We start from the raw sequence: 57,671 nt of genomic DNA on the forward strand, positions 1-57,671 counted from the left end.
ATTTGAAGATTTGAAGATTTGAAGATTTGAAGATTTGAAGATTTGAAGATTTGAAGATTTGAAGATTTGAAGAAAGCTTAAAACAAAAAAAGAAGATAGAGCTTAAGCCTGATCTTCTTTTTGACCGTAAAACCAAGTTGCCGCAATAAAACAACTAAAACCAACAACCATTAGAATTGCAGATGTCATAACAAAATGCTCTATTTTGGAATGCGCTTATTATGTGAAAGTTTTATGACAAATTTATGACAATCCTGTCATTTTAAAATTCACTCAAATCTCCCACACACTAAAGACAATCAATTCAATATCTTAAGTTTATCTCCTTCAACCATTATTGAACTTTTCAAATGATGGAACCCGTTTACATAAATATCTCTACTGAAAGATGGTGTTCTTGATAACCGATTTTATCCATTAAACTTTAGCCCAAAAATTCAGCAAAACACCCACAACCGTAACGTTATACCTTATAATTTAGCCCGCTAGCTAACAGCCCGCTCAAGAGATATTTGATATGACAACTATTATCAAGCAAGATGACTTGATCACTTCGGTCAAGGACGCGCTTCAATTCATTTCGTACTATCACCCACAAGACTTCATCCAAGCGATGAGCCGTGCGTACGACCGTGAAGAAAACAAAGCTGCGAAAGACGCCATTGCACAAATCTTGATTAACTCTCGTATGTGTGCAGAAGGTCATCGTCCAATCTGCCAAGATACTGGTATTGTTAACGTATTTGTTGAAGTGGGCATGGATGTTAAATTTGATTTAACCATGAGCCTCGATGATGCAATCAATGAAGGTGTACGCCAAGGTTACTTAGAGAACTCAAACGTCCTTCGTGCATCTGTTTTAGCTGATCCTGCTTTTGGTCGTAAAAACACCAAAGACAACACCCCTGCTGTGATTTATCACAAACTTGTTCCAGGCAACAAAGTGGACATTACTGTTGCAGCCAAAGGTGGCGGTTCTGAAAACAAATCTAAGCTTGCAATGCTTAACCCATCTGACTCAATTGTAGACTGGGTACTTAAAACTGTTCCGACTATGGGTGCAGGCTGGTGTCCTCCAGGTATGCTCGGTATTGGTATTGGTGGTACTGCTGAAAAAGCCATGATGCTTGCAAAAGAATCACTCATGGAAGAACTCAACATGGACGAATTACTTCGTCGTGGTCCACAGAACAAACTTGAAGAGCTTCGTATCGAAATCTTCGAAAAAGTGAATGCGCTTGGTATTGGTGCGCAAGGTCTTGGCGGTTTAACTACCGTTCTTGATATTAAAATCAAAGACTACCCTTGCCACGCTGCAGGCAAACCAGTCGGCATGATTCCAAACTGTGCAGCCACTCGTCATGCGCACTTCCAATTAGATGGTTCAGGTGTTGCACACATTCAAGCACCGAAACTTGAAGACTACCCTTCTGTGACTTGGGATTCCTCAAGTTCTAAACGTGTTGACCTAGATACGATTACTCAAGAAGAAATGAACGCATGGCAACCAGGCGACACATTATTGCTTAACGGTACAATCTATACAGGTCGTGACGCTGCGCACAAACGTATGGTTGACATGTTGAACAATGGTGAAGAGCTTCCAGTTGACCTTAAAGGTAAATTCATTTACTACGTTGGCCCTGTCGATCCTGTAGGCGATGAAGTGGTTGGTCCTGCTGGTCCAACAACAGCAACGCGTATGGACAAGTTCACTCGCCAAGTTTTAGAAGCGACTGGTATGTTCGGTATGATTGGTAAAGCTGACCGTGGTCCAGCGGCAGTTGAAGCCATCAAAGATAACAAAGCAACTTACCTTATGGCTGTAGGTGGTGCGGCTTACCTTGTTTCTAAAGCAATTCGTGAAGCCGAAGTGGTTGCCTTTGCTGACTTAGGTATGGAAGCAATCTACAAATTTGTTGTGAAAGATATGCCTGTATCGGTTGCGGTTGATGTGAATGGTACATCGGTACATGCAACTGCACCGAAAATCTGGCAAGCGAAAATTGGTAAAATCCCTGTAGTAGATGCTGCAGCAGGCTAAACCCTAAGTTTTGCTTTTTTCAATACCCTTAACATGCTAAGGTCTTGTTAAGGGTTTTTTTTTGCCCAAAATTTCTCTTTCTAAAACTATCGTTCATTCTAAATATCATGAAAAAATTAAGCCACATCCTGACGACACTTACACTTTGCACGCTCAGTTTCAGCACTTTCGCAAAACCTGCAACTGAAGCATCTGTCGAAAAAGCCCTACTACTTGGTGACATTAAAGGGACTTTGGCTCAATCCCAACAAGAAATGCGTCCTGTTTATGAACAACAAGCAGAAGAAATGCTCAAAAATATGTTCAAAACAACCGCGCTGAATACAGAACAACAAAAAGCCGCCCAGCAAATTGCGGATATCACTGCATCTTTTAGCAATAAATTGATTTCTGATCCAAAATTTATGCAAATGCTAAAAGATGTTTATATGCAGACCTTTACTGAAGAAGAAGTCCTTGCCAATATTCAATTCCTAGAAACCCCGATTGGACAATCAATTAATAAGAAAAGTAGCAAAATGATGAGTGAAATTATGCGCAACAGTATCGAGATGTCGGCTCAAATGATGCAAGATCCTGCAACGCAAAACGAAATCAATCAGCAAGTTGCAAAAACACTTGAGCCATTATTCAAACAGTTGAAAAAGAACAAATAAGCTGATTACCATGTACGAATATCCCAAATTTTAAAGGGTTGTGTAAGTTGCACATCAGATTGAGTATCATATTTTGCTGCTTTAATTTTTTGTGCTTTATGACGCAACTCGCCTGTTTGTTGGTCTTGCGCAACAAAGTTATAACTTGCAGATTTCAGTTGGGTAAATGCGATTTCATTTTGCCCAATCGAGTTAGGCATCAAAATTAAGGGACCCGAGACTTCCTTACGTGTACTCAGATTTTCTTCATCATATTTCACGTAATAACTCGTACCTGCTTCAACGGTGAAATCTAAATATTTAGGTTTTTGAAAATGCTGAATGCCCAAAGGTCGGCTACTCGATAAACGATAAGTTCCAGCAGGAAGTTCCAACCAGTAATAATGATTATTCAGCAAACTCGGAATTCGATATTTATTGATAAAAAGACTAGAAGCCACAATTTCCTGACGATTCCAACGACTGTCGGGACGATAGAGATAAACCACGGCAGCTTGATTATGCTGCGCCTGCACAGGATGGTAACGTTGACCTAATTTTTGATTAACCCAACCACCCACCGAAGTCATCCCAAATCGGTACTGCTCGACAATTCCAGGAGCCTGACTGGTATCCACGGAATGGAGTGTCGAGCTTAATTCAGGGTGTTCTAAAACTGCTTGCTTGTGGCATCCGAATAAAAATAAACTGCTGCATAAGATAAGATAAAACGAACGCATGATTTTCCCTCACCGCGTATTTCTTTTATTTATTAGGGTGGATCTTGGATATATTCCATTTTTTAGGCATCCTCGCCTTTGCCCAAGATTAACATTCAGTTTTTGGCTTGCAAATAAAAAACGTGCGGAAATCATAAATTTCCGCACGTTTCAGACGAATAACAAATTAAGCAGATTTTGAGTTAATCACTTTTAAATCAACTTTGTTTGTATCTTCAGTCGCTATTTTCGGTTGACGTTCAGGCAGTAATTCAGGTTTAGCAGTACCGTTAATCACGGCTTCATTCACCACAACAGTACCCACATCTGTACGGCTTGGTAAGTCATACATCACTTCAAGTAAGGCATTTTCCAAAATTGAACGCAAACCACGTGCACCCGTATTACGTTCAAGCGCTTTTTTCGCAACCGCACGTAATGCCGAATCTTCAAACACAAGATCTACATGTTCCATATCGAACAAATGCTGATACTGACGCGTTAATGCATTCTTTGGTTCTGTCAGAATTTGCATTAATGCTTCTTCATCCAGTTCATCCAATGTTGCAATAACAGGTAAACGGCCAATGAATTCAGGGATTAAGCCGAACTTCACTAAATCTGTTGCTTCAACTTGACGGAATAAGTCAGAAAGCTGTTTGCTTTCATCTTTTTTCTTCACATCTGCGGTAAAACCAATACCGCCTTTCTCTTGACGCTGCTGCACAATCTTCTCTAAACCAGAGAATGCACCACCACAAATAAATAAGATGTTAGATGTATCAATTTGAATGAATTCTTGCTGCGGATGTTTACGCCCACCTTGTGGTGGAATCGAAGCAACCGTACCTTCAATCATTTTCAGCAACGCTTGTTGAACACCTTCACCTGATACATCGCGCGTGATTGACGGATTCTCAGATTTACGCGTGATTTTATCAATCTCATCGATATAGATAATGCCCTTTTGAGCTTTTTCTACATCGTAATCGGCTTTTTGCAATAACTTCTGCACGATGTTTTCAACATCTTCACCGACATAACCTGCTTCGGTCAGTGTCGTTGCATCTGCCATCGCGAATGGAACATCAAGTAAACGTGCCAAAGTTTGAGCAAGCAAGGTTTTACCCGAACCTGTTGGCCCAACCAACAAGATATTACTTTTTGCAATCTCAACTGCATCATCATGCTTATGTCCACTATGTGTCGCTTTAAGACGTTTATAGTGGTTGTAAACTGCAACTGACAGGGTTTTCTTCGCAACATCTTGACCAATTACATATTGATCTAGCACAGCACGAATTTCTTGAGGTTTCGGCAAAGGCTTCGCAGCCCAGTCTCCAGATTCAACCTGTTGACTGGTCTGCACTAAGTCTAAGCATACGTCCACACATTCATTACAAATGTATGCGTCCTCACCTGCAATCAGTTTCCCGACTTCAGACTGCGTTTTACCGCAAAATGAACAATGCTTTTGTCCTTGAGGATGTTCGGACATATTTACTCCAATACTAAAATCTTAAAACTTATGGACGTTTGCTAAGCACTTCATCCACAAGACCGTATTCTTTTGCTGCCTGTGCAGTCATAAAGTTATCGCGGTCTGTATCTCTTGCCACAGTTTCATAGTCTTGACCACTATGCTCTGCCATCAAACGGTTTAAACGCTCTTTAATGAAAAGAATCTCACGTGCATGGATTTCAATATCCGATGCTTGTCCACGGAAACCACCAAGTGGCTGGTGAATCATAACACGTGCATTTTCTAAACAATAACGTTTCCCTTTCGCACCTGCATTCAATAAGAATGCACCCATTGATGCAGCTTGACCCATACAGTAAGTCACTACATCTGGCTTGATAAACTGCATGGTATCGTAAATTGCCATACCTGCTGTCACCGAACCGCCTGGTGAGTTAATATATAGGTGAATATCTTTATCTGGGTTCTCTGCTTCCAAAAACAACATCTGGGCCACAATTAAATTGGCCATGTTGTCTTCCACTTCACCCGTTAAAAAAATAACGCGTTCACGCAAAAGGCGTGAAAAAATATCAAATGAACGTTCACCACGAGACGATTGCTCAACTACAACTGGGACTAACGCGTTTTCAATAGTTGGAACATACATACGTTTATTTATTCCTAGATTTTTTGTGACTTAACCCATATCCACAATATGAGGGATAATGACCGAAATTGCAAAATATTCCCCATTAAATAACAGATATTTTTTGCATAAGCTTTGTGAATATAGGACAAGCTAATATCTTGATGAGATAAAAAAAGGCGCTCAAAGCGCCTTTTTTAACTCAAGCTAAATTAGCCTTGTTGACGAGCTTGTTGCTCTTTCAACAATTCTTCATAGCTAACAGTTTTATCAGTTACTTTAGCAGCTGCTAAAATGTGATCAACGACTTGATCTTCTAATACAACAGCTTCAATTTGTGAACGTTGTTGCTTGTCATTTTTGAAGTATTCGATAACTTCAGCTGGATCTTCGTAAGAAGAAGCCATGTCTTCGATGTAAGCTTCAACGCGAGCTTGGTCAACTTCAAGTTTAGCATCAGCCAATACTTTGCTTACCAATACGCCAAGTTTTACAGATTTTTCAGCTTGTTCTTTGAACAATTCATCTGGAAGCATGCTGCTGTCAAATGCTTTAGCACCTTGAGCACCAAACTGTTGAGTGAATTGTTGGATCATTTGTTGACGTTGGCGATCAATTTCTTGAGCAACCATTGCAGCAGGAAGTTCAACTTCGTTAGCAGCAACTAATGCATCAAAAGTCGCGCCTTTAACTTGGTTACGAAGACCATTTTTTACTTCGCGTTCCATGTTTTTACGCACGTCAGCTTTTAACTTTTCAACGCCTTCTTCTTCAGTTAAACCAAAGATTTGAAGGAATTCAGCGTCAACTTCTGGAAGTTTTTGCTTTTCAACAAGCTTCACAGTAATTTTGAATTGTGCTGCTTTACCTGCAAGGTTCGCTGCTTGGTAATCTTCAGGGAAAGTTACATCGATAACTTTCTCTTCGCCTTTCTTCATACCAACGATACCGTCTTCGAAGCCAGGAATCATACGACCAGAACCTAAAACTAGTTTAAAGTCTTCAGCAGCGCCGCCTTCAAACTTCTCGCCATCTACAGTACCTTCAAAGTCGAAAGTTACTTGCATGTCTTTTTTCGCCATGCCTTTAGTTTCAATCCAAGAAGCACGTTGCTTTTGAAGGTTTTCGATCATTTGATCAACGTCTTTGTCTTCTACTGAAGATGCTTTACGTTCAACTTCTAGACCGTCAAATTTCACTTCAACTTCTGGATAAACTTCAACAGTCGCTTCGTATACAAGGGCGTCGTCTTTGTTTTCTACTTTATCAATGTTTGGCATGCCAACAGCATTGATTTTTTCTTGTTGAATTGCTTCGAATACTGTGTCACGGATAACGTCATTTACCACTTCTTGGTAAATACCCGCGCCATATTCACGGCGAACTACATTTAATGGCACTTTACCTGGACGGAAGCCGTTAATCTTTACAGTTTTAGCAGTGCGTTTTAAACGTGCTTCAAATTGCTCGTTCACACGGCTCGTCGGTACAGATACATTTAAACGACGGGCAACGCCCGAAACCGCTTCAGAAGTTACTTGCATGGCTTCCTCGAAATTTAGTAATAACAGTTTATAAAAAAGTGCCACATTATATGACAACATTTAAAGATATACAAAACTGGATGGTTAAACCACAAGATTTTATCTGATTTCTTTTGTTCTTTTGTTTTTCCTTCTAAATTTCCGATCATTTTTCTCTTTTTAAACGGCTTTTATTGCAAATGATAAGCCTTATCATTATTATATAAGAAATATCACATTTATATTTATTTTCAGTTATTTATCTCGTCCAACTTTGGAATTCTATTTATGAGTAAGTTCAACCTTCGCCCACTCAGTCTTGCACTACTTGGTTTATCCACCAGTTCTGCTTTTGCGGAAAGCAGTTCAGAAACCTCCTCTTCGACGCATCAACTTTCAACTATTGTGGTTTCCGCAGCGGGGTTTGAACAAGATATTAAAAATGCACCTGCCAGCATCAGCGTGGTCACCAAAGAAGATATTGAAAAGAAAAATGCCACAAGTATTGCAGACTTACTGGCTGATGTACCGGGAATTGATATTCGCTCGGGCGTAGGTAAAACCGCGGGCTTAAACATTAAAATGCGTGGTTTGGGGAATGATTACAGCCTCGTCTTGATTGATGGACGCCGCCAAACTACATCTTCTGACGTTACGCCAAACGGCTTTGGAGAAACATCAAATAGCTTCCTTCCGCCTCTTTCCGCGATTGAACGCATCGAAGTGATTCGAGGCCCTATGGCGACTCGTTATGGTTCCGAGGCGATGGGTGGTGTCATCAACATTATTACCAAAAAAATCAGCAATGAATGGCATGGTAATGTCACAGTAAGTGGCAATTTAATGGAACATAAAGCTGAAGCTGACTCATGGAAAACCAGTTTTCTTCTCAACGGCCCACTTATTGAAAATCGTCTTGGACTACAACTTCGTGGCAGCTATTTAGATCGCCAAAGTTCTGAACGTATCGTTGCTGGCTCGACTTCACGCGATCCTCGTCCAAGTGAAGCGGATAACTATGATGTTGGCGGTAAATTAAATCTAAGTTTGAATGACCAAAATTCGCTTTGGCTCGATGCCTTCCATTCAAATCAAACTTATAGCAATGCAGATAACCGCCTAGGCACCCAAGATACTTCTGCGCGCGCACGTGGCTATAAAGATGAGCTAAAATTTAACCGCGAACAATATTCACTTGGTCATGATGGTAATTATGACTTCGGGACATGGAACACTTATATTAGCCAAACCAAAACGGAAACAATTGGGCGTACCATTCCGACCAATACTTTCCCTAGTAATGCTTATGCGGGGCGCGATCGTACACTAGAGAATACAGATTTAGTTGTGGATAGCCATATCATTACAACTCTCAGAAATCACAAATTGACCTTGGGTACAGAGTATAAAAAAGCTGAAAGTGTGGATGATATAGCAGGTCTAGGAGCTGAGTTTGAGAAGGATTCCTACTCATTCTATGCAGAAGATGAGTGGAACCTGATGGATAGTCTGCATTTTACCTTTGGTGGACGCTATGAAGACCACTCAGGTTTTGGTGGGCATTTTAGTCCACGCGCTTATCTGGTCTGGAACACAACAGATGCCTTAACCCTTAAAGGTGGTGTGAGTACGGGTTATAAAGCCCCTTCGGCTAAAGCTTTACACAATGGAATAATTAATTTTAGTGGGCAAGGAACCACCCCAGTTCTAGGTAATCCTGATTTAAAGCCTGAAACCTCGGTTAATTATGAAGTAGGCTTAAATTATCAGCCTTCGGATCGATTCGATTTTAATACCACTGCATTCTTTAATGTTGTTAAAGATAAAACTATATCTAAAGAATTTAATTGCAGTATCAGTGACTGTTCTGGATTGGGCAACGGTGTAACATCTTATTCCAAGAGCTTTAATGCAGATGAGGCAGAAATCTATGGCCTCGAAACCTCATTAAAATATCAAATCATTCCCGAATGGGATATTAAAGCTGCCTACACCTTTACCGAATCTGAGATTACCAAAGGCGAAAACAAAGGTTATGCACTTGAGTCAACGGCTAAACATTTATTCAACCTCACATCGACATGGCACATCAATGATGCATTTGATCTATGGTTACAACATGAATATCAGTCTGGTCGTCCCCGCTACTTAGAAAGCCAAACAGGTGATGCATTGAATATTCAAAAGCAAACCGATAATGAGTTCTCTGGCTATAACCTATTTAACTTGGGTGGTAGTTATCAGCTCAATGATCAGATACGTATTAATGCGGCTGTAAATAATTTGCTAGATAAAGACTTTACCGAATACATGGACTATTACGACCTAAATGGTGATGTACAACAAGCATATAAATACCTTTCGATAGGATCTGCTATGTCCGGAACGTATATCTCTGGGCGTAACTACTGGTTATCTATTTCTTACGATTTCTAAAATTCAAAATCCCAATAAAAAACCCTGCCTTAGCAGGGTTTTTCTATATTTATATAAAATCATGCACTTATATACAAATCGTTACACAATATCATTATTTTTTACATTTTCTTTAAAGTCATTAATCGGCAATTCCAATCATTTACAATTGGTAAAATAAATAAGAATTATTATTATTCGCATAAGAATTTTTACTACTCTTTGTGAGTTCAGAAATGTCATTTATTAAAACGCGGAAAAAATTAGTGTCGGCAGCAATTGCCTCATCATTATCAGTTGTTGCGACTACGGCTATTGCTCAAGAAGAAACAGCTCAGTTGCCAACCATTCACACGGAAGCAACTCAAGAAGAGTCTTTAAAAGTTGATCAATCTGCAAATGCTAAATTTGTCGCGCCTCTAAAAGATACACCTAAATCCGTTTCTGTTCTTTCGCAAAAACTTTTAAAAGATACCAACTCTAATACGCTGTTAGAAGCATTGCGTTATGAACCAGGAATCACTTTAGGTGCAGGTGAAGGTGGTACACCATTTACAGATATGCCTTATATCCGTGGTTATAGCGGTCAATCTTCTATTTATGTGGATGGTGTTCGTAATACCACTTCACAAAGCCGCGATATGTTTGCCATCGAACAAGTTGAAGTTATTAAGGGTTCTTCATCTGCCCTTGGTGGTGGTGGTAGCGTTGGCGGAAGCATTAACCTGATTCCTAAAGTTGCTCATGAAGGCGATACTTATCAAGGCAGCGTTCAAGGCGGAACCGACAACTATAAACACATTCAATTAGATGCCAACAAAGACTTCGGTAACGGTATGGCTGGACGTGTCATTGTGATGGGGCACGAAAATGAAAAAGCTGGACAAAGTGATGGAGCCGAATTTGCACGTGCTGGTATCGCAACTAGCCTCGCCTTTGGTCTAGGTTCTGACACACGTGGCTCTGTTGGTTATTATTATTTGCGTAGCAATGATGAACCAGATGCGGGTATTCCATTCAATAATGCAAAGCCAACAACACCTCCTCCTGGTGTAACTGTTACTCCTGGCGATGGTAAACCTGTAAGCGTCAAAGCTGGAACTTACTATGGCTGGAAAGCACGTGACTTTGACAAACGTGAAAACCAAATTGGTACGTTTAAGCTTGAACACGATTTCAATGAAAATCTGACCTTGGCAAACATTGCTACATATAACAAATCTAAATCTGATTATATCTATACCAATGCAGATGACTCTAAAGGAAACATCTACCGTGGTACTGTTGCACGACGTGCTTTAAGCCGTATCTTAGAGAGCGATGCTTATAGCGATCAGCTTTCTTTAAGAGGTAAATTTAATACAGGTTCATTAAACCATTCTTTTAATATCGGTACTGAATGGAGCTTCCAAGAAACCGATCAAGGTGTTCATACTTTTACTAATGCTGCTGGTGAAACTACATCGACCATTTTAGACAGTAATATTCAAAACTGTACTTCTGCTGCAGCTATGTCAAATGGCTGGTGTACGAGTTTAAATAATCCAGGAAATGGTGCATTTACAGATAAACTTGGTTCGATTACAGCACAATCTACAACGCGTAGCCATAATGTAGGAGTCTATGCTTTAGACAGTATTGAATTTAATCCACAATGGTTGCTTAACCTAGGTGTTCGTTGGGACAAATTCGAAACTGAGAAAAAATATAACAAGGACGTAGGTGGACGTACACCTCATAAAGCTGGCGATAAATTAGAAAGTGATACCGATTACTTCACTTACCAAGCTGGTTTAGTTTTTAAACCAACAGAAGATGGCAGTATTTATTTAAGCTACGCTACATCAGCAAATCCTGTAGGTGTGCTTGCTGAAGGTGATACAGGTCCAGATTCTATTAGCGATTCTGGTGTTGCAAGTGCAACAGCTAATGCCCTCAAGCCAGAAGAAGCACGTACTTTTGAAATTGGTACCAAATGGGACTTATTTAATAATCGTGCAAACTTAACTGCTGCAATTTTCCGTACTGAGAAACAAAATACTCGTATTCAGATTGATCCAACCACGACAGCGAATGCAGGTGACAGCCGTGTTGATGGTTTCGAAGTCAGCTTAAACGGTAAAATCACCAACAAATGGGAAATTTCAACTGGTTATAGCTATTTAGACAGTGAAATCACTAAAGCAGCATACAATGCAATCGCACAAGAAGGTAAACCACTGCCATTCGTCGCGAAAAACAGCGCAACATTATGGTCAACTTACCGTGTTATGCCGAAGTTAACTTTAGGTGCTGGTGCAGAATATCGTGACCAAGTTTTTGTAAACACGACAGTACCAAAATACTTACCGACCTATACCATTTACAACGCAATGGCGAAATATGATGTGAACCGTAATGTGAATGTTCAGCTGAATGTAAATAATATTTCAGATAAACGTTATTTCACTAGTGCACACGCAGCACACTATGCATTTGAAGGTAATGGTCGCAATGCCGTATTGGCAATCAACTTTAAGTACTAAGACTTAATCCCATAAATTAATTATGGGATTAACTTAAATTAAGATAAAATAGCCTCTGCCCAGAGGCTATTTTTATAACCATTTATGAAGAAGGATATAGGCTGTGATTCATCACATTCCAAATGTTTTATCCAAAGAGCAAGTCGCTGAATTCCGCCAATTAATGGCAACAGCAAATTGGGTCGGTGGGAAAGTAACAGCAGGTACCCTTTCTGCCTCAGTTAAACAAAATCAACAACTTTCGGAAAATGATCCCCTCACCCATCACCTGAGTGAATTGGTGATTCAAGCCATTTGGAAAAATCCAGTTTTTCAAGCCGCTGCATTGCCGCATCAAATTATTCCCCCACTGTTTAACCGTTATGATGAACATGAAAGTTTCGGTTTTCATGTTGATAACTCGATTCGCCTGATTCGTGGAACCTCACAACAAATGCGTACAGATTTATCTTGTACATTATTTTTAAGTGAACCCGAAGAATACGATGGTGGTGATTTGGTGATTGAAGACACCTATGGTTATCATGAAGTGAAGTTACCCGCTGGCGATGTCGTACTCTACCCAGCAACCAGTTTGCATGAAGTCAGTAGCATTACTCGCGGTACACGTTTTGCTTCATTTTTTTGGGTACAAAGTTTGATTCGTGATGACCAGAAACGCCATCTACTCTTTAATCTTGATGAAAGTATTCGTCAATTACGTAAGGATCATGATGATGCTTATCCTGAAGTCATGAAACTGACCAACATTTATCACAACTTGATACGAATGTGGTCAGAATTATAATTAGTTAACGCACTTTGTTATTATATTTTTCAAAAACAAAAACTATCTTGGGAAATTTTTTCTAATATTTAAATAATACTGCAAAATTAGAAAAACATTTCCCTTACAATCCTATTAGAATAAATTATGAACTTTTTGCACTGCATGCAATTTTCGCCTAGACTCAATCAAGTACTCTGCGAATGCTTGCACAAGTAAAACTACCCTATTGATCTTGATGGTTACATGATGAAAACGAATGATATTTTTGCTTTTCCGACTCACGCTCAACCTCAAATGAATCTCCTGATGCTGCGCCACGCGCGCGTATAAAAATTTTTGCTTTTTTGAGCAAAACCCCCTGAATATCCCTTTAATTTTGTTGAAATAGATACCATATATAAGTATTGCGTTGCATTTTAATAATACTGAGCAACGGGCACTACACAAGGAGTTCCTCATGATGTTGGCTGATCCAAGTAAAAAATACCGTCGCATGTACCAGCGTGTAGACTTGCCTGACCGCCAATGGCCAAACAGAGAAATTACCCAAGCGCCGATTTGGATGAGTACCGACCTTCGTGACGGTAACCAAGCAATTTTTGAACCGATGGATATGGAACAAAAGTTTAAAATGTTCCAGATGTTGGTTAAAATTGGCTTTAAACATATTGAAATTGGCTTCCCTTCTGCGTCTCAAATCGACTTTGATTTCACGCGTAAATTGATTGAAGAAGGTCATATTCCAGATGACGTGTACATTGAAGTTTTAGTTCAAGCACGTGATCACTTGATTCAACGTACTTTTGAATCTTTACAAGGTGCAAAACGCGCAATTGTACACATCTACAACTCTAACTCTCCAACATTCCGCCAAAAAGTATTGAATGTGGATGTTGCTGGTGCAAAACAATTAGCGATTAACGCAGCGACCAAAGTGAAAGAATATGCAGCGCAACAACCAGAAACTGAATGGGTATTCCAATACAGCCCAGAATGTTTCTCTGCAACCGAATTAGAAGTCGCTAAAGATGTCTGTGATGCTGTGACTGAAATCTGGGACGCACGCCCAGACCATAAAGTTATTTTAAACTTGCCTGCAACAGTGGAAGTATCGACTCCAAATGTTTATGCAGACCAAATCGAATGGATGCATCGTAATATCCAACGTCGTGATGGCGTGATCATCTCAGTTCACTGCCACAATGACCGTGGCTGTGGTATTGCGGCTTCTGAATTGGCGATTATGGCGGGTGCTGACCGTGTAGAAGGTTGTGTATTTGGTAATGGTGAGCGTACAGGTAACGTAGACGTTGCTGCGATTGCATTGAACATGTATACCCAAGGTGTTGCACCGAACTTAGACTTCTCGAACATTAATGAAGTGATTGCGACAGTTGAAGAATGTACTGGTTTACCTGTACATCCTCGTCATCCATATGCAGGTGACTTGGTCTTCACTGCATTCTCAGGCTCACATCAGGATGCGATCAAGAAAGGCTTTGAATACCAGAAAAACGAAGAAATCTGGGATATGCCATACTTACCAATCGATCCGAAAGACTTGGGTCGTGACTACGATGCCGTGATTCGTGTCAACAGCCAATCTGGTAAAGGTGGGATTGCCTACTTGTTAGAATCAAATTACAACGTAGTATTGCCGCGTCGTTTACAAATCGAATTCTCACAAGTGGTTCAGCAAGTCGCGGATGAAGAAGGTGTCGAAGTTTCAGCGCAGCAAATCTGGAGCTTGTTCAAAGATACATATGTAGAAACCAAAAATGCGCATTATTCAGCAAAAAATTATCGTTTGTCTGACGATAATGGTAACCAAGTGATTGAGTTAGATATTGAACTTGATGGTGAAATACAACATTTACGTGGCGAAGGCAATGGTCCTATCTCGGCAATGTTAAATGCACTTCAATTACCAATTGATGTCTTGAACTACGAAGAACGCAGTATTAGTTCTGGTGCTCATGCCAAAGCCTTGGCATTAATTGAAATTCAGGTAAAAGGTACAGGTAAGTCTGCCTTTGGCGCGGGAGTTCATGACAACATTGTGACTGCCTCAATTGAAGCAATCCTTGCATGTACCAACCGTTTAATTGAACAAGGTGTACTCAGTACTGAACAAGTGATTGCTGCTGCGGTATAAGTATTAACAATATTGATTAGCACTAAAATGACTTTAGAAGGATACCCTCAAGTGGTATCCTTTTGTTTATTGTTCTAAAAAATTAAAGGCGAAGTATTTCTGTGTCTTTTCCAGCTGACTCAGTGGGTCTCGTAACCCCACAAAGGTTCCAATTCGAAGAGCCGTTAGAACTAGAATGTGGTCGTGTTTTACCACGTTTCGAAATGATGGTTGAAACTTACGGCACGCTCAACGCAGATCACTCGAATGCCATTCTCATTTGCCATGCTTTATCGGGACATCATCATGCTGCGGGTTATCATCATGAAGATGATAAAAAAGCAGGTTGGTGGGATGCATGTATTGGCCCTGGAAAAGCAATTGATACCTCTAAGTTTTTTGTCGTTGCCTTAAATAACATTGGTGGCTGTAGCGGTTCGACGGGTCCAACCTCACCAAATCCTGAAAATGACAATCGTCCTTATGGGCCAGATTTTCCTTTAGTGACAGTACGTGACTGGGTTAAAACCCAAGCCATGCTCTCTGATCGCTTAGGCATTCAAACTTGGTATGCGGTGATCGGCGGTTCTTTGGGAGGCATGCAGGCTTTACAGTGGTCGGTTGATTATCCTGAGCGTTTACAAAAATGTGTAATTATTGCCAGCGCACCAAAGCTGTCTGCACAGAATATTGCTTTTAATGAAGTGGCACGTCAGTCGATTTTATCTGACCCTGACTTCCATCAAGGTCGTTATTTAGAACATGACAGCTATCCAAAACGTGGGCTAATTTTGGCACGTATGGTCGGCCATATTACCTATCTGTCAGAAGAAGCCATGAAACAAAAGTTTGGCCGTGACTTAAAGTCAGGCAAATTTATGTATGGCTTTGATGTTGAGTTCCAAGTCGAAAGTTATTTGCGTTATCAAGGTGAACAGTTCAGCCGAAACTTTGATGCCAATACTTATTTAATTATGACCAAGGCATTAGACTATTTTGATCCCTCACGTGAATATGAACATTCATTGACCCAAGCGATGTCTCAGACCCAATGTAAGTTTCTGGTGGTGTCATTTACCACGGACTGGCGCTTTACTCCTGAACGCTCACAAGAAATTGTGGATGCACTCATTAGTAATCACAAGCCTGTGAGCTATCTGGATATTGATGCTGAACAAGGTCATGATTCATTCTTATTCCCGATTCCGCTTTATGTAAAATCATTACGTGCATTTTTAGGTGGTGAAGAACAGCTTAAATCTACCGCTAAGGAGGTTGTGTAATGCGTATCGATCATCAACTCGCTGAAGCATGGATTAAACCCGACTCTAAAGTCCTCGATTTGGGCTGTGGTGATGGTGAATTGCTGGCTCATATGAGTAAACAGCACAATATTCGTGCATATGGCTTAGAAATTGATCAGGAAAAGATTGCAATTGCGATCAGCCGAGGGTTAAATATTATTCAGCAGGACTTAAATTTAGGTTTAAGTCGCTTTGCCGACCAGTCTTTTGACTATGTGGTGATGGCACAAGCTTTGCAAGCTGTAGATGCGCCTGACGTATTATTACGTGATATGGTGCGTGTGGGGAAACAGGCGATTATTACTTTTCCAAACTTTGCACATTGGAAGACCCGTTCTTTCTTGGCTTTGAAAGGAATGATGCCAGTTTCAGAAGCATTACCTTATATGTGGTATAATACTCCAAACATCCACTTATGTACTTTTCGAGATTTTGAAGCACTTTGTGCAGAAAACAACATCCGAATAATTAATCGACTCGCCGTGAATGGGGATCAGCAAGGTAGTTTACTCAGTAAACATATCCCAAATCTGTTTGGTGAAGTCGCAATTTATCGAGTGAGCGCGCTATGAAAAAATTATTATTAAGCACACTAGTTTTTGGACTTTTTAGCATTCAGTCTCATGCTGAGTATGTTTCGCCATCTACTTCCATTTCTAGTCAAGCTGCCCAATATTCAACCATGGATATTGATAACTTAATTAAAGCTGCAAAAGCAGGTCAACCTGCCGCACAGTTTTACTTAGGCACCAAATACCAAACGGGTAAAGACGTCAAGCAAGATGACCGTCAAGCTTTTGCTTGGTTTAAAGCTGCTGCTGATCAGGGCTTATCCCCTGCCCAGTTAAATGTCGGTCGTATGTATGCCGATGGTGTAGGTGTTGCCAAAAGTGAAACTTTGGCTCGCCAATACTTTGAAAAGGCAGCCAGTCATGGTGACAACCGTGCCAGCTTCAATCTTGCCATGATGGAAGAGCAAAAGAAAAACTACATTGGTGCTTACCAATGGTATGAACTTTCAACGCGTGATGGCATGCTCGACAATAAAGTCATTGCCATGTCAGAAGGTAAAAAAACCGCTTTGGCAGCGAACCTGACCCAGGACCAGATTCGTTTGGCACGTGACCGTGCAGACAAATGGATTCAAGCACAATAATATTGCACTGACGCTAGACAGCACCTTCGGGTGCTTTTTTATTTTCGGCAGTTGTATTTTTTTGCATCATCACAAACCTTAAACCATGTGCTTCAATCACCTCCGATACAGCTTTAAAACCAAATTTTTGATAAATAGGCTGCGCATAACAACTTGAATTTACGCTGATCACGGTGATATTTTCCTGTAGTTCAACGACAACATAATTCCACAGCTTTCGACCAATCCCCTGCTGCTGTACAGCAATATCCACGAAAAAATGTACGAGATGAGCGGGTTCTTTATAAGCAATAATGCCTAGAATTGCTTCATTCTGTTCATACACATAATAATAAACCTGTTCGGTGTTTAATAATTTTAAAATAGAGGCTGAAGAAAATTTTTCTTCACCTTCACGGCTTATGGCAAAGTCAGCAATATAAGGTTGAATTAATCTTTCAATTTGTCCTAAATCTGCATGAGTGGCTGGACGAATCATATCCATTTATCTCTTGTTCTTATTTAAAGTCAGTTGTTGCTTTTAATCTTCATAGATTATGCTGCTTTTATACAATCTAATTCAGTTAAAATATAGACCATTATTTTCAATTCATGAGCACCAATACAATGTCTGCAAATGCGTGGTTATCTCAAGGCACATTAGTGCTTGCCAGTAACAACAAAGGTAAAATTGCTGAATTTGAGAAACTTTTTGCCGAACTCCAACTTCCAGTCAACGTTGTACCGCAAGGTCAACTCAATATTGAAGATGCTGTGGAAGACGGACTCAGTTTTATTGAAAATGCCATTATTAAAGCCCGTCATGCTAGCCGTATTTCAGGTAAACCAGCGATTGCAGATGACTCGGGTATTTGTGTCCCAGTTTTAGATGGCGCACCTGGCATTTATTCAGCACGTTTTGCAGGTGAACATGGCGATGATGCCGCCAACAACCAAAAGCTGTTAGATAAATTAAAACCATTGCGTAAAGATGGTGAAACCATTGAAGGCATGTTTGTATGCGTATTAGCTTTGGTACAACATGCCGAAGATCCACTCCCACAAATTTTCCAAGGTATTTGGAAAGGTGAAGTATTAGAAGCAGCGCGTGGTGAAAATGGTTTTGGCTATGACCCGCTGTTTTGGTTACCTCAGTTAGGGCTTTCAAGTGCCGAAATGAGCAAAGAAGAAAAAAATAAAATCAGTCATCGTGGTCAAGCCATGCAACTTTTTAAACACAGTTTAGAAAAGTAACTGAGACTTTTTGCTCTCTCTTTAGCGAGAGAGCAAAAGCCTTTTTATATAAACAAATGCAATAATACGCCATACAAACTGACCACAACACAACTGACAATTGTCCCCGAAGCGATATATTTTGCCGAAGTTCCTGTCCCCTGATAATGCGTTTCTAAAGCCACTATATTTGCCGCAGGTGGTAAACAAAACAATAAGAACATGACTCCAATCGATTGTTCAATATGTGGTATAGGCAAAAAGCGATACGCTAACCCACATAACACTAAACCACAAAGTAATTTCAAGCCTGCGGTTTGCGTACTTTGCCATAAATCTGCTCTATGAACTTTGGTGTGCCTGAGCCACATACCCAACACACACATACCTGAAAAGGTCATGCCCAACTTTGTAGCAGCATATATCCAATCAATACCATGCTGTTGTAGCCAGTGCTGTATACCCAACAACCAAAACAATGCAGCCAAACTTAAAGCAACGATTGGGGGGGAATACATGACTTTTTTCAGAATCATACTAAGTGGCTGAGGCGTATTACTCACAGCAGTGACTGCCCAAAGGTTACCAAAAATAGAACCACCGACATACAACGCCACCATCGCAGGGCTAATTTCTGTGCCAAATAGCGCAATGGCAAAAGGAAAGCCTAACCATGCCATATTGACATAACTAAAACACAAGGCATTCAACTTATTCTTTGAAAAATATAGGAAAAAATAAAACAATAGAACAGCGACGCCAAAGCTAAATAGCATCAAGCTAAGGCTACCTGCCTGATAAAACACCATGTTGTAAATAATTACAATGGGAATAAAACACCGGGCCAATAAACTAGATAGTATTGTTTTTAATTGCGTAGCAACTGGCGTTGTGGCAAGAAGTAAACCTGTTAAAAATGCCAATAGCGGCAACAACAAAGCCACATCGATATTCCTTGAAATTTCACCTAATCATCATAACACTCATCGGTTTTTTTTCCAGAAAATCGACTGTCTTGAAATTGCAATCCTATCGTCACACCGCTGTCATGTTGAACTGTTGAGATATGGCATAAATAGAAAAGAGGAAAACAAGATGGCAGGTTTATCGATTTGGCATGTGCTAATTTTTGCAATTGTCGTGATCTTATTATTTGGTACGTCTAAACTAAAAAACTTAGGTAAAGATGTCGGCGGTGCCATCAAAGACTTTAAAAAGTCGGTTAAAGAAGATGAGACAACCTCATCACTCAATGAACCACGTACTTTAGAACACCAAAGTACCGCGGAAGTTAAAACGTCAACACGATCATAAGCCATAGGTATTTACCCAATGCTCAATATTGGAATGACTGAACTGTTGACCTTCGGCATCATTGCATTATTGGTGCTAGGACCAGATAAACTACCTGAAGCGGCACGTTTTGCAGGTAAATGGTACGGCAAGTTCAAACGCATGATCAGCAATGTTCAAAATGACATAGATCGCGAATTACGCATGTCTGAGTTACGTGAACAAATGCAAAATGAGATGAAACGGATTCAAGAACTTGAGCTTAAAATGCAGGCTCAGATGCAAGAATTACAACAAAGTCATAGCGCGATCGAACAACAACAGCAAAACAGCGTTACTGAAAATAAAAATTTATTTTTGACTTATATTCCACTCACACAGCAAAAATATTCAATGCTATATCGACATCCATTACCTTCGGTAATGCCTTGTACGAATAAAATGGGGACTGCTGTAGTGGATTGTCTTGAACAATTACCCGAATTAAAGGTGGCGGTATGAATATGCCCTTAGAATCTAGTCACTTGCCAAGTTCATTACAGCAAGAACAAGCACCACTAGAAGAAATGCCAATCACCAAACATCTAGTTGCATTAAGACAGCATTTGTTCAAAGTTGTTGGTTTATTGCTTGTGCTATTTTTTTGCCTACTGCCGTTTGCCAATCATACCTATCAGCTCATGTCCGAGCCATTGCGTGCGCAGTTACCTATTTCATCATCTATGATTGCGACAGATGTCACTGCGACTTTTATGGCCCCTTTTAAGCTGAACTTTTTTGTGGCGCTGATGTTGGCCATGCCATTTATTTTTTATCAAATCTGGGCCTTTATTAAACCTGCACTCTATGAAAAAGAAAAAACGCTCGCACTGCCCTTACTGGTCGGTAGCATTGGTTTATTCTATGCAGGAATTGCATTTGCCTACTATGTGGCTTTGCCCTCAATCTTGCATTTCTTTATGAGTGTAACGCCTGAAACGGTTGCACCCATGACCGACATCAACAGCTATCTCACCTTTTGCTTAAAACTGTTTCTGGTCTTTGGTCTAACCTTTGAAATTCCAGTGATTACTTTATTGCTGATTTTGATTGGCTTGGTATCGACACAGCAGTTGATGGAAAAACGGCGTTTTATTGTGGTCGGATGCTTTTTTGTTTCCATGTTCATCACTCCACCCGATGCTTTATCCATGATTATGCTGGCAGTTCCCATGTGGATCCTGTTCGAACTGGGTTTATTTTTTGGCAAACTGATTGAAAAGAAACGAAGTATTGCATAAAGACAATCGGTTTAACTCAGCAGACCTCGGTCTGCTTTTTTTTCATCAAAATGACTTCATTTTTTCACCAGATTTTCACTATTTGGTAAAAGTCTTGTCACATTAATTTCCTAAGTTAATGACGACTTTATAACTTATTGACCAATTAGGAAAAAACATGACCGAGCTGACGCCATATCATGAAGATCAGGAACTAGATAACAACACCTCTGATAATGTTCACTTCAGTGACATTTTAGAACAGCGTATGACTCGCCGCAGTCTCATTGGTAAAACTGCAAGTGGTGCTGTGGCACTTGCATTGGCATCGTCATTGACCGCGTGTAGTGATGATGATAACGATAATGCGACACCGCCAAGCAAACCTGTAGATCCAAATAAAAAACCAACAGAACTCACTTTCTCTGTAGTGAATAAAAACTTAGATGATATTGTGACTGTACCAGAAGGCTATCAAGCCACTGTACTGTATGCACTAGGTGACTCGATCAATCCAAGCTATGCCGATTGGGATGATAACAATATTCCTTCAGGCCCAAGCTTCCAGTTCCGTTCTGGAGATTGTCATGACGGTATGCACTATTTTGGTTTAAACAGTAGCAGCAAATTTGATGACACGGTGTCGACGGAAGGTTTGCTGGTGATGAACCACGAATATATCAACCAAACTTTCCTACATCCTACAGGCGCCACTAAAGTCAATGGTCGTCGCCCAGAAGAAGAAGTCATTCGTGAAACCAATGCGCATGGCGTATCGGTTGTACACATTAAAAAAGATAGCGCTACGCAAAAAGTTGAGATTGTGAAAAACTCACTCTTTAACCGTCGTATTACAGCATCAACGGTGATGGATTTTGCGGGTGCCGCAGCAAGTTCAGATTTGGTCAAAACCAAGTTCTCTCCTGCGGGCAAGCAAACTCGTGGTACGCACAACAACTGTGGTAATGGCTATACTCCTTGGGGTACTTACCTCACCACGGAAGAAAACTTCATTGGTTATTTTGCGCGTAGTGCAACGGATGATGCCAACCGTAGTGCAGCCGAAATTGTCGCACTAAAACGTTATGGTCTCAAAGCAGGTTCAAGCTCACGTTATGGTTGGGAAACTGCGCTCGGACAACTTGAATCGCAAGATCTATATGACCGTTGGAATGCCAGTGTTGTGGCTGATCAGGCGACAGCAGACTATCGTAATGGACCGAACACTTTTGGCTGGATGGTCGAAATTGATCCTTTTGACCGTGGTCAAAACCCTGTAAAACGTACCTCTTTAGGTCGTTTTGCCCATGAAGATAGTGCTTGTCGTGCTGTACAAGGTGAACCTTTAGCCTTCTATATGGGCGATGACTCACGTGGTGAATACATCTATAAGTTTGTTTCTGCTGCCAACTGGGATAGCAAGGATGTTAACGGTGGTTATACCGCTGGTGACAAATACATGAATAACGGGACCTTATATGTCGCTAAATTCAATAGCGATGGCTCGGGGCAATGGTTAGAACTCAGCTATGGTAAGAATGGTTTAGATGCATCCAATAGCGTGTATCCATTTAGCTCACAAGCCGATGTCGTGACTTTTGCGCGACTTGCAGCAGATGCGGTGGGTGCAACCAAAATGGATCGCCCTGAGTGGGCAACAGTGAACCCTGTCAATGGTGAAGTTTATGTTACGCTGACCAACAACTCTAAGCGTGGACTTGACTACCCAACAGACGCTGCCAACCCGCGTAACTACGCTGATCCTGAAGGTGGTAAAGGAAACGTCAATGGTCACATTATCCGTTTTAAAGAAACAGATAATAAAACCACAGCAACAGCCTTTACGTGGGACATCTACCTATTTGGCTCTGAAGCCGCTATGGCAGCCAATATTAACTTGTCAGGCTTGACAGATAATAATGATTTATCTTCACCTGATGGTATGTGGTTTGACCCACGTGGTGTACTGTGGATTCAAACCGATGATGGTGCCTATACAGACGTAACGAACTGCATGATGTTAGCAGCATTACCTGGACAAATTGGAGATGGTGCAGCAACCACAGCTATCAATGGTCAAGCGACCATTGCGGGTGCTCAAGTCACGGATAAAACCTTACGTCGTTTCTTGGTCGGACCCAAAGAGTGCGAAATTACAGGGATTGCCATGACACCTGATTACAAAGCCATCTTCATTAATGTACAGCACCCTGGTGAAGATTCAGCTAGCTATGATGCAGCAACTAGCCATTGGCCAGCCACACAGACGGATCCAAAGAACAGCACAGCGCGTCCACGTTCTGCAACGGTTGTCATTACCCGTAAAGACGGCGGCATCATCGCAGGTGCATAATCTAGCATAATAAAAAATGCCGACTTAATGTCGGCATTTTTTATGTTTGATTGCTTACATATAAAGGCATTTGTACTTGCACAATCTGCCCTTGCAATTCACCTTGTTGTGACTTTTCCAACCAGTTCCAACTGTCACTACTCATTCTTAAGAAATTAGAGCAACGCGTACCATAGGCAGGACTCTGAATAAAGGTGGAAGACAAGAGTACCTCCATCTCAGGGCTAATGCCCGTATCTGGTAAAAGTTCAGGAATAATTTTGCGTTCATCTTCCAAAATATCCCATACCGCATATTGCAGTTCCACTTCTGAACTTTCTCTACGCTGCAACATCGGCAATAATTCTTGGGTAAAGCGCTTACGCAAATGCCGAGTTTTTTCCCAATGCTCTGTCATCAAGCCATTCGACACCACATATACGCCTTTGGCGAGCACTTGCGGTGCTTCACCACGATTACTCATATAAATCGCTTGCTCCCGATCTCCCAAGAACAAATTAAAACCTGCATATTTGCGTTGTTGCAGTTCTAGCTGTTTTGCAAAGCGAATTGGTGCCAAATCTGATTCTAAAAATTCTTGTACCAAATGCCCACGTGAAGTTGGATAGCTTTGCTGATCTCGTCCGTCTCGAAAATTGGTCACAACCGCCCAACGACCTGTTGCAGTTACGCCCATCCAAGTCCCACCCGATTGCAGATCTTTGCCTGCGATGACGGGACTGTCTGACCATTGAAACAAGGCTTGTGTAGGACGATGATAGAACTCATCTCGGTTTGAAATTAGGCATAACGGCGTTTGCTCTAAAATATGCCATGCGAGTGCCACAATACACATAACTTTCGCTCTATATCTTTACACATTGAATGTACAACATTTTTCATTGTATTCCGCTAAAATCTCTACAAAACATAATGACTAGGAACAGGAATGCTCACCTATCCAAATATTGACCCGATTGCGATCTCATTGGGCCCCTTACAAGTCCATTGGTATGGACTAATGTATTTATTGGCTTTCCTTTTTGCATGGGGGCTCGCCACATATCGTGCCAAACTCAGAACGGGCTGGACTTCAGACATGGTCTCCGATCTGATTTTTTATGGCGCGCTTGGGGTCGTGATTGGTGGTCGTGTCGGATATGTGTTCTTTTATGGCTTTGAACAATTTCTTGCTAATCCTTTGTGGTTATTCCAAGTCTGGACGGGTGGAATGAGTTTCCACGGTGGTTTTCTTGGAGTGATGATTGCCATGTTACTTTGGTGTAAAAAGTACCAAATGACGTGGTTCCAAACCTTAGACTTTATTGCACCATGTGTCCCGACAGGCTTAATGTTTGGTCGTATTGGTAACTTCATTGGCGGTGAACTTTATGGTCGCCCTGTCTCTGACCCTAACTTTGCTTTAGGAATGATTTTTCCGACTGACCCGCTACAACTAGTTCGCCACCCCTCTCAGCTTTACCAAGCGCTATGTGAAGGACTGATTCTGTTTATTGTCCTGTGGTGGTTCAGCTCTAAACCTCGTCCTCGTATGGCGGTATCTGCACTGTTCCTGATTGGTTATGGCATTGCGCGCTTTGTGGTCGAGTTCTTCCGCGAACCTGACAATGGTCAATTATTTATTGCATGGATGAGTAAAGGACAATTCCTAACCATCCCAATGATTCTGATTGGCTTCTGGATGATGTGGTATGCCTATCAGAAGAAAGTCTACGACTGGGGACCCCTTAAAAATAATTAATTCTGTATGTCTTTACCCTAGAGTACGATCCGTGCATCGTGCTCTAGCTTGTGCTAAAGTTTCAATTCTCTTGCTACCCCCTCTTAAAATTTATGCTCGAATTCTGGTTTGATCCTAAAATTGCAGTGTTCAAAAAACTGACACTGTTTGTACTGATTGGCTTGGTAACCGCTGGGCTGTATTGGATGCAACCTTTAACACTCGATGCCATTTTAATGTTCATGGGAACAGGAATTGTGTTTCTGATCTGCCGCTATTGCAAAACCCATTTTGCTAGTAGCAATCCTGCCGGGCTACTGTATCGTTTATTCACATGGATTCCATTGGCATTGCTTTTAGCACTGATCTTTATGCATTTAAAAACTGGGGACATTCTCATTCCTGGTGCACAGAGTATAGGCTTTATGGTGTTATCTATCTGTCTATTTTCGCCGCTATCACTGCTCAATCAACATCAGCAGGATTAACGTCAAAATGCTCGAATTTTGGTACTCAGAACGCTGCACCCGTGAAATCAGACTCATCTGTAGTATTGGGGTATGTATTAGCATTTATTTCTGTTCTCGCATTGCGCAACTTGCACCACTATGGGTAGGATTAAGTCTATTGTCAGGAATGCTGATTCATATTCTATTTACACAATATCTGAAATTGGCAACTTCACATCCTTATCGAATCACGCTTCGTAATGGAATTTATATATTCCAATTGTTTGCACTCTTAAGCTTGATTTATCTATTACCAGAACCGCATAAATGGGTGCTGTGGTTACAATGCTTAGGCTTTCATGCACTTGGCTTATTTTTGGTTTCAATCTATCTCAACCGTGCCAAACGTTATGATTAGTATGATGAATACTGATTGAACCTCATACTAATTCCCATAAAAAAGACCGTTTATCTCGATGTAATAAACAGTCTTTTTTATGCTAATCACCCTATGATTTAGTGATCTAAGCGGTAATAACTATATTGCACATTGGCATTTTTATAAACGGCATAACCCGTTTGTTTAAAGTCAGAGACCCAACCTGAACCTGAATAACCTGCAATATGCCCATAAGTATGACCTTTGGTGCGGTCAATAATATAGATATCGCCTTTTTTCGGTTGGTCAAAGGATGGGCTAATACGACGGTAGCCTAATCGCTCGAGTGTATTGCCCCAATCCGCAGCAGCAACAGGATGACCCTGTACATTTGCACCCGCAGACTGTAATGCCAGACGAATACTCTTGGCACATTTCTGGGTGCTAGTACGGCGCGTGATACTGCTTAATTTCTGCGTGAATTTATCAATATCAACACGCTGAGAATTACTTGAGGTGTAGTTACGGTTGCGTTCTGTGTTTGAGCGTTTGTTATCTGGTCTTTGTTGCGCATTGGAACGAATAATGATTTGTGTTTCGGCAGGAGCATGAACATCACTCATACCCGTATTAACATCATAAATCATCCTTAAAACCTCAAACTTCTTACATCAAACACAAAAAACTGAGTGCTGATAGTAGCTCGTGAAACTTAATTTTTCATACGTAAAATGTAAAAAAATATAAACATGTAACAGAGCAACCGTTAACTTACTCTTTTTTTAGCAATTGCATGGTGGCTTTAGTCAATCTTTTTGAACAAAAAACAATCAACACTCTAATTTACTTCTCGCTCTGAACCGCTTGTAATCTGCTTGATTCAATACTTTTCACATAACTTTTTATCGGATTGGTCATCCTGAATGACCACAGCAATCTTGGGTGCTTTCCACTACACAATTCAGTATAATCATCTGCATATTTTAGAATTTATATTGGGAAGATTAAGCGAATCCGTGAAAGATTTGCTTGCCCAAATGGTTTATTTGAGAGTTTTATGAAGACGTATTTAGACCTGCTACAACACATCCTCGATCACGGTGGTGATAAAGGCGACCGTACTGGTACTGGTACGCGCTCGGTATTTGGTCATCAAATGCGTTTTGACCTAAATCAAGGCTTCCCTTTACTGACCACCAAAAAGGTTCATTTCCGCTCGATTGTGATTGAACTGTTGTGGTTCCTTAAAGGCGACACCAATGTAAAATATTTACAAGACAACAAAGTCAGCATTTGGGATGAATGGGCAACCGCAGAACAAACGGCTCGTTTTGGTCGCCCAGAAGGTGAACTCGGTCCCGTCTATGGTCATCAATGGCGAAACTTTGGTGCAACCAAACTTGAAAATGGATTGTATGCGCAAGATGGTTTTGACCAAATTTCATGGTTGGTGAATGAAATTAAAACCAATCCAAATTCACGTCGCTTAATTGTGTCTGGTTGGAATCCACAAGAAGCAGGACAAGTGGCCTTACCGCCATGTCACACCTTGTTCCAATTCTTTGTCCAAGATGGCAAATTGTCTTGTCAGTTATATCAACGTAGTGCCGACGTGTTTTTAGGCGTGCCTTTTAACATTGCCAGCTATGCCTTGCTGACGCATATGGTGGCGCAAGTGTGTGGTTTAGGTGTGGGTGATTTTGTTTGGACAGGTGGCGATACCCACCTGTATGCCAACCATTTTGAGCAAGCCAAACTACAACTGAGCCGTGAACCGCTCGGTCTGTGTCAATTAAAACTAAATCCTGAGATTCAAGATATCTTCGATTTTAAATTTGAAGATATTGAAATTGTCGGCTACGAATCGCATCCTGCAATTAAAGCCCCTGTTGCCGTTTAAGCTTCAGGACAGATGCTTTCTGCACAGAGAGCATCTTTTTTCCAAATATTTCCACAGGCTAGTGATTAATGACATTCCAGAATTTAGAAGTTGTGCATGTCGTGGCGATGGATCAGCAACGCTGTATCGGCAAAGCCAATGATTTACCTTGGCATATTCCTGCCGACCTTAAACACTTTAAAGCCATCACTCAAGGTGGCGTGGTGGTCATGGGGCGTAAAACCTTAGAGTCTATGGGACGCACCTTGCCTAAACGTGTTAATTGGGTCATTACCCGTGATCTAAACTGGTCTTTTGAAGGCACAAAGGTAGCCTATAGCATTGAGGAAGCACTCACACACGTGATAGCAGATGTACAAGCTTCAGAAAAGCCTGAAAGCATCTTTATTATTGGCGGTGGTGAAATTTTTAAACAAACCATGAATATTGCAGACCGTCTGGAATTGACCCACGTTGAACTTGATGTACAAGGTGATGCGTATTATCCTGAAATTCCGACTGAATTTAAAAAAGTAAGCTCGGAAAAACATCGAGATGAAAATACTGGGATCGTGTTTGAGTTTGCAACCTATACCAAATAACTATTCAAAAATGAGTGGCTGAGTATGCAGCAAAAAGGATCAGGTACATTGTTGTTCAAAACACTGCAATGGTTGATCCACTGTATTTTCAGCCTGTTTGTACTGTTATCTTCAATTTGGCTATGCCTTGCGCTCTGGATTCAACAACCTATTCATGCTGTTGTGACTTATACCCTCATTTTAGCGTGGGCCTGTTTTTCACTCAGTATCTTAGGCATTTATTTTAGTCAGCACCTCATCAGTCGCAATAAAGATATTCTGCTGTATCTTTTTGGCTTTGTATTGGCATTAGCATGGTACTTTGGCTTAGAAGCTCGACAAGACCGTGATTGGAATCCCGAAGTTTCTCGTTTGCTGAGTTATCAAATTAACGGGCATCAAGTCACTTTGCACAATGTTCGAGACTTTCACTGGCATGCCGATGGCAGTTATAGCGCTGCATGGCAAACGCGAGTTTTAGATTTAAATCAAATTACTGGGGTAAACATTATTACCTCGTACTGGACAGGCCCACAGATTGCCCATACTTTGGTCAGTTTTGATTTTGCCGATACCGCCCCGCTCACTTTTTCCATCGAAATTCGCAAGGAAAAAGGTGAAGAATTTTCCGCAATTGGCGGCTTTTTCCGTAAGTATGAACTGAATTTAGTTGCTGCCAATGAAACTGACATCATCTATACCCGTAGTAATATTCGGCATGAACAGGTCTATTTTTTCCCGATCAAGATGTCAAAAGCACAAAGCCAAGCTTTATTTCTCGAGTATCTGAATAAAGCCAGTGAACTGGCACAACAACCCAAATGGTATAATACGCTGAGCAGTAACTGCACCACGCTAGTATTTGACATGATTCAGGCCGTCACACAAAAACCACTGCCTGTAGATTACCGCCTATTGGCTTCGGGCTATTTGCCTAACTACCTCTACGACTTGAATGCAATTTCACACCATTACAGTATGCGTGAATGGTATCGTCAGGCACACGTCAATCCCAAGGTTCAATCTTTAGCGTCAATCCAAGACTATTCCAGAACCATTCGTCAAAGACTACCAACCCATTAGGTGCTGCGTTCTGTCTTCACAAGGTAAAAGTACAAGAAGAAATACGATAATCAACTAGAAATTTAAATCTGCTTTGTTTATAAAATAAAAAATAAAGTTAAAAAAATTGGAATTACAACATGTTAAAAAAGACCTTAAGTGTTGCCCTACTCGGCTCAGCATTACTATTCGCTGGCTGCCAGTCCACACCAAGCTCTTCTGCTGCCGAGGTCAATAACTTACAAACACTACAAAACCGTACGTGGATTGCAACTCAAATTGGTTCGCAAATGCTCAAAACCAATCCAAGCGCACGTAATATTCCCGCACTCCAGTTTGATGAAGCAACAAAACGTGTTTCTGGTGCCGATGGTTGTAACCGTTTGATGGGCACCTATCAAGCCACGGGCAATACCTTGGTACTTTCACAAATGGCATCTACTAAAATGGCATGTATTGATAATACCCTGCCGAATCAATTTAACACTGCACTAGCGAATGTGACCAACTATCAGGTGTATAACAACACCCTGAAATTACTGGATCGCAATGGCAACCTATTGGTTGAATTTAAGAGTGCAAAACAACCTCGTTAAAACTTTAAGATAAGGGTCTGTATTACAGACCTTTTTTCATTTATATAACAAACATTACATCTTGGTGCCACAATGTTCTCTTATAGTGGCGAGCAAGATTGAATTAAGGAAATTGTCATGCAACAAGCATTATTGGGTGGTGGCTGCTTTTGGTGTGTTGAAGCGGTATTTCTTCAATTAAAAGGGGTGACTCAGGTGGTCAGTGGGTATGCTGGTGGCACAACAGAAAATCCAAGCTATGAAGACATCTGCCGAGGCAATACAGGACATGCAGAGGTCATCCTGATTGATTTTGATGAAAGCCAAATTCAATACTCACAATTGCTTGAAGTATTTTTTGCAACGCATGACCCAACAACACTAAACCGTCAAGGCAATGATATTGGTACACAATATCGCTCAGTGATTTATTACTTCAACCCAGAGCAACAACAAGCGGCTGAACGAATCATTCAGGAATTAAAAGCCCAAGGCATCAATATTGTCACCGAAGTGACCCCTGCACCACAGTTTTACCCTGCCGAGGAGTATCACCAAAATTACTTTGCTCGGAACCCAACCCAAGGTTACTGTAATTTCGCTATACCGCCAAAACTTTTAAAACTCCACAGCAAGTTCCAATCACTGCTGAAAACTGAATAAATCAGCAATAAAAAAGCGACCAATATGGTCGCTTTTCTCGCATCATCAATGCTTAATTTTCACTCACAAAAGCAATATCACTGAGTCCGGCTTCACTCGCACGTGACATTACCTGTGCAACGGTGTCATAACGTGATTCTTTATCTGCACGTAATTGTACCGTTGGCTTCTGTGCGGCTTGACCTGCATCATTAAAACGAGTCTGTAACTCATCTAAACTAATGATTTGGTCATTCCACGCCACTTCACCATTGGCATTAATACTAACTGTAATTGCTTCAGGTGGTGGATCAACAATATCCGCAGTGGTTTTTGGCAAGGTCAATGGAATTGATGGGTTGGCAACGGTCGCAGTCACCAAGAAGATGATCATCAATACCAACATAATATCGATGAGCGGAATGAGATTCATCTCATTCATGCCCGAATCATTGTCTTCACCCAATTGAAAAGCCATTAAGCTTGACCTCCAACTAAACCTTGTTGTGCTGCTTTCACTTCAACTTTTTGCGTTGTTGTTTCTTGTTGCAACATGGTGTCGATCAATAAGCTGTGCGCTTGATCTTGCAGCTCATTCGATAAAGTACGATTAGCACGTACACAAATGTTGTACGCCAATACTGCAGGAATCGCAACAGCCAAACCTAAACCCGTCATGATCAGTGCTTCACCTACAGGGGTTGCCACTTGAGCTAAACCTGCTTGACCGCTTTTACCTACAGCAACTAGAGCATGGAAGATACCCCAAACTGTACCAAATAAACCGACAAAAGGACCGATCGAAGCAATGGTACCTAAAACAGAAATTCCTTTTTCAGCATTGGCTTTTTCAACCGAAATTTGACGCAATAATGCTTGTTCTGCAACCGCTTTACGCTGTTCAAAACTTAAAGGTGCCAATTTTGCTTTCAGCTTAGTGAGTGCTGCTGCAAGTTGAGCATGTGCTTGTTGTTTAAGTTGGCGTGTGCCCATCAGACGTAAAATAAAAATCGTCCATGTTGCGATAGACATTGCCAATAATACGAAATACAGGGTTTTACTCACCGCATCCGCATGTTGCCAATAAACTGAAAAGTTCATACTCGAACTCCTGAAATAGTTAGCCGTTAGGATTCAATGTCAATTCAAAGGGTTGCTCTGCTCGAATAGGGTAAGCAACACCATTTTCCTTGTACGGTTTGAATTTTGCATTACGCACAGAGCGTAAAATCTTTTCATCTAAAGCGGAAACACCTGTCGACTTGGTCACACGCGCATTAGTAATTTTACCCTTTTCATCGGCCTCAATGAGGATGATGATGCTACGTGTCTCACCCTTTAAGTCACTGTTGCTGTAACTTGGCTTTGGCGAACGACTCCATTGCACCCCTGAACCACCAATTGAAACATTTCTGGTTGTTGGTGTTGGCGCAGGTCTTTCCACCACTGGTTGAGCTACAGGTGCAGGTCTACTCACCACTCTGGTTTCAACCGCTGGAGTAGTCACCACTGCTGGTCTCTGCGGCTGTACTGTAGGCTGTGTAACAGGTTTAACGGTTTCTGCTTTTTTAACTTGTTGAACTTTTTCCACCTTCTTTGGAGGTTGTGACTGAGGTTTTTCCACCACTTTGACCTCTTTTACTTCCTTTGGCTTCGGCTGTTCTTTTTTCGGTTCAGCTTTTGGCTTTGGCGGTAAAGGTTTCGGTTGTTCTTGAATTTTGACAAATCGTACTTTTAATGGCTCTTTTTCCACTTTAGGAAGTTCAGGCACTTTCATTTGGCTGACCGCCCACAATACCCCAACATGCCCAATGGCAACTGCAATTAAGGCTGAGATGATTTTCTTTTTCATCGGATTAGGAGCTTGCATAGAGGGGGTAGAAAGTTGACTCATTAGAATCTATGACCTAAAAGAAGCGACTGCTCACGACAGTTTAATCGTGGATTTAACAATCAAGCTCATCGGTTAGTACAATTAAAGTATCGCAATAATAAATGAGAAGTGTTTTCATTTGCAACTATTAATTTCACTGTTTTAATGAGTTTTTTGAATCAAAATAAAAAAAGGACCGTTAAAAAACTGGTCCTTTTTCGCATAGGCTAAAAATAGTTATTGGAAAACAACTGTTTTATTGCCATCGACAATAATACGGTCTTCTAAATGCCATTTTACTGCACGCGCCAAAACATTACGTTCAACGTCTTGACCCAATTCACGCAATTGCTCAACAGTAAAGTCATGGTTTACACGCTCCACATCCTGCTCAATAATTGGACCTTGGTCTAAATCAGCAGTGACATAGTGAGCCGTAGCACCAATCAGTTTCACACCTTTCTCATGTGCTTGTTTGTATGGATTTGCCCCGACAAAAGCAGGTAGGAAAGAATGGTGAATATTGATGATTTTCATTTCCCAGTGCTTCACAAACTCTTCATCCAGAATTTGCATATAACGCGCTAAAACAAGCAAATCATTGCCTTGCATCAATTCATCAATTTTTGCGTAGGCTTCACGTTTGTTTTCTTTGGTCACTGGAACCACTTCAAACGGGATACCGAAGTTCTCTACTGCTTCACGTAAATCAGGATGATTGGAAACTACCTTCGTGATTTCACATGGTAAACCACCACGCGCATGACGCCATAACAGTTCAAGCAAAGCATGGTCAACTTTAGAGACCAAAATACCTACTTTTTTCACATCGCTAACCAAGGTCAAGCGCCATTGCATAGCGTAGCGTTCTGCAACATTTACCGCAAAAGTCTGGATCAAACTTTCTTTACGTGTTTGCAAATGGTCTAATTCAAACTCAACACGCATGAAATAACGCCCGCCAGAAGCTTCCGTTGCGTACTGATCAAGTGCGGTAATATTTGCTCCCTGATGATACAAAAAGCTCGATACAGCCTGCACGATCCCTGGCTTATCTTCACAAGTAATCAGTAAGCGTGCTGTGTTGGCAGTTGTCATGTTCATGTTGGTTCTTGTTACACCTAATTTAAATAAGCCGAGTATTCTAGCGCGTTTTACACGCTGACTAAATAGCTGGTTTCAGCTTCAATTGTTTTTCACATGTGAGAGACTGGCAAATAGCTCAGAAGGGCCAAAACTTTCCAGTAATCGCTCATAGGTTTCACGGCTTTCACCACGTAAATAGGCCCCTTCAAGGAACACCATTTGACGTAAAGCTTGCCACACCCACTTTTCTTCCAAATGGTTAGAGTCACTGATGTGCCCAGACATATATAAGAAGTTGGTCCAGTTGGTCAGTACAATCCACAAGTTAATGACCAAGGCTTCAATTTCTGAAGACGTCATTTGCATTAAACCTGCATCCACAAAGGCCTGATAAATTTTCTGACCTTGTTGCATGACTTGTCCCGCAAAACGAGGATACATTTTTCGAAAATCTTCATTGTTTTCAACCAAATGATAAACATCACGGTGCAAAAAGCGATAAGCCCACAACTGGTTGCTTAAGACTTGAAAATAACTAATTTTGTCATTCACATCCAAAGCACGGTCATCGGGTAGCGCGAGCATTTCCAGCGTTTCTTTCTGGTACTGCTCCATCAACTCTTTAATAATTTCATTTTTATTGCGAAAGTGGTAATACAAATTGCCTGGACTCATGCCCAATTCAGCAGCAATATGATTGGTTGTGACCGAGCGTTCACCACGTTCATTAAACAACTGCAAACTCAATTGCAAAATGCGTTCTTTGGTTTTCACCGTTTTGGAGTGAGACATCCTAAAGTAACCATATATTCAATGGGTTAGAAAACTAACACAGTAAGTGACTTGACTATTTAGAGCATTTGCTCTAAAAAATTAATTATCCGCTTTAATGTAACTGGTAGTGCGTCATGAACAGTCAAACAAAAACAACAGCAATGACACCACATGCTTTTGATCTTCAATACTTACACGACGTACTTGAACAACAAAAGCATGCTTACCAACGTTATCCTTTACCAACAGCAAAGGAACGTATTGATCGTTTAGCACGGCTTAAGCGTATCTTGGTTAAGTACCAAGATCAATTCGCAGAAGCAATCGACCTCGATTATGGTAACCGTTCTATTGCCGAAACCAAAATCGGTGAATTACTCACCTGCCTTGAACAGATTAAATATTATAGCAAGCATTTAGCAAAATGGATGAAGCCCTCCAAGCGACACGTCGGAATCATCCATCAACCCGCTAAAGCTTGGGTGCAATATCAACCTTTAGGCATCATTGGTATTATTGCGCCTTGGAACTATCCTTTATTACTCTCGGTTGGCCCGCTTATTTGTGCTTTAGCTGCGGGCAACCATGCCATGATTAAAGTCTCAAGCTCATCCTCTAACTTTGGACGTGTACTTGAACTGGCTTTATCTGAAATCTTCCCACAAGAGTTGGTGGCTGTCATAAATGGCGGTGGTGCCATTTCAGATGCCTTTAGTCATCTGGCTTTTGATAAAATTGTATTTACAGGCTCCACCAATGTTGGCAAAACTGTGATGGCAGCCGCTTCAGAAAATTTAGTTCCCGTGATTCTTGAACTGGGCGGTAAATCACCTGTATTGGTACACCCGTCTATTGACTTAGAAGATGTCGCTCAGCGCGTTGCTGTCGGCAAACTGTGGAATGCAGGTCAAACTTGTGTTGCACCTGACTTTATGTTTCTACCAAAAGGCAAAACCCAAGAGTTTATTGAAAAGTTTCAAGCTTGCGTTTTAGAGATGTACCCGCATTTCAAAGATAATCAGGATTACACTTCTATTATTAATGATAAGCAATACCGACGTATTCAAGGCTATTTAGAAAATGCTCAAGCGCATGGCGCACGAATTATTGCGATTAACCCATTGCATGAAGATTTACACGAAGTACGTAAAATTGCACCAACCATTGTCGCAGGTGTGACGCCAGACATGCAGATTATGCAGAATGAGATCTTTGGTCCTCTATTACCAATCATGGAATATGATCAAATTGATGATGTAATCGACTTTATTAATAGCCGTCCTCGCCCACTTGCTTTATACTACTTCGACTTTGATCAGGCGCGTGCGGATTATGTCGCACAGCGTACCCATTCAGGGCATTTTGGACAAAACACGGTATTAACCCATGTTGCACAAGACGATTTACCATTTGGTGGCGTTGGTGCATCAGGAATGGGTAAGTATCATGGTCCAGAAGGTTTCTTCAGTTTGTCGCATGAACGGTCTATGATGTCGAATCCAAAGCTGTACAGCTTTAAATACATTCTCCCACCGTTTAATAAGCCGATTCACAAATTGATTTTGAAAACTCTTCTTCGCTAAATGATCAAGGCATGATCTATCGCATTGGGTCATGTCCCGTTTTATCAAAAATCGCTTGTCTTTTAAGCGCATTTTTGATATAAAACGCCCCTTGAATGAATTCAATCCGTTTATTTTTGACTGGCCATACAGATTTGCTGTTGGCTAAATCAATGGAGTTACACCATGTCTAAGGTTTGCCAAGTTACCGGCAAGCGTCCAGTCGTTGGTAACAACGTCTCACACGCCAACAACAAAACTAAGCGCCGGTTCGAGCCGAACCTGCATCACCACCGTTTCTGGTTAGAAAGCGAAAAACGTTTCGTACGTCTTCGTTTAACCACTAAAGGTATGCGTATTATCGACAAATTGGGCATTGAAAAGGTTGTTGCTGACCTTCGTGCTCAAGGTCAAAAGATCTAAGTAAGGAGTCAGGACAATGCGTGATAAGATTCGCTTAGTTTCTACAGCTGGTACAGGTTATTTCTATACCACTACTAAAAACAAACGTACTATGCCGGAAAAAATGGAAATCAAAAAATTTGATCCAAAAATCCGTCAACACGTAATTTTTAAAGAAGCTAAAATCAAATAATTTTGGTTTCTTAAAAGAAAACGACCTAATCTTAGGTCGTTTTTTTTTTGCATTTTTTTTATGCATCTTGATAAACTTAAATAAATTTTTGGCATTCTTTGTGCTTATTTCTTTTCACCCTTAACTTTCTGTTTAAGGAGTTTTTAGTGCCACATAATGTAGACCTCATCATATTACTGGCTTTTGGATTTGGACTCGCACTTGTTTTTGGTTACCTTGCGGCTCGTTTACGCCTCCCTCCGCTGATTGGGTATTTAATTGCAGGTATTATTATTAGTCCGAACACCCCAGGAATTGTTGCGGACATTCAACTTGCCAACCAACTTGCCGAACTGGGTGTCATGTTCCTGATGTTTGGGGTCGGCATGCACTTTTCACTAAATGATCTCCTACAAGTCCGACGCATCGCACTGCCTGGTGCCATTTTACAAATTGCAGTCGCAACACTATTAGGCATTGGGGTTTCCATGCTTTGGGGATGGAGCTTTGGTTCCGCCCTAGTGTTCGGTCTGAGTTTATCTTGTGCCAGTACTGTCGTATTACTCAAAGCCTTGGGGGATCGAGGTCTACTCAATTCGGTCAATGGTAAAATTGCAGTAGGCTGGCTCTTAGTTGAAGATCTGGTCATGGTCTTGGTGTTGGTGTTACTGCCTGCAACAGCAGTATTGCTAGGTGGCGAATCAATGACTACTCATGGTGGCAACGATAACATTTGGCTCACCTTAGGGCTGACGTTATTAAAAGTTGCAGGCTTCATCGCCTTTATGCTGATTGTGGGTAAACGTCTTGTCCCGTTGATTATGCAATTTGTTGCCCGTTTAGGCTCACGTGAGTTGTTTACCCTCACCGTGGTTGCTGCGGCTGTTTCGATTGCTTTTGGTGCCTATAAAGTCTTTGGCGTTTCTATGGCACTTGGTGCATTCTTTGCAGGTATGGTCGTTAAAGAATCTGACTTTAGCCACCGTGCCGAAGAGGAAACTCTACCTTTACGTGAAATCTTCTCGATTCTATTTTTCGTTTCGGTTGGTATGCTGTTTGATCCGCGTATTTTATGGGAACAGCCTGAACATGTCTTGGCAGTCGTTGCAATTATCATGATTGGTAAAACCATTGCAGCAATGGCACTGGTACTGTTTTTCCGCTATCCGATCAATACAGCCCTGACTGTGGGTGCGAGTTTGGCGCAAATTGGAGAATTCTCCTTCATTCTTGCCACTTTGGGACTGTCCTTAAAACTCCTTTCCCTCGAAGGACAGAATTTGATTCTGGCAGGGGCACTCATCTCCATTACCTTAAACTCTTTTATTTTCTCTGCAATCGAACCCCTTCAAAACTGGATTCGCGAGCGCTCTTCACTGGCACGTTTGCTAGAACGTAGTGGCGATCCGCTTGCGATGTTACCTGATGAAGTTTCACAAGATTATCTGCGTGATCAAGTCGTGATTGTCGGACATGGCGAAGTCGGACGTCGCATCACCAAAACCCTGATGGCAGAAGACATTAAAGTGGTGATTGCGGAAGAAAACCGCGAAATCGTAGAAAACCTACGTGAAAAAGGCATCGCTGCTGTCTCTGGTGTGGCGACCGAACCTGGCGTACTGATTCAAGCCCATATTCAACATGCGCGATTATTGGTGTTATCTCCTATGGATATTATTGATATCCATAAAATTGTTGATATTGCTAAAACCTTAAATCCGCAAATTCAGGTCTTGATTTGTGCTGAAAGCAAACAAGAAGCCGAAGTGATCCGTAAGGAAAACATCGGCGACGTCTATTTTGCCAAAGAAGAAATGGCGAAAAATATGAGCAATCATATTCTTAATCAAATTGAAATTGCTCATCATCAAGCACCTAGCCATTAAGCTACCACTTCATTCTAAACATAAAAAAAGCGCACCTCATGTGCGCTTTTTAGCCAATATGGATTAGCTCATAAACTGTGGTTTTTCGTCCACAACCTCGGCTTGCCATTCATTCACTTGTTTTTCAAGCAAGCCAAATAAAGCTGCCTGAATCATGTGCTGTGCAATCACGGCTGTTTGGTCACCCAATAACGCTTTAACTTCATCGTTAAACTGAATTTTGACCAAAGGTTCTTTTTCTGAGCCTGCATTTCGCAACGCCAACTCACCACCTTCAAGTTGAACCAACTCTAGAACCGCTTCCTGATTCCCAAATAACTCTTTCAATTGCTCTATAGACATATGTTTCTCCATGTTCAACATGGTGGCAAAGACCTGTTGCACTTTGCATTGCTTAGATTAATTAATATCGGGTCAAAAATCTAAACTTCAAGCGCATGCCATCTTTTCCTTAAAATTCGACCATTTCATTACGAAAGCCATCAATCAATTGGGTCAAATCACGATGCCACTCACGTAGAATTTTGGTATCTGGCAACCATGCCTGAGGGGTCTGTGTGACCTTAATAATCAAATTAGACGATGTTTCATCTTCTGGTTCTGGTGCACTTGGTTCTGGTGCATACTGGCACATGCGATAGGCGCGTTTCAGCTCTGCAATAAAGCCATCTTTAGAGAGCTGCTGCATCACCACCACCTCAGGAGAAACCTGGCCCTTGGCAGCCATTTGTTCTTCAATTGACTTTAACGTCGGCTGTAAGTCATTTAAACGGTAATAACGCACCAACTCCTGCAAGAACGCGAGCACTGCCCCATGCAAATGAAAAACCGCAGCTTCACGGTAAGCTTGGGCTTGTTGAATATGATCGATTTGCTCTGCTTGCTGACACGACAAACGTGCAAAATATAATTTCTGGTTGGTTCGGTCGGCATGAAAGCGAGCTACACGAGACATACAATTTTCCTAATTTCTTGGCATGTGTTACAGGCCTAAGATTAAACTTAATTGAATTCAATGCACAATAAAAAATTACACCGCATCCAATTCTACCCAATAAATTTTTCTTCGAGCTGGTATATCCACTGGAGGATGAATAGGCCTAACATTTTCAATGACCCAAGCCCAATAGCCATCTTCCCAATAGTTTGCTTTAGCCTGTTCAATCTCACTTTTCTGCCAAGCATGAACAGATGAAATATCCACCCATGCAACCGCTCTACCTAATTCCTCATCTCCATCCTGATTCAGATAATGTGCATTTTCAACAATAACTAAATCTTTAAGAGGAAGCTCATTGGGGCGCCATGAACGAATTTCCAAGGTTTTTATGCCTTCAGCAATATAGCTTCCCGATGGCGCAACAATCGATAAAGCAGGATAAATTCTTCTCATGATTTTCCCATAAAAAAAGGAGCATACTCTGCTCCTCTCCTTTAAGCCTGTGGCTTATCTTCAGCCTGCTTTACACGAATTCCTGTCCCATGTAAACGCAAAGTATTTAAACCTTTAATGGCTTTCACCGCTTCACGACCATGTGGCATCTCCACAAAAGCAAAGCCTTTAGATTTACCTGTTTCAGCATCTAAAACCAATTGGCAGGTTTCTACTGTGCCATATTGTTGGAACAGTTTCAGTAACTCAGCTTCTGTGACAGTACGTTCTAAATTACGAACTAAAATTTTCATTTAACAACCTTCAAAAATAGGCAAAATCATCAAAAAGCAATCGCCTACGCTACTTTCTGAACATTGCACATCAACTACCACAATGTAATTCGCTTAGTTTAATCGAGATTAATCCCAAAATCTAAATTAATCGACTGTCGTTCAATTAAGGCGCTTTTTACCGTTTGCTGGCGGGGTTTATGATGCGTTTCCAAGGTACATAAATTGCGGGTGAGATCATTTAAGAAGTAACTTTCAACTTTACGCCCTTGCTCATCCACCACATCTCGCGCCCACAGATTCAGATTTTGCTTAGTAAGAATAAGTTCATTCTGCGCACGAGTCAGCGCGACATAGAGTACCCGACGTTCTTCCTCAACCGCATCAAAGTCCCCCTGAGCACGCGCATGTGGGTACTGCCCAGCCGTTACATTCGCGACATAACACACTTTCTGCTCCGTACCTTTGGCAGAATGAATGGTAATTAATGTGACTACATCTGTATCCGACTGACGTTCAATTTCAGAAATAGAAACAGGGTCAAGTACATATTCCTCAAGAAATTCGCTTAATTGTCCATGTTTGGAAGCCAATTGTTTAACCAACTCAAAGTCACCTTGGCGACGGTTCCAGTCTTTTTTATAGTTCTCGGCCAATTGTGCTTCAATTGCCTGAATACCCAAACTAACACACGCTTGTACTTTCTGCTTCAGCACCATCATCTGTTTCATCATCAATAAGGTTTCAACAGGAATACGTCCAAATTGTTCTAATTGATTAAAAATCAGTTCGAATTCAGGTTGAAGTAACAACTGCTGTGCCAGACGACTTGCCCCCACATCGCCCACCCCATTCCATAGGGTAAGAAAGCGCATCCACGCAATATCATCCAAAGGATTGGCAATCACACGTAATAAACTGAGTAAATCTTTGACATGTGCTGTTTCAAGCAGTTTCATCCCCCCAATAAAGCGATACGGGACATTGGCTGCAATACATGCCGCTTCAATATGCCGCGCAGCAAAGCTAGAACGAACCAAGACCATATGATCCGACCAGTTATGCCCCTGCAAATAATGACGCTCTTTAATATCAATTGCGATCCATTTGGCTTCATCAAACTCATTCGGGAAAATATGCATACGGGGTTTTACACCTTCGCCCCGATAGGCATCTAGACGCTTGTCATATTGAATTTCAGATTGATCGAGTAACCAATTCGAAAGGTCTAAAATTTCTTGAGTGGAACGATAGTTTTGCTCAAGTTTAAACACTTGGGCATTCGGCACACGCTCTTTAAAATGATGAATATTTTCAAAATCCGCCCCACGGAAGCCGTAGATGGATTGCGCATCATCGCCAACACAGAACAGACTCACTTGATCTTTCAGAGGTTCAAGCAATGCCCACTGTAGGGGATTGGTATCTTGCATCTCATCCACCAACATGTGCTTACAAATCGATGCGACATAATCAACCAAGCCTTCAGATTGATCGAGTGCTGAGGCCACAATCGCCAAAATATCATCATAGTCCAGAAAGCTACGTGCACGCTTGCGTGTCTCATACTCTTGCATGATCTTGGCAATTTGATCCTTAAATGCCAAATATTCAGGATGTTGCTTTTCTAAAGCATCACTCAATTTCTGGCGGGTATTACGCGCAAAAGAATACAAATCACACAGCTCTTGTGGCTTTGGAAGTTGATTTGGATTCTTCTTGTCATCTTTACCGCGAATCAGACGGAACATCATCAGTTGATCATCTCGATCAATAATCGAGAATTGCTCTAGACCAAAGGCTTTCGGTACACGGCGCAGCAGGTACATACAAAAAGTATGAAAAGTCGATGCGCGGAGTCCTTTGGCTTGCTCCCCCAAAACCAACTCTACTCGGGCTACGATTTCACTGGCTGAACGACGAGTAAAAGTTAAAATCTGAATTTGGTTGGCGGGGATGCCTTGATCAATCAGATACGCAGCACGTGCCACAATGGTTTTCGTTTTGCCACAGCCAGCCCCTGCGAGCACCAGACTGTGTTGCGACGCAGTCGTGGCAGCTTGTTTTTGTTGTGGGTTTAATTCATCAATTAGGCTGGCTAAACTCATAATGTCTCATCGTACTGGGGAGATGGGTAGTTTAACAGAGCTATAGATGAATTATGAATTTTAGCCTGATGATCACGGCATTGTTTGATCTATAAAAAATGAGCCGATCAAAATAAATCATTACAGATCAATAATAACCATGACAATGGAATAAGCATTTTTAAATCAACAAAAATATCTGGATTTAATTTATAAAATCTGTCCCGACTGATACGCCAATTTTTAATTTCAAAAAAAATTTGATACGAGACAAAACGGCATGGATGCCGTTCGTTGGATTGGGGTATAGGGATATATCCTCAATCCAATAAAGGATTTTTGTTACTTTTCATCCTTGAAAAGTAAGGTATTCCCTACACAAAAAGTATTTAAATTTATTGTGATTATTACGGCGTTAGGGCTAAGATCCTAGCAACATTCTGACAGGTTCTTTCCAAATTCTTCTCAGCATTTTCTAAAGCGGTTTGCAAATCACAAGCACCATCCATAATACCAAAAATCGCAGTAAAACCTTCTGCATAAAGTTCTTCTATGCCCTCACCCACATAACCCGCACAAGCAATCACAGGCGTATTCAATCTTTTGGCAACTTGTGCGACACCATAGGGTGTTTTACCAAATTTAGTCTGGAAATCTATCCCACCCTCTCCAGTAAAGACAAAATCGGCCTGTTTGATTTTTTCAGCCAATCGTGTCTCTTCAATCACAATGTCTACGCCAGAACGAAGGGTTGCTCCTGCAAATGCCATTAAGCCAAAACCCAAGCCACCTGCGGCACCCGCGCCAGCAACATGAGCATAATCCACTTGAAGTTGCGATTTAACCAAGCCAGCAAAATACTTTAGGTTCTGGTCTAATTGCTCCACCATGGTTGGATTTGCCCCTTTCTGTGGAGCAAATATGTAAGCCGCACCGTGTTCACCATAGAGCGGATTATTCACATCACTGGCAATCAGCATCTCAACGTGTGCCAATCGAGTATCTAAATTTGATAAATCAATCTGGCTAATCTGATGTAATTGCCCGCCACCCTGAACCACCTCTTGTCCAGCAACATCTAAAAATCGGACACCAAGTGCTTGAGCCATACCCATGCCTGCATCATTGGTAACACTGCCACCGAGTCCAATAATGATTTTTTTAACTCCATGATCAAGAACCAGTTGAATCATTTCCCCCGTTCCAAAAGTCGATGTTAAGGCAGGGTTTCGCTCCGAAGGCTCCAGTAAATGAATGCCATTGGCTTTCGCCATTTCAATCACAGCCGTTTGCCCTTCATCAATCAAGCCAAAATATGTCTCGACTTTCTGTTCAATGAAAGGACCCGACACACTACAGCTCACCATCTCGCCATGCGCAGCAGCAACCAAAGCATCCACTGTTCCCTCACCGCCATCTGCCATCGGAACATGGAGATATTGAGCATCTGGAAAAATACGTTGTAAGCCACGTTGCATGGCTTGGCAAGCCTGTTGTGCAGTCATACTTTCTTTAAAAGAGTCTGGAGCAAGTACAAAGGTTTTAGGCATCGCAATTGTGCTTTTTAAGATGGATTATCCTCAATCATACGCAATAAAAAAGAGTGCATATAGCACTCTTGATCCACTTAATCAGCTGTAATAATTACACATCAGCAGAACTTTTTGGCACCTCATGCTTAATATAAGAGGCCAAAGTTAAATAGTTAATGCCTTGGAATAGAATATCTATCGCCAAAAACATACCCAACACCCAAAACGGCGCTGTTGGTGACATTAAGATAATTACCCCTGTCATAAAGGTAAGAACTCCTGAGAACAGCGTCCAGCCCCAACCTGCCAAAGGCCTGAAGATAAAAGCATTAATACTTCGTACAATCCCTGCAATCACCAAAAAAATAGCCAAGAAACTGGTCAATACAATTGCAGTTTTCACTGGTGTGGTAAAAGCATAATAACCCGCGATCAGATAGAAAATAGCAAAAGCAGCCCAAAGCCAGCGATAACCACCTTCAAAGATTTTAAAAGCTGCAATAAAGTGGAGTACCCCACCAATCATCATCAAAAGACCAAACAAATAAACTGCAGATAAGGTGGCAAATGGTAAAGATGCTAATAAGACCAGACCAAATAAAGTCAGGAGTACACCTAAAACTAAATACCATTTCCGATTTTCATGTAATTGATGACGGACAAGATCATTTCCAACTGTTTTCATAATTTTTCTCAAGTACTTACAATGGAATGCAATTATTGTGGTCTTTTTTTCCGTAACTGTCTGTTATCAATCTGCATCTTTTTTATCCACATTAGTCTTCCCTTCTGTGGATAAAAAAGCACTTATACACAGCTTTATTTAATCCAACCAATTTCCAGTGCTGTAATTTCGTTGAGTAACGTATCTTGTAAATGGTCTGGCATTTTACTTTTATCGGCAGAAACAGGAATATGCCCCGCCATTAACTCTGCTTTGGCTTGTGGAAATAAAGGCTGTTGTTTCGGATAAGCATAGCCTTGAGGATAGAGCGGTTGTCCTGTCGCAGCGTCATATTTATCGGTTGCACCAAAGGCATGTAATAGCTCATGTACCAAAACAATTTGATTCTGCTCATTTTGTTTTTTACTGGCATACAAATTCACTGCACCAATACGGCCTTTTTCCAAAGCAGTAGAGTGTTTTAATTCACGTGTACGTTCAGGATCGTAATAATTTAAATACAGCGTAACTGCAGAAGTACCATCACTTCGCTCATGCTGTTGCCAATCATAAAAGCGGAATTTTAGACTCCACAATATGATATCGAGCATGTTCGCCTGCTCTGGTACCTTTGGTGGTTTTTGGGTTAATTCACGTCCTAAATTTAAATAAACGTGTATAGGTTGACCACGATAATGTGCTGACATTTGCTGGAGATAAGGCTGCACAGCAGCAAGATCACTTAAAGATAATTGTTGAATATACTGTTGTGTACTGGCTTGATCATCGGCATTAATAGGATGCAGCAATACAATAATCGGTTTATCCCAGTTCTGATTTTGATCGCGCCAAGCGTTTACCGCCACAATCAACAATATGACCAGTAAACATAACACACGAATATTTTTCCACATTTTCATCTCAAACTTTTTCTTTAATTTTATACGAATAGCAACTTACTGATTAAATGATTCTTAATAGTTCTAACGGTGACTGTACAGCAAAGTTATCCCACACAAAATCATAAAGTCTTCTTTGGTTGGAAAATACAGCCAAGGTTTTCGCCTCGGATAAACTACACCATTGATACGCTGTATGTTCATGATTTAGACAAACTGCTTGCCCAGGCTGACAAAAGCCTACAAATGCTGGAATCACCTCAATAACATTCAAACTCGGTTCATAAAACTGCTCTAAATAATCCGCACTAAACAAGTGCTGCACCTGAATTGCTGTTTCTTCTTTAATTTCACGTAATATCGCTTGGCTTGCGGTTTCACCGTCTTCCACCTTGCCTGCAACGTGACACCAAAAATTGCCTTTTACCCGTTTCATCAGCAATATTTTAAGTTCACCCTCAATTTCTGACAGTAAAACTGCCGACACAACAATAGAACGAATTGGAATCATGAATTAACCTAAATCTTTTTTGTTTATTTATAAGTACAATATAAAAAATGCCCACCGAAGTGAGCATTTCTATTCAAGTATTGATGTGATTAAGCTTCAACCCACTTCCCATCTTGGAAAACCAACGACCATTTGGTCTGTTTTCCTTCAAGCGTTTCCGAACCAATATATTGTGCTTGGTTCTTACGGCTAAATTTTACCAAGGTTGGATTGCCTTCTGGGTCAACATCGGGCGCTTGCAAAATAAATTGGTATTTTGGATCAAGTTGATCAGCAACACTACGAAGTTCCGAAACCTTAGGTGCACGTGTTTCACGTACTTTTGGGAACTTACTTGCTGCTAAAAATAGACCTGCTGCCCCATCGCGTAATACAAAGAAATCATCGTGCTTGGCGGAACGCAAGTGTTCCATTTTAATTGGGTCCACACGTGGAGGTGCAGGCTGACCGCTTTTCAATACCTTGCGGGTATTGTCACAACTCATGCAAGCAAAGTACGGACCAAAACGACCTGTCTTGAGTTGCATTTCACCATCACACTTATCACATGGAATGGTTGGGCCATCATAACCTTTGATTTTGAACTCACCTTCTTCTAGTTCAAAACCAGCACAATCAGGGTTATTACCGCAAATATGCAGTTTACGCCCACCATCAATCACATAACTGTCCATTGCTGTTGAGCAAATCGGGCAGCGCTTTTTCGACATCAAATCTGCTGTTTCTGCAGAATCATCATCAGAAAGTGCAGCCAAAGATTCCACAGGCGTTAAGTTCAGTGTACCTTTACAGCGTTCTTTCGGTGGCAAGTTATAGCCTGAACAGCCCAAGAAGACACCTGTCGTTCCTGTACGAATCTGCATTGGTCGAGAACATTCTGGACAATGTACTGCATCCACTTCTACAGGTTGATTGCGGCGCATACCACTTTCACCTTGTGCATTGGTCAGACGCGTTTTGAAATCGCCATAGAAGCTGTCAAGTAACTCTTTCCAATTACGTTCACCATCAGCTACTTTATCCAGCTGACCTTCCAAGTCCGCAGTAAAGTCATAGTTCATGAGGTTATTGAAACTTTCATCCAAGCGATCAGTAACAATCTCACCCATTTTTTCTGCATATAGACGACGGTTTTCCAGTTTCACATAACCACGGTCTTGAATAGTCGAAATAATTGCAGCATAAGTTGATGGTCGCCCAATACCCTTTTTCTCAAGCTCTTTCACCAACGACGCTTCAGTAAAACGCGCAGGTGGCTTAGTAAAATGCTGTGAAGGATCGAGTTTTTCTAGATTCAATACCTCACCCACTTTCACCGCAGGCAAGAGCACATCATCATCAGATTTATTTTGACCACGAACTTTGGTAAAGCCATCAAACACCAAGGTACGACCTTTGGCTTTCAGTTCAACACCATTGGCATCGACCAAAATTGTGGAAGATAAATATTCAGCAGGTGTCATCTGACATGCCACAAACTGACGCCAGATCAGATCATACAAACGCTGTGCATCACGCTCTACACCCGCCAAACTATCGCCTTTTAAACCGACATTGGATGGACGAATCGCTTCATGCGCTTCTTGTGCACCCGCTTTATTGCCATAACGATTTGGTTTCGCAGGAAGGTATTTTCCGCCAAACTCAGTTTCAATATGGTGACGCACCATATTCACCGCATCGTCACTTAAAAAAGTAGAGTCCGTACGCATATAGGTAATAAAACCTGCTTCATACAAACGCTGCGCCAACATCATGGTTTTCTTGACTGAAAAACCTAAACGCGTGCTGGCTGCTTGCTGTAAAGTCGAGGTGATATAGGGCGCACTTGGATTGACCTTGGTCGGTTTATCCTCACGTGCTGAAACTTTATAATCCGCATCTTTCAAAATTTTCAATAAAGCATCGGTTTCAGCTTTATTGCGTAATTTTAGGGTTTTGCCCGCTTGCTTCACCGCTTCTAAACGAATTTCATCGCTTGAAGATTTGGTGTCTGCAAACACCTGCCAATATTCTTCAGGAACAAAGGCACGAATTTCACGCTCACGTTCTACCACCAGTTTGACGGCTACAGACTGAACGCGTCCTGCAGATAAACCACGGGCAATTTTCTCCCACAATAAAGGAGAAATCATAAAGCCAACCACACGGTCAAGGAAACGACGCGCCTGTTGTGCATTGACTTTATTGGTGTCTAAACGTGCTGGATGCTTAAAGGCTTCTTGAATGGCATTTTTGGTAATCTCGTTAAATACCACACGCTGATAACGCGAATCATCACCGCCAATCACTTCTTTTAAATGCCAAGCAATCGCTTCTCCTTCACGGTCCAAGTCCGTTGCGAGATAAACTTCATCGACTTGCGATGCCAGTTTTTTTAATTCAGCGACCACATTTTCTTTGCCTGGTAGCACTTCATAATGTGCCTTCCAGTCATGTTCAGGATCAACCCCCATACGGTTAACCAAAGCTTGTTGTGCTTTCTCCGCTTTTTGTGCTTCGGTCAATTTGGTGCGAGTTGCTGTGGTTTTTTTATCCGCAGTTTTACCTGAACCACCCGTCGGCAAGTCACGTACATGACCTACAGAGGATTTTACAATGTAATTTGAACCTAAATATTTGTTGATTGTTTTCGCTTTTGCAGGCGACTCCACAATCACTAAGGCACGTTTATTCCCAGCATCAGAAGCTTTTGCTGTTGTGCTTTTGGATGTGGATCGAGGAGCATTCGCCATAGTTAACCGTTTTTCCTATTTCAGTAAATCTTAAAATTAAAGTTCAGCCAAAGCATGTAAATATGCTTTGATATCTTCTAATTGGGTTGCTTTTAAATCAGCTTCTTCATCCCAATAGAGTCCTACACAGTTTGCCTGCATATCAATAGCATAAATGCCCTTTAATGCAATTGGAAAATTATTAAATTTTTCATCACCATGCACTAACTTGAGCTGTTGATCTTCAACACGGGCACGCATCAGCGGCAAACGTGCATCTGGAATCAGAACACTATAATACGCGACCATACTGGCACGATTTGAAGATGCCAACGGAATTTTAGTCCAATCTGGTGCTGCCACTAGGCGTGGGTGTAACCCCATTTTTCGTGCTTTTTCGCGCATTATGCCCAATGCTTTTTCTCGAGGGCTAACACGGAGTCCTAAAATTGACCCGAGCACAAATACAATAATGACAACAGCAACCCAAATTCCTGTATTTTCCATAGCAAAACCTTTTTTGTCTTTTATTAGAGTTGCATAAGCACAATATAAAACGCAAGTTGGAACGATGAAATTAATTTAGGAACATTTCATGACTATATAAGACTTCATGTCCGTTCCAATAAATATAACCTTTCTCGATCAACTCTTTGAGTAACAAACGCACATCCGCTTTGGGAAACATTTGCTCTAATAAATCACGTAAAGCATAAATGTCTTTTGGCTTATCATTTTTCAATTCGCGTAGTTTTTTCGCCACTTCAAGCTGGACAGGGTCAATTTTTCCAAAATCTTTAAATAAAGCATCTTGTGCCTTTTGCAGATCTGGTTCCGCAGAGGGTAATTCGGCCGAAATCTGTAACTGCTCTACTGCTTGCGCTAGGTTGGTTGAGGGCACCAACTCTGCTTGGTCTTGTTCAAGATGTAGCTGCGCCCACTGCTTTAATACTTTCTTACGAAAGTTAATCTGCTCATCATAACGTTTGACGATTTTCAGATTAATCAACATACCAACCACGTGCTGCGCTTTCTCTGGCACCAACTGTAGAATGTTCATGACAGAATTTTTTAATGAATCAATGGTATTGGGTTTGCCTGACATGTTTGCCAAAGCATCACAATACTGCTTCACCATTTTTAAGTATGGTTTACGTTGAATGACATCTAAGCTTGGAATTTTATATTTGGGTTTGCTAATTTCAGCTGCATCTTGAATTAGAGTCAAGCTACAAGTCAGTGCCGACCCGCGCATTAATTCAATTAAAATAGCACTGGTTTTTGCTGCCGAAATGACTTCTACATGGGTGTCGGGTTCGAGTAAAGCCATTAACTGCCCAACGACTACCGCATATTCAAACTCTTTCTCTTTAGCTTGAGCGGTTTCTAAAATCACCACTTGCCCTGTATTGACCCACATCGCAAATTCAGTCAGATCTTCCAGCGTATACGCAAACTGCCCTTTGCAATTAAACAAATACAACGTCGGATAATGCTGCACCAAATCGCGTAGCATTTTTGCCGTTGGCATATTATTTTCTAGATCGAACAAAACCGCTTTAGCAGACATAAATACAAAATCATGAGAGATAAGCAAAGAGCGTGCATTAGAACGGGAAGCGGGCAAAAGGTCAAGCCTAGCCCATCGCTCTCTTGTTGGAGATACAAGAATAAACCATGCTAATCAAGCCTCACAACTAGATCAATAGTGCGGTGGTCTATTGCTTAAAGGGTCAAAAGCTTCGATCCCTTCAGATAAATCAGCAGATTCTACCCGTTGATAAAGAAGCTGCATTTGTTTTTTTAAATCAGCGATTTCGGCATTTTGGCGAATCACTTGTTCATTTAACTGTTCAACTAAATCATCTAAAAATGCAATTCGGACTTGCAAATCTTCAATGGGTGCGGAAAATGACGCGTGATTATCTAGATTTTGTTGTTTAGTCATTTAAAGTCCTCATTTGAGATTTCAGGAAACATTATGGCCTATATTACGTTAAGGGATGTCCAACTTGCATTTGGTGGACCTGCCCTACTCGACGGCGCGAATTTTAACCTAGAACGTGGCGAACGAGTGTGTTTGATTGGCCGTAATGGTGAAGGTAAGTCGACGCTACTTAAACTGATTGAAGGCAGTTTACTCCCCGATGCTGGCGAAGTCTCCATTCAGAATGGTTTGACCGTGTCCATGTTGGCACAAGACGTTCCTATGGACTCTGGCAAAGTTGCAGACATCGTAGCAGAGGGTGCAGGTGAAGCTGCGACTGTGCTTAAAGCATACCATGAAGCGAGTGATGCCTGCATCTTAGGTGATATGAACGCTTGTGATCACATGGGCAATTTGCAACACAAGTTAGATCAACTTGATGGTTGGGCTTTAGAAAATAAAGTTAATTCTATTCTAAGCAAAATGGGACTTGACCCAAATGCAGATTTGGCTGATTTATCGGGTGGACGTAAGCGTCGTGTCCTATTAGCACGTGCCTTACTTACTCAACCCGATGTCTTGCTTCTAGACGAACCGACCAACCATCTAGATGTTGAAAGCATTGAATGGTTAGAGAAATTCTTACTCGATCAAAACAATTTAACTTTATTGTTTATTTCGCATGACCGCTCATTTGTAGACAGTATTGCCACCCGTATTGTCGAACTAGATCGTGGCACATTACGCAGTTACGAAGGTAACTACTCACGCTACCTCGATCTTAAAGCACAGCAAATGGAAGCCGAAGAAAAGCAAAATGCTTTATTTGATAAACGCTTAGCAGAAGAAGAAGCATGGATTCGCCAAGGCATTAAGGCGCGTCGTACGCGTAATGAAGGTCGTGTTCGTGCCTTAAAAGCGCTGCGTGAAGAATCTAAAGCGCGTCGCTTCCAGCAAGGCAAAGTCAGCATGGCCACCCAAGATGCCAATCGTTCTGGAAAACTGGTCTTTGATATTGAACACCTCAGTGTTTCTTACGATGCCAAACCGCTGATCAAGGATTTCTCGGCACTGGTCATGCGTGGGGATCGTATCGGTTTAGTTGGTGATAACGGGGTCGGAAAAACCACCTTGATCAAAGCAATTTTAGGTGAAATTGAACATGGGGGTTCTGTTAAAACAGGAACCCAGCTGGAGATTGCCTATTTTGACCAATTACGTAATGCACTTGACCTTGAAAAAACCGTCATGGCCAACGTGTCGGAAGGTTCTGATTTTGTCGATGTGAATGGTAACCGTCGTCATATCTACAGTTATTTACAAGACTTTTTATTCTCACCTGAACGTGCCCGTACGCCAGTTAAAGCACTTTCAGGTGGTGAAAGAAACCGCATTCTGTTAGCCAAATTGTTACTCAAACCATCCAATTTAATCGTGATGGATGAGCCAACCAATGATTTGGATATGGTGACTTTAGAACTGTTAGAAGAAATGTTGTCTGAATATAAAGGCACTTTACTGTTGATCTCACATGACCGTGCCTTTATGGATAACGTTGTGACCTCAACTTGGGTGTTTGACGGCAAAGGTAACATTGATGAATACATTGGTGGCTATCAAGATTACTTGGAACAGCGCCCTGATCAAAAAGTAGTTGATCAAAAAAGCGATGTAAAAAAAGCACAGGTCAAAGCTGAAGCGGCTGCCGCAGCGGCAACGTCTGCACCGAAAAAGGTGAAGTTGAGCTATAAAGACCAACGAGAACTCGATAGCTTACCTGCGGAAATTGAAGCTTTGGAAGCTGAGCAAACTCTACTTTCTGACAAGTTAGCAGACGGTTCTTGGTTTGTTTCAGATGCCAATGCCGCAACTCAAGCGTCACAGCGTCTGGCTGAAATTGAAGAACAGTTACTGGAAAAACTGGAACGTTGGGATGAATTAGAAAACCTCAGCAAAGGGAACTAATTTAACTTTCAACTGCCCGATTGGCTGAGTCATTCAGCCAATCGGGCTTTTTTTATATTCTCTGTTTGTACCAACAACACTTGAAATTCAATCAAGCAACAGTCGACGACTCGGTTATTTCTGCCACAATTTACCTGTAGGTCGCAGCAACGACTGTGATAATTGGCGGATCGTCTGATCAAAAATCCGTTGTTGTAGTAACCAACAGGTCAAAATTGACAGCACCACACAAATCAATATTTCCACTGCCACAGGCAAATTGAGCTGAATCATTCGTGCAAGCCAAATCACCACAAAACCATGTAACAAATACACAGGCAAAGTGTTTTGTCCCAAGCACATAAAACGTGCTCCCAAACCCTGAAATAATGCCAATAGCGTCAGCACCCCCCAACTGGATAACATCAAACACATCAGACGAATCAAACTTCCCTGCCATAGCTCAACTTTGAGTTGAGTATAACTTAAACTACCGTACCACCAGAATTGACTTAAATGGGTCCAATACAAGATACACATCATCAGACCGAGGCTCAGACTTGCCCACAACAGCGCATGACTTTGCTGTTCTAATTTTTGCATGATGGACTGACCATATCGGTAACCTAAAACGAAAAAAGGCAAAAAGACACAGATTCGTCCAATTGAGTAGGCATAGTTATTCCACGGGGAAAAACCAATACCTAAAGCAATCAGTACCGCAAATACAAGCGCAAAATGGTTGGCATGGAACACATGCATAAATAGCGTCCAAACCATCATCCCCACCAGATACCACATCAGCCAATATGGTCGTTCAAACAGGCTAAAGTGCCATTGTCCAGACATCAAAGCATCCGATGCCAAATACAACAGTTGGAAAGGGACATAGAGTGCAATAAAAAAGAGGATGTTTTTCGACCAATTTTTATCTTTATACAACATACCTGAAATAAAAATAAAAGCGGGTATATGTATGGCATAAATGGTTTCAAGCAATAACTGGCTAGTTGCTTGTGACCAACCAATCATCCGCTCTAGAAAGTGCCCCAACACCACCAGAAAAATTAGACCTGCTTTTGCAGTATCAATCGCATGGCTTCTCATCTATAAATGCCATCAATCAGAAATATATCCCTAGTCTAACACCACCGTTTTAAGTTGCTTCACATCCATAAGCTTTAATCATTGGGATAAAGTGGATTCCCTTTTTTTCCATCGTACACCCCGTAACGGCAAAGCCGAATTTCAAGAAAATAGCTCAGCAAAAAGTACAGATCCCCCATTTGATTCACTTCATTCATTAAAAATCGAAAATCTGAAACTAGAAAATATTAAATTTATAATCTTTTACGGTCTTCATAAGAACTGAACCTGTGAAAGTAAACCTTTCGCTGCTCAAATCAGATTTATCAACAGCAATATGCTATACCTATCAACATAAGAATAACTGAGCCTTTGATCATGTTGGATTTGTCACAAATTTTCGCATTTGCTTTGGTGAGCCTAGCAATGGTCCTCACCCCTGGCCCGAATATGATTTACCTCATTTCACGTTCAATTTCTCAAGGAAAAACAGCAGGTTTCATTTCTTTAGGCGGCGTAGCACTGGGCTTTGTCTTATACATGCTCTGTGCTTCTTTTGGGATCACAGCGCTCATTGTGGCAGTTCCATATGCTTATGACACGATTCGTATTGTAGGGGCTGTCTATTTACTCTGGTTGGCATGGAAAGCTTTACGCCCCAATGCAGCTCCTGTTTTTAGTCTCAAAGATTTATCTCTCGATTCACCGTTAAAATTATTTTTAATGGGCTTTTTGACCAGTTTGCTGAATCCTAAAATTGCGATTATGTATTTGTCTTTATTGCCACAGTTTATCCACCCACAGCAAGGCAGTATTTTAGCGCAGTCTATTCAACTCGGTACGATCCAAATTTTTGTCAGTGTTTCAGTAAATGCCTTTATTGTTTTTTCTGCTGGCAGCATTGCACTTTTTCTACAGCGAAAACCACTTTGGGCAAATGTTCAGCGTTGGCTCATGGGCACAGTTCTCGCAGGACTTGCAGTACGCATTCTTCTGGAAAGTCGTCGTTAGACTGCCATATCAAAGGCAGCAGATGGTGAGGGACAAGGTTGATCCTGATTTTTAGCGTGGATAACCTTGACCAAATCAGTTCATGCTACACTTTGCACAGTCTTCACTTTTTCAAACTAATTATATCGTTATGAGCCAAGCACAGACCTATACACCTGGTGAATTTCAATGGTCATTCCTCCATCCTAAATATTGGGGAATTTGGCTTGGCATCGTTTTCTTAATGATACTGGCAATTTTGCCGTGGGCAATTCAATATCGCTTAGCCACTTTTCTGGGAAATTTGGCATTTAATAAACTGAAATCCCGCCGTAAAACTACGCTGCGCAATTTAGAAGTCTGTTTTCCAGAATGGAGTCCAGAACAAGTCCAAGACAATGCTCGTCAGGTCTTTGTAGATCAAATGCTTGGGGTTTTTGAAACACTAAATGCTTGGTACTGCCCACAATGGTTTAAAAATCGAGTCACTATTGAAGGTTTAGAGCATATCCAAACCGCACAAGCAGCGGGTAAAGGCGTCTTACTGCTCGGCACTCATTCCACCTTATTAGATGCAGGTGGTTATTTATGCGCACAATATTTTGAACCCGATGTGGTGTATCGCCCACAAAATAACCCTTTGTTAGACATGCTGATTTATCGTTGTCGAGCCACGATTTACGCCAATCAAATTGACCATGATGATATGCGCGGTCTGATTCGCAACTTAAAAAATGGACATGCCATTTGGTATAGTCCAGACCAAGATTTTGGTTTAAAACAAGGGGTGATGGCTCCCTTTTTTGGGGTGCCCGCCGCAACTGTTACAGCACATCGACGTTTATTAAAAATCTCTAAAGCCGTTGCTGTACCCCTATATTTCTACCGTCATGGTGATGTGGCCAATCCCAAATATCATCTATTAATTGAACCTATGGTGGACAACTTGCCAAGTGAAGATGAAGTGGACGATGCAACACGCGTTAATCAAATTATTGAACGTCAGCTTCGAATTGCACCGACCCAATACATGTGGTTTCACCGTCGTTTTAAAACCCGCCCAGAAGGCTATGAAAAAATTTATTGATAGTTGATCTTGGTGAGAAATGTTATTTCCTGCTCTAAATTTTATTTTATACGTGACTCGAACGGCACAACAGAACACATAAGGATAAAAACTCAATGAAAGTGATGCAGCTTCTTCCTGAACTGAATAGTGGTGGTGTTGAACGTGGCACACTAGAAATTGCTAAAGCGCTCATTCAGCAAGGGCATGAATCATTGGTAGTTTCCAATGGTGGGCGAATGGTGGCACAGCTTGAAGCGGAGGGTTCTACCCATTTAACCCTGCCTATTCACAAAAAATCACTATCAAGTCTGTGGCAGATTCGTCCATTACGCCAACTTATTCAACAGCACCGCCCCGATATTGTGCATGTCCGCTCACGCGTTCCTGCATGGTTGACGCATTTTGCTTTAAAAGGGATTCCTGCTTCACAACGCCCACATTTAATTAGCACTGTACACGGTTTCTATTCCATTAATCGTTATAGTGCAATTATGACGCAAGCAGAGAAAGTCATTGCGGTTTCGGACAGTGTGGTGCAATACATCACTGAACATTATAAAAATTGTCCACCACAAGATATTGTGCGTATTTACCGTGGTATCGACTCCAAAGCATTCCCGCATGGGTATCAACCATCAGTACAGTGGATTCAACAAACTTTAAAAGACTTTCCTCAGCTCGAGCATAAGTTTCTCTTATGTTTACCTGGTCGTATTACGCGGCTGAAAGGACATGAAACATTAATTGAATTGATACAGCAATTACATACTCAGTTTCCCTATCTCCATGCAATTGTGGTTGGCGGAGCTGACCCTAAAAAAGCGGCTTATTTAGATGAATTGCAACGCAATATACAAAGTCGGGGCTTAGAACATCAGATTACTTTTGTTGGTCATCGCTCGGATATTCGTGAATGGCTTGCTTACAGCGATGTAGTCTTGTCTTTGTCTAATCAGGCAGAAACCTTTGGACGTACGGCTTTAGAAGCTTTGTCAGTAGGGACACCCGTGATTGGCTGGAAAAGAGGTGGAGTTGCTGAAATTTTATCTTCGGTATATCCACAAGGCCTTATTCCTGTAGATGACCAAGCTGAACTTATTCATGTCGTCCAACATCATATTGAACAGCCTCAACATGTGGCTCCTATCACACAATTTAGCTTACAAGATATGTGTGATCAGACTTTAACACTCTATCAACGTATAGTAAGTTCGTCATAATTTTTAAATAAATTTCGAGTATCTTAAACACATAACCCGAGTTCTGCTTCCTGCAAAACTCGGGTATATGAGGTTGTGCTTTCAATCATAATTTTTGTTTTAGTGTTTGGTCATCCTAACCAGCCATCATTTCCGTGATGATTTCCTTCAGCGTCGTCTTCCTTAGCGGGATGTTCCGTTCCCTGTTCCTTGTGCTGATGGAGTAAGAATAAAAGAATTGTTAAAGTTCTACCATTCGTCAGAGACCGAAACCTTTGTAAGCAATTTCGTACACAGTTTTTTATTTAGTTTGCCTACTATTTCTCATTTTTATAATCCTGTGCAATTTCATCTGTCACTATTTTTTCTTCGCGCTCCGCTTTTTCAATTCCTTCTTGTATTGCAGCCTGCGCTTCTTGTTCATCTGCATCTGTTTGCTCCAACTCTTCTTGCTGTTGCTCAAATACACGCCCCGTTTGTAATTTGACATAGATTGGAAAGTGATCTGAACCTATATGCGGTAAACGCTGCATTTGAATGAGAGCAAAATCGGTACTGTGAAATACATGATCGAGTGACCAGCGTAAAAAAGGATAATCGGCATGAAAAGTATTCACATAATGCCGTCCAACTCGCGGATCGAGTAAGCCACTGATTCGTTGAAATAGACGTGTCGTTCGTGACCAAGCCACATCGTTCAAATCACCCATGACAATACAACTTTGATCCAGTTCTTTAATTTGATCTCCCACAATCAACAATTCAGCATCTCTTAACGTTGAATCTTTGGCTTCTGTCGGACTAGGCGGTTTCGGATGTAGACAATACAACTGTACTGGCTGTCCAGAAGGCAACAGTACCGTGGTATGAATTGAAGGAATTTCATCACT

58 protein-coding genes (1 of these 58 only partly in view) are annotated in these 57,671 nt (G+C 41.3%); 30 read left to right on the forward strand and 28 right to left on the reverse strand.

Going from position 1 to position 57,671, the window contains the following annotated elements:
- Positions 1-517 precede the first annotated feature (517 nt).
- Together I593_RS13920 and I593_RS13925 are read left to right on the forward strand one after the other, a co-directional pair.
- On the forward strand, positions 518-2,044 hold the full coding sequence (locus I593_RS13920; RefSeq protein ID WP_016168225.1) for a fumarate hydratase: 1,527 nt from the start codon (positions 518-520) through the stop codon (positions 2,042-2,044).
- 107 nt (positions 2,045-2,151) lie between these two features.
- Positions 2,152-2,700, forward strand: a complete 549-nt coding sequence (locus I593_RS13925) for a DUF2059 domain-containing protein (protein WP_016168226.1) — start codon at positions 2,152-2,154, stop codon at positions 2,698-2,700.
- A 5-nt stretch (positions 2,701-2,705) separates the two neighbouring features.
- Here I593_RS13925 and I593_RS13930 read toward each other — a convergent pair whose 3' ends face one another.
- The 4 genes from I593_RS13930 to tig all read right to left on the reverse strand — a co-directional run bounded on the left by I593_RS13930 (position 2,706) and on the right by tig (position 7,053).
- The gene (locus tag I593_RS13930; RefSeq protein WP_016168227.1) at positions 2,706-3,419 is read right to left on the reverse strand and encodes a DUF2846 domain-containing protein; all 714 of its coding nucleotides are present in this window, start codon (positions 3,417-3,419) and stop codon (positions 2,706-2,708) included.
- A gap of 166 nt (positions 3,420-3,585) precedes the next feature.
- Positions 3,586-4,896 (reverse strand): ATP-dependent protease ATP-binding subunit ClpX, encoded by a 1,311-nt coding sequence (gene clpX / locus I593_RS13935; protein WP_016168228.1) that lies wholly within the window; start codon positions 4,894-4,896, stop codon positions 3,586-3,588.
- A gap of 28 nt (positions 4,897-4,924) precedes the next feature.
- Positions 4,925-5,530, reverse strand: coding sequence for an ATP-dependent Clp endopeptidase proteolytic subunit ClpP (gene clpP / locus I593_RS13940; RefSeq protein WP_016168229.1), 606 nt, complete (start codon positions 5,528-5,530; stop codon positions 4,925-4,927).
- A gap of 191 nt (positions 5,531-5,721) precedes the next feature.
- Positions 5,722-7,053: a trigger factor gene (gene tig / locus I593_RS13945; protein ID WP_016168230.1), complete on the reverse strand. Its 1,332-nt coding sequence runs from the start codon at positions 7,051-7,053 to the stop codon at positions 5,722-5,724.
- A 267-nt stretch (positions 7,054-7,320) separates the two neighbouring features.
- On the opposite strand from tig, the gene I593_RS13950 reads away from it, so the two are divergent.
- The 7 genes from I593_RS13950 to I593_RS13980 all read left to right on the forward strand — a co-directional run bounded on the left by I593_RS13950 (position 7,321) and on the right by I593_RS13980 (position 17,335).
- Complete coding sequence (locus tag I593_RS13950) at positions 7,321-9,468, forward strand: TonB-dependent receptor domain-containing protein (RefSeq protein ID WP_016168231.1); 2,148 nt, start codon at positions 7,321-7,323, stop codon at positions 9,466-9,468.
- 215 nt (positions 9,469-9,683) lie between these two features.
- Entirely contained in the window at positions 9,684-11,972 is a 2,289-nt protein-coding gene (locus I593_RS13955; RefSeq protein WP_016168232.1) for a TonB-dependent receptor, read from the forward strand.
- A gap of 103 nt (positions 11,973-12,075) precedes the next feature.
- Positions 12,076-12,759 carry a Fe2+-dependent dioxygenase gene (locus I593_RS13960; RefSeq protein WP_016168233.1) on the forward strand — a complete coding sequence of 228 codons (684 nt, stop codon included), beginning with the start codon at positions 12,076-12,078 and terminating at the stop codon, positions 12,757-12,759.
- A gap of 439 nt (positions 12,760-13,198) precedes the next feature.
- A complete protein-coding gene (leuA, locus tag I593_RS13965; RefSeq protein ID WP_016168234.1) occupies positions 13,199-14,896 on the forward strand; it encodes a 2-isopropylmalate synthase in 1,698 nt (565 codons plus the stop codon).
- Positions 14,897-14,997: 101 nt separating this feature from the next.
- Entirely contained in the window at positions 14,998-16,158 is a 1,161-nt protein-coding gene (gene metX / locus I593_RS13970; RefSeq protein WP_016168235.1) for a homoserine O-succinyltransferase MetX, read from the forward strand.
- Positions 16,158-16,751, forward strand: coding sequence for a methionine biosynthesis protein MetW (gene metW / locus I593_RS13975; protein WP_016168236.1), 594 nt, complete (start codon positions 16,158-16,160; stop codon positions 16,749-16,751). Before metX ends, metW begins: the two co-directional genes overlap by 1 nt.
- Positions 16,748-17,335 carry a tetratricopeptide repeat protein gene (locus I593_RS13980; RefSeq protein WP_016168237.1) on the forward strand — a complete coding sequence of 196 codons (588 nt, stop codon included), beginning with the start codon at positions 16,748-16,750 and terminating at the stop codon, positions 17,333-17,335. Before metW ends, I593_RS13980 begins: the two co-directional genes overlap by 4 nt.
- 13 nt (positions 17,336-17,348) lie before the next feature.
- On the opposite strand, the gene I593_RS13985 is transcribed toward I593_RS13980, so the two are convergent.
- Positions 17,349-17,819: a GNAT family N-acetyltransferase gene (locus tag I593_RS13985; RefSeq protein WP_322782787.1), complete on the reverse strand. Its 471-nt coding sequence runs from the start codon at positions 17,817-17,819 to the stop codon at positions 17,349-17,351.
- A 122-nt stretch (positions 17,820-17,941) separates the two neighbouring features.
- On the opposite strand from I593_RS13985, the gene rdgB reads away from it, so the two are divergent.
- Positions 17,942-18,568 carry an RdgB/HAM1 family non-canonical purine NTP pyrophosphatase gene (rdgB, locus tag I593_RS13990; protein ID WP_016168239.1) on the forward strand — a complete coding sequence of 209 codons (627 nt, stop codon included), beginning with the start codon at positions 17,942-17,944 and terminating at the stop codon, positions 18,566-18,568.
- A 44-nt stretch (positions 18,569-18,612) separates the two neighbouring features.
- Here the strand turns inward: rdgB and I593_RS13995 are convergent, their stop codons facing one another.
- Positions 18,613-19,491 (reverse strand): AEC family transporter, encoded by an 879-nt coding sequence (locus I593_RS13995; protein WP_016168240.1) that lies wholly within the window; start codon positions 19,489-19,491, stop codon positions 18,613-18,615.
- 151 nt (positions 19,492-19,642) lie between these two features.
- Here I593_RS13995 and tatA point away from each other — a divergent pair, with 151 nt between their 5' ends.
- The 4 genes from tatA to I593_RS14015 all read left to right on the forward strand — a co-directional run bounded on the left by tatA (position 19,643) and on the right by I593_RS14015 (position 23,452).
- Positions 19,643-19,861, forward strand: coding sequence for a Sec-independent protein translocase subunit TatA (tatA, locus tag I593_RS14000; RefSeq protein ID WP_016168241.1), 219 nt, complete (start codon positions 19,643-19,645; stop codon positions 19,859-19,861).
- An 18-nt stretch (positions 19,862-19,879) separates the two neighbouring features.
- Positions 19,880-20,341, forward strand: coding sequence for a Sec-independent protein translocase protein TatB (tatB, locus tag I593_RS14005; RefSeq protein WP_016168242.1), 462 nt, complete (start codon positions 19,880-19,882; stop codon positions 20,339-20,341).
- A gap of 2 nt (positions 20,342-20,343) precedes the next feature.
- Positions 20,344-21,120: a twin-arginine translocase subunit TatC gene (gene tatC / locus I593_RS14010; protein WP_026440905.1), complete on the forward strand. Its 777-nt coding sequence runs from the start codon at positions 20,344-20,346 to the stop codon at positions 21,118-21,120.
- A 157-nt stretch (positions 21,121-21,277) separates the two neighbouring features.
- Positions 21,278-23,452, forward strand: coding sequence for a PhoX family protein (locus I593_RS14015; RefSeq protein ID WP_016168244.1), 2,175 nt, complete (start codon positions 21,278-21,280; stop codon positions 23,450-23,452).
- A gap of 40 nt (positions 23,453-23,492) precedes the next feature.
- Here I593_RS14015 and I593_RS14020 read toward each other — a convergent pair whose 3' ends face one another.
- Positions 23,493-24,287 (reverse strand): NRDE family protein, encoded by a 795-nt coding sequence (locus I593_RS14020; protein WP_016168245.1) that lies wholly within the window; start codon positions 24,285-24,287, stop codon positions 23,493-23,495.
- A 93-nt stretch (positions 24,288-24,380) separates the two neighbouring features.
- On the opposite strand from I593_RS14020, the gene lgt reads away from it, so the two are divergent.
- From lgt to I593_RS14035, 3 genes are all read left to right on the forward strand, one after another.
- Positions 24,381-25,193, forward strand: a complete 813-nt coding sequence (gene lgt, locus I593_RS14025; protein ID WP_016168246.1) for a prolipoprotein diacylglyceryl transferase — start codon at positions 24,381-24,383, stop codon at positions 25,191-25,193.
- 92 nt (positions 25,194-25,285) lie between these two features.
- On the forward strand, positions 25,286-25,660 hold the full coding sequence (locus I593_RS14030) for a hypothetical protein (RefSeq protein ID WP_016168247.1): 375 nt from the start codon (positions 25,286-25,288) through the stop codon (positions 25,658-25,660).
- Between the two features lie 7 nt (positions 25,661-25,667).
- The gene (locus I593_RS14035) at positions 25,668-26,039 is read left to right on the forward strand and encodes a hypothetical protein (protein ID WP_016168248.1); all 372 of its coding nucleotides are present in this window, start codon (positions 25,668-25,670) and stop codon (positions 26,037-26,039) included.
- A 98-nt stretch (positions 26,040-26,137) separates the two neighbouring features.
- Here I593_RS14035 and I593_RS14040 read toward each other — a convergent pair whose 3' ends face one another.
- Positions 26,138-26,647 carry a peptidoglycan amidohydrolase family protein gene (locus I593_RS14040; RefSeq protein WP_016168249.1) on the reverse strand — a complete coding sequence of 170 codons (510 nt, stop codon included), beginning with the start codon at positions 26,645-26,647 and terminating at the stop codon, positions 26,138-26,140.
- A 410-nt stretch (positions 26,648-27,057) separates the two neighbouring features.
- On the opposite strand from I593_RS14040, the gene thyA reads away from it, so the two are divergent.
- The 5 genes from thyA (at position 27,058) to msrA (ending at position 30,760) form a co-directional block, all read left to right on the forward strand.
- Positions 27,058-27,900, forward strand: a complete 843-nt coding sequence (gene thyA, locus I593_RS14045) for a thymidylate synthase (RefSeq protein ID WP_016168250.1) — start codon at positions 27,058-27,060, stop codon at positions 27,898-27,900.
- Between the two features lie 68 nt (positions 27,901-27,968).
- Positions 27,969-28,481: a dihydrofolate reductase gene (locus I593_RS14050; protein WP_016168251.1), complete on the forward strand. Its 513-nt coding sequence runs from the start codon at positions 27,969-27,971 to the stop codon at positions 28,479-28,481.
- A 24-nt stretch (positions 28,482-28,505) separates the two neighbouring features.
- Positions 28,506-29,543: an Lnb N-terminal periplasmic domain-containing protein gene (locus I593_RS14055; protein WP_016168252.1), complete on the forward strand. Its 1,038-nt coding sequence runs from the start codon at positions 28,506-28,508 to the stop codon at positions 29,541-29,543.
- 119 nt (positions 29,544-29,662) lie between these two features.
- Positions 29,663-30,118: an META domain-containing protein gene (locus I593_RS14060; RefSeq protein ID WP_016168253.1), complete on the forward strand. Its 456-nt coding sequence runs from the start codon at positions 29,663-29,665 to the stop codon at positions 30,116-30,118.
- Between the two features lie 117 nt (positions 30,119-30,235).
- The gene (gene msrA / locus I593_RS14065) at positions 30,236-30,760 is read left to right on the forward strand and encodes a peptide-methionine (S)-S-oxide reductase MsrA (RefSeq protein ID WP_016168254.1); all 525 of its coding nucleotides are present in this window, start codon (positions 30,236-30,238) and stop codon (positions 30,758-30,760) included.
- A 52-nt stretch (positions 30,761-30,812) separates the two neighbouring features.
- On the opposite strand, the gene I593_RS14070 is transcribed toward msrA, so the two are convergent.
- The 5 genes from I593_RS14070 to I593_RS14090 all read right to left on the reverse strand — a co-directional run bounded on the left by I593_RS14070 (position 30,813) and on the right by I593_RS14090 (position 34,490).
- On the reverse strand, positions 30,813-31,217 hold the full coding sequence (locus I593_RS14070; protein ID WP_016168255.1) for an ExbD/TolR family protein: 405 nt from the start codon (positions 31,215-31,217) through the stop codon (positions 30,813-30,815).
- Positions 31,217-31,840, reverse strand: a complete 624-nt coding sequence (locus I593_RS14075; protein ID WP_016168256.1) for a MotA/TolQ/ExbB proton channel family protein — start codon at positions 31,838-31,840, stop codon at positions 31,217-31,219. The genes I593_RS14070 and I593_RS14075 overlap by 1 nt, the downstream gene beginning before the upstream one ends.
- Before the next feature lie 19 nt (positions 31,841-31,859).
- On the reverse strand, positions 31,860-32,633 hold the full coding sequence (locus I593_RS14080; protein WP_016168257.1) for an energy transducer TonB family protein: 774 nt from the start codon (positions 32,631-32,633) through the stop codon (positions 31,860-31,862).
- 216 nt (positions 32,634-32,849) lie between these two features.
- A complete protein-coding gene (gene purU / locus I593_RS14085; RefSeq protein WP_026440903.1) occupies positions 32,850-33,716 on the reverse strand; it encodes a formyltetrahydrofolate deformylase in 867 nt (288 codons plus the stop codon).
- Positions 33,717-33,797: 81 nt separating this feature from the next.
- The gene (locus I593_RS14090) at positions 33,798-34,490 is read right to left on the reverse strand and encodes a TetR/AcrR family transcriptional regulator (RefSeq protein ID WP_016168259.1); all 693 of its coding nucleotides are present in this window, start codon (positions 34,488-34,490) and stop codon (positions 33,798-33,800) included.
- A 116-nt stretch (positions 34,491-34,606) separates the two neighbouring features.
- Between I593_RS14090 and I593_RS14095 the strand changes: the two genes are divergently transcribed.
- The 4 genes from I593_RS14095 (at position 34,607) to I593_RS14110 (ending at position 38,494) form a co-directional block, all read left to right on the forward strand.
- Positions 34,607-36,055 carry a coniferyl aldehyde dehydrogenase gene (locus I593_RS14095; RefSeq protein WP_016168260.1) on the forward strand — a complete coding sequence of 483 codons (1,449 nt, stop codon included), beginning with the start codon at positions 34,607-34,609 and terminating at the stop codon, positions 36,053-36,055.
- Positions 36,056-36,220: 165 nt separating this feature from the next.
- Entirely contained in the window at positions 36,221-36,457 is a 237-nt protein-coding gene (gene rpmB / locus I593_RS14100; protein ID WP_000048256.1) for a 50S ribosomal protein L28, read from the forward strand.
- A gap of 16 nt (positions 36,458-36,473) precedes the next feature.
- Entirely contained in the window at positions 36,474-36,629 is a 156-nt protein-coding gene (gene rpmG / locus I593_RS14105; protein WP_003654787.1) for a 50S ribosomal protein L33, read from the forward strand.
- Positions 36,630-36,775: 146 nt separating this feature from the next.
- Complete coding sequence (locus I593_RS14110; protein WP_016168261.1) at positions 36,776-38,494, forward strand: cation:proton antiporter; 1,719 nt, start codon at positions 36,776-36,778, stop codon at positions 38,492-38,494.
- A 63-nt stretch (positions 38,495-38,557) separates the two neighbouring features.
- Here I593_RS14110 and I593_RS14115 read toward each other — a convergent pair whose 3' ends face one another.
- From I593_RS14115 to I593_RS14175, 13 genes are all read right to left on the reverse strand, one after another.
- Complete coding sequence (locus I593_RS14115) at positions 38,558-38,836, reverse strand: hypothetical protein (RefSeq protein WP_016168262.1); 279 nt, start codon at positions 38,834-38,836, stop codon at positions 38,558-38,560.
- 109 nt (positions 38,837-38,945) lie between these two features.
- Complete coding sequence (locus I593_RS14120; RefSeq protein WP_016168263.1) at positions 38,946-39,449, reverse strand: DUF6586 family protein; 504 nt, start codon at positions 39,447-39,449, stop codon at positions 38,946-38,948.
- Between the two features lie 75 nt (positions 39,450-39,524).
- Positions 39,525-39,887 (reverse strand): ASCH domain-containing protein, encoded by a 363-nt coding sequence (locus tag I593_RS14125; RefSeq protein WP_016168264.1) that lies wholly within the window; start codon positions 39,885-39,887, stop codon positions 39,525-39,527.
- Positions 39,888-39,928: 41 nt separating this feature from the next.
- A complete protein-coding gene (locus I593_RS14130) occupies positions 39,929-40,180 on the reverse strand; it encodes an RNA recognition motif domain-containing protein (protein ID WP_004943769.1) in 252 nt (83 codons plus the stop codon).
- 98 nt (positions 40,181-40,278) lie between these two features.
- On the reverse strand, positions 40,279-42,267 hold the full coding sequence (locus tag I593_RS14135; protein WP_016168265.1) for an ATP-dependent helicase: 1,989 nt from the start codon (positions 42,265-42,267) through the stop codon (positions 40,279-40,281).
- A gap of 386 nt (positions 42,268-42,653) precedes the next feature.
- Entirely contained in the window at positions 42,654-43,796 is a 1,143-nt protein-coding gene (locus I593_RS14140) for a glycerate kinase family protein (RefSeq protein WP_016168266.1), read from the reverse strand.
- Between the two features lie 94 nt (positions 43,797-43,890).
- On the reverse strand, positions 43,891-44,463 hold the full coding sequence (locus tag I593_RS14145) for an HdeD family acid-resistance protein (protein ID WP_016168267.1): 573 nt from the start codon (positions 44,461-44,463) through the stop codon (positions 43,891-43,893).
- A 134-nt stretch (positions 44,464-44,597) separates the two neighbouring features.
- Positions 44,598-45,356 carry a hypothetical protein gene (locus I593_RS14150; RefSeq protein WP_016168268.1) on the reverse strand — a complete coding sequence of 253 codons (759 nt, stop codon included), beginning with the start codon at positions 45,354-45,356 and terminating at the stop codon, positions 44,598-44,600.
- A 49-nt stretch (positions 45,357-45,405) separates the two neighbouring features.
- A complete protein-coding gene (locus I593_RS14155; RefSeq protein ID WP_016168269.1) occupies positions 45,406-45,852 on the reverse strand; it encodes an NUDIX hydrolase in 447 nt (148 codons plus the stop codon).
- An 89-nt stretch (positions 45,853-45,941) separates the two neighbouring features.
- Entirely contained in the window at positions 45,942-48,587 is a 2,646-nt protein-coding gene (topA, locus tag I593_RS14160) for a type I DNA topoisomerase (protein ID WP_016168270.1), read from the reverse strand.
- A 36-nt stretch (positions 48,588-48,623) separates the two neighbouring features.
- Positions 48,624-49,073, reverse strand: coding sequence for an ammonium transporter (locus I593_RS14165; RefSeq protein WP_016168271.1), 450 nt, complete (start codon positions 49,071-49,073; stop codon positions 48,624-48,626).
- Between the two features lie 70 nt (positions 49,074-49,143).
- The gene (locus I593_RS14170) at positions 49,144-50,136 is read right to left on the reverse strand and encodes a hypothetical protein (RefSeq protein ID WP_016168272.1); all 993 of its coding nucleotides are present in this window, start codon (positions 50,134-50,136) and stop codon (positions 49,144-49,146) included.
- Between the two features lie 132 nt (positions 50,137-50,268).
- Positions 50,269-50,514, reverse strand: a complete 246-nt coding sequence (locus I593_RS14175) for a SlyX family protein (RefSeq protein ID WP_016168273.1) — start codon at positions 50,512-50,514, stop codon at positions 50,269-50,271.
- A gap of 33 nt (positions 50,515-50,547) precedes the next feature.
- Here I593_RS14175 and I593_RS14180 point away from each other — a divergent pair, with 33 nt between their 5' ends.
- Positions 50,548-52,458, forward strand: a complete 1,911-nt coding sequence (locus I593_RS14180; RefSeq protein WP_016168274.1) for an ATP-binding cassette domain-containing protein — start codon at positions 50,548-50,550, stop codon at positions 52,456-52,458.
- Between the two features lie 114 nt (positions 52,459-52,572).
- On the opposite strand, the gene I593_RS14185 is transcribed toward I593_RS14180, so the two are convergent.
- The gene (locus I593_RS14185) at positions 52,573-53,544 is read right to left on the reverse strand and encodes an acyltransferase family protein (RefSeq protein WP_016168275.1); all 972 of its coding nucleotides are present in this window, start codon (positions 53,542-53,544) and stop codon (positions 52,573-52,575) included.
- Between the two features lie 357 nt (positions 53,545-53,901).
- On the opposite strand from I593_RS14185, the gene I593_RS14190 reads away from it, so the two are divergent.
- The 3 genes from I593_RS14190 to I593_RS14200 all read left to right on the forward strand — a co-directional run bounded on the left by I593_RS14190 (position 53,902) and on the right by I593_RS14200 (position 56,802).
- Entirely contained in the window at positions 53,902-54,534 is a 633-nt protein-coding gene (locus I593_RS14190; RefSeq protein WP_016168276.1) for a LysE family translocator, read from the forward strand.
- Positions 54,535-54,664: 130 nt separating this feature from the next.
- On the forward strand, positions 54,665-55,600 hold the full coding sequence (gene lpxL, locus I593_RS14195) for an LpxL/LpxP family Kdo(2)-lipid IV(A) lauroyl/palmitoleoyl acyltransferase (protein ID WP_026440901.1): 936 nt from the start codon (positions 54,665-54,667) through the stop codon (positions 55,598-55,600).
- 95 nt (positions 55,601-55,695) lie between these two features.
- Positions 55,696-56,802 carry a glycosyltransferase family 4 protein gene (locus I593_RS14200; RefSeq protein ID WP_016168278.1) on the forward strand — a complete coding sequence of 369 codons (1,107 nt, stop codon included), beginning with the start codon at positions 55,696-55,698 and terminating at the stop codon, positions 56,800-56,802.
- Positions 56,803-57,098: 296 nt separating this feature from the next.
- Here I593_RS14200 and I593_RS14205 read toward each other — a convergent pair whose 3' ends face one another.
- Positions 57,099-57,671, reverse strand: partial view of an endonuclease/exonuclease/phosphatase family protein gene (locus I593_RS14205; RefSeq protein WP_016168279.1) — the 3' portion only. The gene runs 546 nt beyond the window's last position; 573 of the gene's 1,119 nt are visible here — the last part of the coding sequence; its start codon lies off the right edge, out of view; its stop codon occupies positions 57,099-57,101.

The organism is Acinetobacter tandoii DSM 14970 = CIP 107469 (genome assembly GCF_000400735.1).
GTDB lineage: Bacteria > Pseudomonadota > Gammaproteobacteria > Pseudomonadales > Moraxellaceae > Acinetobacter > Acinetobacter tandoii.

Coding starts and splice junctions, on each gene's coding strand:
- I593_RS13925 (WP_016168226.1), top strand. CDS start 2,152: ATGAAAAAATTAAGCCACATCCTGACGACACTTACACTTTGCACGCTC.
- clpP (WP_016168229.1), bottom strand. CDS start 5,530: ATGTATGTTCCAACTATTGAAAACGCGTTAGTCCCAGTTGTAGTTGAG.
- I593_RS14090 (WP_016168259.1), bottom strand. CDS start 34,490: ATGTCTCACTCCAAAACGGTGAAAACCAAAGAACGCATTTTGCAATTG.
- I593_RS13980 (WP_016168237.1), top strand. CDS start 16,748: ATGAAAAAATTATTATTAAGCACACTAGTTTTTGGACTTTTTAGCATT.
- thyA (WP_016168250.1), top strand. CDS start 27,058: ATGAAGACGTATTTAGACCTGCTACAACACATCCTCGATCACGGTGGT.
- I593_RS13930 (WP_016168227.1), bottom strand. CDS start 3,419: ATGCGTTCGTTTTATCTTATCTTATGCAGCAGTTTATTTTTATTCGGA.
- I593_RS14035 (WP_016168248.1), top strand. CDS start 25,668: ATGCTCGAATTTTGGTACTCAGAACGCTGCACCCGTGAAATCAGACTC.
- I593_RS13985 (WP_322782787.1), bottom strand. CDS start 17,819: ATGGATATGATTCGTCCAGCCACTCATGCAGATTTAGGACAAATTGAA.
- leuA (WP_016168234.1), top strand. CDS start 13,199: ATGATGTTGGCTGATCCAAGTAAAAAATACCGTCGCATGTACCAGCGT.
- I593_RS14055 (WP_016168252.1), top strand. CDS start 28,506: ATGCAGCAAAAAGGATCAGGTACATTGTTGTTCAAAACACTGCAATGG.
- I593_RS14075 (WP_016168256.1), bottom strand. CDS start 31,840: ATGAACTTTTCAGTTTATTGGCAACATGCGGATGCGGTGAGTAAAACC.
- tatA (WP_016168241.1), top strand. CDS start 19,643: ATGGCAGGTTTATCGATTTGGCATGTGCTAATTTTTGCAATTGTCGTG.
- I593_RS14020 (WP_016168245.1), bottom strand. CDS start 24,287: ATGTGTATTGTGGCACTCGCATGGCATATTTTAGAGCAAACGCCGTTA.
- I593_RS14125 (WP_016168264.1), bottom strand. CDS start 39,887: ATGAGAAGAATTTATCCTGCTTTATCGATTGTTGCGCCATCGGGAAGC.
- rdgB (WP_016168239.1), top strand. CDS start 17,942: ATGTCTGCAAATGCGTGGTTATCTCAAGGCACATTAGTGCTTGCCAGT.
- I593_RS14015 (WP_016168244.1), top strand. CDS start 21,278: ATGACCGAGCTGACGCCATATCATGAAGATCAGGAACTAGATAACAAC.
- lgt (WP_016168246.1), top strand. CDS start 24,381: ATGCTCACCTATCCAAATATTGACCCGATTGCGATCTCATTGGGCCCC.
- I593_RS14145 (WP_016168267.1), bottom strand. CDS start 44,463: ATGAAAACAGTTGGAAATGATCTTGTCCGTCATCAATTACATGAAAAT.
- I593_RS14040 (WP_016168249.1), bottom strand. CDS start 26,647: ATGATTTATGATGTTAATACGGGTATGAGTGATGTTCATGCTCCTGCC.
- I593_RS14115 (WP_016168262.1), bottom strand. CDS start 38,836: ATGTCTATAGAGCAATTGAAAGAGTTATTTGGGAATCAGGAAGCGGTT.
- lpxL (WP_026440901.1), top strand. CDS start 54,665: ATGAGCCAAGCACAGACCTATACACCTGGTGAATTTCAATGGTCATTC.
- I593_RS14130 (WP_004943769.1), bottom strand. CDS start 40,180: ATGAAAATTTTAGTTCGTAATTTAGAACGTACTGTCACAGAAGCTGAG.
- metW (WP_016168236.1), top strand. CDS start 16,158: ATGCGTATCGATCATCAACTCGCTGAAGCATGGATTAAACCCGACTCT.
- topA (WP_016168270.1), bottom strand. CDS start 48,587: ATGGCGAATGCTCCTCGATCCACATCCAAAAGCACAACAGCAAAAGCT.
- I593_RS14120 (WP_016168263.1), bottom strand. CDS start 39,449: ATGTCTCGTGTAGCTCGCTTTCATGCCGACCGAACCAACCAGAAATTA.
- I593_RS14175 (WP_016168273.1), bottom strand. CDS start 50,514: ATGACTAAACAACAAAATCTAGATAATCACGCGTCATTTTCCGCACCC.
- I593_RS14135 (WP_016168265.1), bottom strand. CDS start 42,267: ATGAGTTTAGCCAGCCTAATTGATGAATTAAACCCACAACAAAAACAA.
- I593_RS13920 (WP_016168225.1), top strand. CDS start 518: ATGACAACTATTATCAAGCAAGATGACTTGATCACTTCGGTCAAGGAC.
- I593_RS14070 (WP_016168255.1), bottom strand. CDS start 31,217: ATGGCTTTTCAATTGGGTGAAGACAATGATTCGGGCATGAATGAGATG.
- I593_RS14190 (WP_016168276.1), top strand. CDS start 53,902: ATGTTGGATTTGTCACAAATTTTCGCATTTGCTTTGGTGAGCCTAGCA.
- tatB (WP_016168242.1), top strand. CDS start 19,880: ATGCTCAATATTGGAATGACTGAACTGTTGACCTTCGGCATCATTGCA.
- I593_RS14140 (WP_016168266.1), bottom strand. CDS start 43,796: ATGCCTAAAACCTTTGTACTTGCTCCAGACTCTTTTAAAGAAAGTATG.
- I593_RS14080 (WP_016168257.1), bottom strand. CDS start 32,633: ATGAGTCAACTTTCTACCCCCTCTATGCAAGCTCCTAATCCGATGAAA.
- rpmB (WP_000048256.1), top strand. CDS start 36,221: ATGTCTAAGGTTTGCCAAGTTACCGGCAAGCGTCCAGTCGTTGGTAAC.
- I593_RS14170 (WP_016168272.1), bottom strand. CDS start 50,136: ATGTCTGCTAAAGCGGTTTTGTTCGATCTAGAAAATAATATGCCAACG.
- I593_RS14200 (WP_016168278.1), top strand. CDS start 55,696: ATGAAAGTGATGCAGCTTCTTCCTGAACTGAATAGTGGTGGTGTTGAA.
- I593_RS14165 (WP_016168271.1), bottom strand. CDS start 49,073: ATGGAAAATACAGGAATTTGGGTTGCTGTTGTCATTATTGTATTTGTG.
- I593_RS14150 (WP_016168268.1), bottom strand. CDS start 45,356: ATGTGGAAAAATATTCGTGTGTTATGTTTACTGGTCATATTGTTGATT.
- clpX (WP_016168228.1), bottom strand. CDS start 4,896: ATGTCCGAACATCCTCAAGGACAAAAGCATTGTTCATTTTGCGGTAAA.
- I593_RS14180 (WP_016168274.1), top strand. CDS start 50,548: ATGGCCTATATTACGTTAAGGGATGTCCAACTTGCATTTGGTGGACCT.
- I593_RS13950 (WP_016168231.1), top strand. CDS start 7,321: ATGAGTAAGTTCAACCTTCGCCCACTCAGTCTTGCACTACTTGGTTTA.
- I593_RS13955 (WP_016168232.1), top strand. CDS start 9,684: ATGTCATTTATTAAAACGCGGAAAAAATTAGTGTCGGCAGCAATTGCC.
- purU (WP_026440903.1), bottom strand. CDS start 33,716: ATGAACATGACAACTGCCAACACAGCACGCTTACTGATTACTTGTGAA.
- I593_RS14060 (WP_016168253.1), top strand. CDS start 29,663: ATGTTAAAAAAGACCTTAAGTGTTGCCCTACTCGGCTCAGCATTACTA.
- tig (WP_016168230.1), bottom strand. CDS start 7,053: ATGCAAGTAACTTCTGAAGCGGTTTCGGGCGTTGCCCGTCGTTTAAAT.
- I593_RS14155 (WP_016168269.1), bottom strand. CDS start 45,852: ATGATTCCAATTCGTTCTATTGTTGTGTCGGCAGTTTTACTGTCAGAA.
- I593_RS14185 (WP_016168275.1), bottom strand. CDS start 53,544: ATGAGAAGCCATGCGATTGATACTGCAAAAGCAGGTCTAATTTTTCTG.
- I593_RS14095 (WP_016168260.1), top strand. CDS start 34,607: ATGAACAGTCAAACAAAAACAACAGCAATGACACCACATGCTTTTGAT.
- I593_RS14050 (WP_016168251.1), top strand. CDS start 27,969: ATGACATTCCAGAATTTAGAAGTTGTGCATGTCGTGGCGATGGATCAG.
- msrA (WP_016168254.1), top strand. CDS start 30,236: ATGCAACAAGCATTATTGGGTGGTGGCTGCTTTTGGTGTGTTGAAGCG.
- tatC (WP_026440905.1), top strand. CDS start 20,344: ATGCCCTTAGAATCTAGTCACTTGCCAAGTTCATTACAGCAAGAACAA.
- I593_RS14030 (WP_016168247.1), top strand. CDS start 25,286: ATGCTCGAATTCTGGTTTGATCCTAAAATTGCAGTGTTCAAAAAACTG.
- rpmG (WP_003654787.1), top strand. CDS start 36,474: ATGCGTGATAAGATTCGCTTAGTTTCTACAGCTGGTACAGGTTATTTC.